Annotated in this window: 52 protein-coding genes and 1 pseudogene (2 of these 53 running past the window's edge); 21 read left to right on the top strand and 32 right to left on the bottom strand. The window is 64.2% G+C overall.

The genetic code is table 11. The features are described from left to right. A protein-coding gene (locus ACR9ZN_RS26835; protein ID WP_481273627.1) for an aminotransferase class III-fold pyridoxal phosphate-dependent enzyme crosses the window boundary here: on the bottom strand, positions 1–1,195 show its beginning. The gene continues 1,856 nt to the left of window position 1, outside the view; the window shows 1,195 of its 3,051 coding nt (coding positions 1–1,195); its start codon is at positions 1,193–1,195; its stop codon lies off the left edge, out of view. Positions 1,196–1,333: 138 nt separating this feature from the next. On the opposite strand from ACR9ZN_RS26835, the gene ACR9ZN_RS26830 reads away from it, so the two are divergent. Next, positions 1,334–1,771, top strand: a complete 438-nt coding sequence (locus ACR9ZN_RS26830; protein WP_434959460.1) for an Lrp/AsnC family transcriptional regulator — start codon at positions 1,334–1,336, stop codon at positions 1,769–1,771. Between the two features lie 34 nt (positions 1,772–1,805). Here ACR9ZN_RS26830 and ACR9ZN_RS26825 read toward each other — a convergent pair whose 3' ends face one another. The 3 genes and pseudogenes from ACR9ZN_RS26825 to ACR9ZN_RS26815 form a co-directional block, all read right to left on the bottom strand. Next, on the bottom strand, positions 1,806–2,918 hold the full coding sequence (locus tag ACR9ZN_RS26825) for a DUF4272 domain-containing protein (RefSeq protein ID WP_481273626.1): 1,113 nt from the start codon (positions 2,916–2,918) through the stop codon (positions 1,806–1,808). A 310-nt stretch (positions 2,919–3,228) separates the two neighbouring features. Next, the gene (locus ACR9ZN_RS26820; protein WP_481273625.1) at positions 3,229–6,012 is read right to left on the bottom strand and encodes a DNA translocase FtsK; all 2,784 of its coding nucleotides are present in this window, start codon (positions 6,010–6,012) and stop codon (positions 3,229–3,231) included. A 369-nt stretch (positions 6,013–6,381) separates the two neighbouring features. Then, positions 6,382–7,925 (bottom strand): annotated as a pseudogene (locus ACR9ZN_RS26815) (OpgD/OpgG family glucan biosynthesis protein). Between the two features lie 392 nt (positions 7,926–8,317). On the opposite strand from ACR9ZN_RS26815, the gene nhaA reads away from it, so the two are divergent. The 3 genes from nhaA to ACR9ZN_RS26800 all read left to right on the top strand — a co-directional run bounded on the left by nhaA (position 8,318) and on the right by ACR9ZN_RS26800 (position 11,587). Next, positions 8,318–9,481, top strand: coding sequence for a Na+/H+ antiporter NhaA (nhaA, locus tag ACR9ZN_RS26810; RefSeq protein WP_481273624.1), 1,164 nt, complete (start codon positions 8,318–8,320; stop codon positions 9,479–9,481). Between the two features lie 101 nt (positions 9,482–9,582). Beyond that, positions 9,583–10,617, top strand: coding sequence for an aspartate-semialdehyde dehydrogenase (locus tag ACR9ZN_RS26805; protein WP_434959455.1), 1,035 nt, complete (start codon positions 9,583–9,585; stop codon positions 10,615–10,617). Positions 10,618–10,684: 67 nt separating this feature from the next. Next, positions 10,685–11,587 carry a DMT family transporter gene (locus ACR9ZN_RS26800; protein WP_454812298.1) on the top strand — a complete coding sequence of 301 codons (903 nt, stop codon included), beginning with the start codon at positions 10,685–10,687 and terminating at the stop codon, positions 11,585–11,587. A 21-nt stretch (positions 11,588–11,608) separates the two neighbouring features. Here ACR9ZN_RS26800 and ACR9ZN_RS26795 read toward each other — a convergent pair whose 3' ends face one another. The 6 genes from ACR9ZN_RS26795 to proB all read right to left on the bottom strand — a co-directional run bounded on the left by ACR9ZN_RS26795 (position 11,609) and on the right by proB (position 15,696). After that, a complete protein-coding gene (locus ACR9ZN_RS26795) occupies positions 11,609–12,148 on the bottom strand; it encodes a YbhB/YbcL family Raf kinase inhibitor-like protein (RefSeq protein ID WP_454812296.1) in 540 nt (179 codons plus the stop codon). A gap of 34 nt (positions 12,149–12,182) precedes the next feature. Next, a complete protein-coding gene (locus ACR9ZN_RS26790) occupies positions 12,183–13,076 on the bottom strand; it encodes a helix-turn-helix transcriptional regulator (RefSeq protein ID WP_454812295.1) in 894 nt (297 codons plus the stop codon). Between the two features lie 67 nt (positions 13,077–13,143). Beyond that, on the bottom strand, positions 13,144–13,725 hold the full coding sequence (locus ACR9ZN_RS26785; RefSeq protein ID WP_481273623.1) for a class I SAM-dependent DNA methyltransferase: 582 nt from the start codon (positions 13,723–13,725) through the stop codon (positions 13,144–13,146). A 53-nt stretch (positions 13,726–13,778) separates the two neighbouring features. Then, positions 13,779–14,078 (bottom strand): hypothetical protein, encoded by a 300-nt coding sequence (locus tag ACR9ZN_RS26780; RefSeq protein WP_434959450.1) that lies wholly within the window; start codon positions 14,076–14,078, stop codon positions 13,779–13,781. A 27-nt stretch (positions 14,079–14,105) separates the two neighbouring features. Then, positions 14,106–14,543 carry a VOC family protein gene (locus tag ACR9ZN_RS26775; RefSeq protein ID WP_454812291.1) on the bottom strand — a complete coding sequence of 146 codons (438 nt, stop codon included), beginning with the start codon at positions 14,541–14,543 and terminating at the stop codon, positions 14,106–14,108. A gap of 4 nt (positions 14,544–14,547) precedes the next feature. After that, positions 14,548–15,696: a glutamate 5-kinase gene (proB, locus tag ACR9ZN_RS26770; protein WP_434959448.1), complete on the bottom strand. Its 1,149-nt coding sequence runs from the start codon at positions 15,694–15,696 to the stop codon at positions 14,548–14,550. 287 nt (positions 15,697–15,983) lie between these two features. On the opposite strand from proB, the gene ACR9ZN_RS26765 reads away from it, so the two are divergent. The 3 genes from ACR9ZN_RS26765 to ACR9ZN_RS26755 all read left to right on the top strand — a co-directional run bounded on the left by ACR9ZN_RS26765 (position 15,984) and on the right by ACR9ZN_RS26755 (position 19,311). After that, positions 15,984–16,688: a cysteine hydrolase family protein gene (locus ACR9ZN_RS26765; protein WP_454812289.1), complete on the top strand. Its 705-nt coding sequence runs from the start codon at positions 15,984–15,986 to the stop codon at positions 16,686–16,688. 112 nt (positions 16,689–16,800) lie between these two features. Then, entirely contained in the window at positions 16,801–17,760 is a 960-nt protein-coding gene (locus tag ACR9ZN_RS26760; protein ID WP_481273622.1) for an amidohydrolase family protein, read from the top strand. An 87-nt stretch (positions 17,761–17,847) separates the two neighbouring features. After that, entirely contained in the window at positions 17,848–19,311 is a 1,464-nt protein-coding gene (locus ACR9ZN_RS26755) for an aldehyde dehydrogenase family protein (RefSeq protein WP_481273621.1), read from the top strand. A 128-nt stretch (positions 19,312–19,439) separates the two neighbouring features. Here the strand turns inward: ACR9ZN_RS26755 and ACR9ZN_RS26750 are convergent, their stop codons facing one another. Further along, positions 19,440–20,474 carry a DUF4424 family protein gene (locus ACR9ZN_RS26750; protein WP_481273620.1) on the bottom strand — a complete coding sequence of 345 codons (1,035 nt, stop codon included), beginning with the start codon at positions 20,472–20,474 and terminating at the stop codon, positions 19,440–19,442. Positions 20,475–20,774: 300 nt separating this feature from the next. Between ACR9ZN_RS26750 and ACR9ZN_RS26745 the strand changes: the two genes are divergently transcribed. Then, positions 20,775–21,506: a FadR/GntR family transcriptional regulator gene (locus ACR9ZN_RS26745; RefSeq protein WP_454812281.1), complete on the top strand. Its 732-nt coding sequence runs from the start codon at positions 20,775–20,777 to the stop codon at positions 21,504–21,506. 211 nt (positions 21,507–21,717) lie between these two features. Here the strand turns inward: ACR9ZN_RS26745 and ACR9ZN_RS26740 are convergent, their stop codons facing one another. The 4 genes from ACR9ZN_RS26740 to ACR9ZN_RS26725 all read right to left on the bottom strand — a co-directional run bounded on the left by ACR9ZN_RS26740 (position 21,718) and on the right by ACR9ZN_RS26725 (position 25,936). After that, positions 21,718–23,220 carry a L,D-transpeptidase family protein gene (locus ACR9ZN_RS26740; protein ID WP_481273619.1) on the bottom strand — a complete coding sequence of 501 codons (1,503 nt, stop codon included), beginning with the start codon at positions 23,218–23,220 and terminating at the stop codon, positions 21,718–21,720. Between the two features lie 363 nt (positions 23,221–23,583). After that, positions 23,584–24,465 (bottom strand): 3-hydroxybutyryl-CoA dehydrogenase, encoded by an 882-nt coding sequence (locus ACR9ZN_RS26735; protein ID WP_149252375.1) that lies wholly within the window; start codon positions 24,463–24,465, stop codon positions 23,584–23,586. 217 nt (positions 24,466–24,682) lie between these two features. Continuing rightward, positions 24,683–25,414 carry an SDR family oxidoreductase gene (locus ACR9ZN_RS26730; RefSeq protein ID WP_481273618.1) on the bottom strand — a complete coding sequence of 244 codons (732 nt, stop codon included), beginning with the start codon at positions 25,412–25,414 and terminating at the stop codon, positions 24,683–24,685. Positions 25,415–25,450: 36 nt separating this feature from the next. Further along, on the bottom strand, positions 25,451–25,936 hold the full coding sequence (locus ACR9ZN_RS26725; RefSeq protein ID WP_441773368.1) for a VOC family protein: 486 nt from the start codon (positions 25,934–25,936) through the stop codon (positions 25,451–25,453). Positions 25,937–26,043: 107 nt separating this feature from the next. On the opposite strand from ACR9ZN_RS26725, the gene ACR9ZN_RS26720 reads away from it, so the two are divergent. The 4 genes from ACR9ZN_RS26720 (at position 26,044) to ACR9ZN_RS26705 (ending at position 29,009) form a co-directional block, all read left to right on the top strand. Continuing rightward, complete coding sequence (locus ACR9ZN_RS26720) at positions 26,044–26,937, top strand: transcriptional regulator GcvA (protein WP_481273617.1); 894 nt, start codon at positions 26,044–26,046, stop codon at positions 26,935–26,937. A gap of 205 nt (positions 26,938–27,142) precedes the next feature. Then, a complete protein-coding gene (map, locus tag ACR9ZN_RS26715) occupies positions 27,143–27,892 on the top strand; it encodes a type I methionyl aminopeptidase (protein WP_481273616.1) in 750 nt (249 codons plus the stop codon). A 30-nt stretch (positions 27,893–27,922) separates the two neighbouring features. Further along, positions 27,923–28,315 carry an ester cyclase gene (locus ACR9ZN_RS26710; protein ID WP_454812269.1) on the top strand — a complete coding sequence of 131 codons (393 nt, stop codon included), beginning with the start codon at positions 27,923–27,925 and terminating at the stop codon, positions 28,313–28,315. A 64-nt stretch (positions 28,316–28,379) separates the two neighbouring features. Continuing rightward, positions 28,380–29,009 (top strand): LysE family translocator, encoded by a 630-nt coding sequence (locus ACR9ZN_RS26705; protein ID WP_441773372.1) that lies wholly within the window; start codon positions 28,380–28,382, stop codon positions 29,007–29,009. 37 nt (positions 29,010–29,046) lie between these two features. Here ACR9ZN_RS26705 and ACR9ZN_RS26700 read toward each other — a convergent pair whose 3' ends face one another. From ACR9ZN_RS26700 to ACR9ZN_RS26690, 3 genes are all read right to left on the bottom strand, one after another. Next, positions 29,047–29,391, bottom strand: a complete 345-nt coding sequence (locus tag ACR9ZN_RS26700) for a hypothetical protein (protein WP_434959435.1) — start codon at positions 29,389–29,391, stop codon at positions 29,047–29,049. A 189-nt stretch (positions 29,392–29,580) separates the two neighbouring features. Then, positions 29,581–30,798 carry an MFS transporter gene (locus ACR9ZN_RS26695; RefSeq protein WP_481273615.1) on the bottom strand — a complete coding sequence of 406 codons (1,218 nt, stop codon included), beginning with the start codon at positions 30,796–30,798 and terminating at the stop codon, positions 29,581–29,583. 426 nt (positions 30,799–31,224) lie between these two features. Beyond that, positions 31,225–31,815 (bottom strand): TetR/AcrR family transcriptional regulator, encoded by a 591-nt coding sequence (locus ACR9ZN_RS26690; protein WP_481273614.1) that lies wholly within the window; start codon positions 31,813–31,815, stop codon positions 31,225–31,227. A 167-nt stretch (positions 31,816–31,982) separates the two neighbouring features. Between ACR9ZN_RS26690 and ACR9ZN_RS26685 the strand changes: the two genes are divergently transcribed. After that, positions 31,983–32,381 (top strand): RidA family protein, encoded by a 399-nt coding sequence (locus ACR9ZN_RS26685; RefSeq protein ID WP_454812261.1) that lies wholly within the window; start codon positions 31,983–31,985, stop codon positions 32,379–32,381. A 39-nt stretch (positions 32,382–32,420) separates the two neighbouring features. On the opposite strand, the gene ACR9ZN_RS26680 is transcribed toward ACR9ZN_RS26685, so the two are convergent. Next, positions 32,421–33,308 carry a LysR family transcriptional regulator gene (locus ACR9ZN_RS26680; RefSeq protein WP_481273613.1) on the bottom strand — a complete coding sequence of 296 codons (888 nt, stop codon included), beginning with the start codon at positions 33,306–33,308 and terminating at the stop codon, positions 32,421–32,423. A 122-nt stretch (positions 33,309–33,430) separates the two neighbouring features. On the opposite strand from ACR9ZN_RS26680, the gene ACR9ZN_RS26675 reads away from it, so the two are divergent. Next, entirely contained in the window at positions 33,431–33,784 is a 354-nt protein-coding gene (locus ACR9ZN_RS26675) for an antibiotic biosynthesis monooxygenase (RefSeq protein WP_481273612.1), read from the top strand. A gap of 5 nt (positions 33,785–33,789) precedes the next feature. After that, complete coding sequence (locus ACR9ZN_RS26670) at positions 33,790–34,992, top strand: MFS transporter (protein WP_481273611.1); 1,203 nt, start codon at positions 33,790–33,792, stop codon at positions 34,990–34,992. A 58-nt stretch (positions 34,993–35,050) separates the two neighbouring features. Here ACR9ZN_RS26670 and arsH read toward each other — a convergent pair whose 3' ends face one another. From arsH to ACR9ZN_RS26650, 4 genes are all read right to left on the bottom strand, one after another. Further along, on the bottom strand, positions 35,051–35,764 hold the full coding sequence (arsH, locus tag ACR9ZN_RS26665; protein ID WP_434959426.1) for an arsenical resistance protein ArsH: 714 nt from the start codon (positions 35,762–35,764) through the stop codon (positions 35,051–35,053). Continuing rightward, positions 35,764–36,816 carry an ACR3 family arsenite efflux transporter gene (arsB, locus tag ACR9ZN_RS26660; RefSeq protein ID WP_481273610.1) on the bottom strand — a complete coding sequence of 351 codons (1,053 nt, stop codon included), beginning with the start codon at positions 36,814–36,816 and terminating at the stop codon, positions 35,764–35,766. The genes arsH and arsB overlap by 1 nt, the downstream gene beginning before the upstream one ends. Position 36,817: 1 nt before the next feature. Further along, positions 36,818–37,648: an arsenic resistance N-acetyltransferase ArsN2 gene (arsN2, locus tag ACR9ZN_RS26655; RefSeq protein WP_481273609.1), complete on the bottom strand. Its 831-nt coding sequence runs from the start codon at positions 37,646–37,648 to the stop codon at positions 36,818–36,820. A gap of 102 nt (positions 37,649–37,750) precedes the next feature. Next, positions 37,751–38,113: an ArsR/SmtB family transcription factor gene (locus tag ACR9ZN_RS26650; RefSeq protein WP_481273608.1), complete on the bottom strand. Its 363-nt coding sequence runs from the start codon at positions 38,111–38,113 to the stop codon at positions 37,751–37,753. 106 nt (positions 38,114–38,219) lie between these two features. Here ACR9ZN_RS26650 and ACR9ZN_RS26645 point away from each other — a divergent pair, with 106 nt between their 5' ends. Further along, positions 38,220–38,564 carry a DUF6428 family protein gene (locus ACR9ZN_RS26645; RefSeq protein WP_481273607.1) on the top strand — a complete coding sequence of 115 codons (345 nt, stop codon included), beginning with the start codon at positions 38,220–38,222 and terminating at the stop codon, positions 38,562–38,564. A 153-nt stretch (positions 38,565–38,717) separates the two neighbouring features. Here the strand turns inward: ACR9ZN_RS26645 and ACR9ZN_RS26640 are convergent, their stop codons facing one another. The 3 genes from ACR9ZN_RS26640 to ACR9ZN_RS26630 all read right to left on the bottom strand — a co-directional run bounded on the left by ACR9ZN_RS26640 (position 38,718) and on the right by ACR9ZN_RS26630 (position 41,449). After that, a complete protein-coding gene (locus ACR9ZN_RS26640; protein WP_481273606.1) occupies positions 38,718–39,515 on the bottom strand; it encodes an alpha/beta hydrolase in 798 nt (265 codons plus the stop codon). A 223-nt stretch (positions 39,516–39,738) separates the two neighbouring features. Continuing rightward, positions 39,739–40,680 carry an electron transfer flavoprotein subunit alpha/FixB family protein gene (locus ACR9ZN_RS26635; protein ID WP_481273605.1) on the bottom strand — a complete coding sequence of 314 codons (942 nt, stop codon included), beginning with the start codon at positions 40,678–40,680 and terminating at the stop codon, positions 39,739–39,741. Between the two features lie 19 nt (positions 40,681–40,699). After that, positions 40,700–41,449: an electron transfer flavoprotein subunit beta/FixA family protein gene (locus ACR9ZN_RS26630; RefSeq protein ID WP_481271041.1), complete on the bottom strand. Its 750-nt coding sequence runs from the start codon at positions 41,447–41,449 to the stop codon at positions 40,700–40,702. A gap of 591 nt (positions 41,450–42,040) precedes the next feature. On the opposite strand from ACR9ZN_RS26630, the gene ACR9ZN_RS26625 reads away from it, so the two are divergent. Both ACR9ZN_RS26625 and ACR9ZN_RS26620 read left to right on the top strand, forming a co-directional pair. Then, complete coding sequence (locus ACR9ZN_RS26625) at positions 42,041–42,679, top strand: hypothetical protein (protein ID WP_481273604.1); 639 nt, start codon at positions 42,041–42,043, stop codon at positions 42,677–42,679. Between the two features lie 162 nt (positions 42,680–42,841). Continuing rightward, on the top strand, positions 42,842–44,062 hold the full coding sequence (locus tag ACR9ZN_RS26620; protein WP_481273603.1) for a nucleotide disphospho-sugar-binding domain-containing protein: 1,221 nt from the start codon (positions 42,842–42,844) through the stop codon (positions 44,060–44,062). 153 nt (positions 44,063–44,215) lie between these two features. Here the strand turns inward: ACR9ZN_RS26620 and ACR9ZN_RS26615 are convergent, their stop codons facing one another. Beyond that, positions 44,216–44,965 (bottom strand): rhomboid family intramembrane serine protease, encoded by a 750-nt coding sequence (locus tag ACR9ZN_RS26615; RefSeq protein WP_434959414.1) that lies wholly within the window; start codon positions 44,963–44,965, stop codon positions 44,216–44,218. 208 nt (positions 44,966–45,173) lie between these two features. On the opposite strand from ACR9ZN_RS26615, the gene ACR9ZN_RS26610 reads away from it, so the two are divergent. After that, complete coding sequence (locus ACR9ZN_RS26610; RefSeq protein WP_454812237.1) at positions 45,174–46,478, top strand: M20/M25/M40 family metallo-hydrolase; 1,305 nt, start codon at positions 45,174–45,176, stop codon at positions 46,476–46,478. Between the two features lie 46 nt (positions 46,479–46,524). On the opposite strand, the gene ACR9ZN_RS26605 is transcribed toward ACR9ZN_RS26610, so the two are convergent. Both ACR9ZN_RS26605 and ACR9ZN_RS26600 read right to left on the bottom strand, forming a co-directional pair. Further along, on the bottom strand, positions 46,525–47,604 hold the full coding sequence (locus ACR9ZN_RS26605) for a polyamine ABC transporter substrate-binding protein (protein WP_454816660.1): 1,080 nt from the start codon (positions 47,602–47,604) through the stop codon (positions 46,525–46,527). Positions 47,605–48,028: 424 nt separating this feature from the next. Continuing rightward, on the bottom strand, positions 48,029–48,709 hold the full coding sequence (locus ACR9ZN_RS26600; RefSeq protein WP_454812235.1) for a TetR/AcrR family transcriptional regulator: 681 nt from the start codon (positions 48,707–48,709) through the stop codon (positions 48,029–48,031). A 377-nt stretch (positions 48,710–49,086) separates the two neighbouring features. Between ACR9ZN_RS26600 and ACR9ZN_RS26595 the strand changes: the two genes are divergently transcribed. Continuing rightward, positions 49,087–50,511: an aminotransferase gene (locus ACR9ZN_RS26595; protein WP_481273602.1), complete on the top strand. Its 1,425-nt coding sequence runs from the start codon at positions 49,087–49,089 to the stop codon at positions 50,509–50,511. Between the two features lie 231 nt (positions 50,512–50,742). Here the strand turns inward: ACR9ZN_RS26595 and leuB are convergent, their stop codons facing one another. Both leuB and ACR9ZN_RS26585 read right to left on the bottom strand, forming a co-directional pair. After that, positions 50,743–51,843 (bottom strand): 3-isopropylmalate dehydrogenase, encoded by a 1,101-nt coding sequence (gene leuB, locus ACR9ZN_RS26590; protein WP_454812232.1) that lies wholly within the window; start codon positions 51,841–51,843, stop codon positions 50,743–50,745. 126 nt (positions 51,844–51,969) lie between these two features. After that, positions 51,970–53,025, bottom strand: a complete 1,056-nt coding sequence (locus ACR9ZN_RS26585) for a suppressor of fused domain protein (RefSeq protein ID WP_454812230.1) — start codon at positions 53,023–53,025, stop codon at positions 51,970–51,972. A 271-nt stretch (positions 53,026–53,296) separates the two neighbouring features. Between ACR9ZN_RS26585 and ACR9ZN_RS26580 the strand changes: the two genes are divergently transcribed. Next, the gene (locus ACR9ZN_RS26580; RefSeq protein WP_481273601.1) at positions 53,297–55,471 is read left to right on the top strand and encodes a primosomal protein N'; all 2,175 of its coding nucleotides are present in this window, start codon (positions 53,297–53,299) and stop codon (positions 55,469–55,471) included. A 36-nt stretch (positions 55,472–55,507) separates the two neighbouring features. On the opposite strand, the gene ACR9ZN_RS26575 is transcribed toward ACR9ZN_RS26580, so the two are convergent. Continuing rightward, a protein-coding gene (locus tag ACR9ZN_RS26575) for an SDR family oxidoreductase (protein WP_481273600.1) crosses the window boundary here: on the bottom strand, positions 55,508–55,892 show its 3' end. 509 nt of this gene lie beyond the right edge of the window; only the last 385 of its 894 coding nucleotides appear in the window; the start codon falls outside the window, past its right edge; its stop codon occupies positions 55,508–55,510.

The raw sequence follows: 55,892 nt of genomic DNA, 5'->3' as shown, positions 1-55,892 counted from the left end.
CTGTCGCCTTCCCCGGCTCTTCGGCCGCCGAGGCCACGGTCATGGGATTGGCCGGGTCGCCATAAGGCACCAGCCCCTTACGCATCCGGGCCGGATGCTGCGACAGGACGGAGCGGAAGCGCTTGGCCTCGGCGCGGATCCAGCCGATCGCGGCCCTGGAGCCCGGCACGGCATCAAAGCCGCAGGCCTGGCGCAGGATCGCGGTCGCGAAGACCGGGTTGATGGCATCGAGCCGCTGCAGCAGCGCCCAGGCCGGGGCTTCGCTGACGGTGAGATAGGGATTGTCCGCGACCTTGTCGTGACGCTGGGCCGACATCGTCACACTGGTGGCGAGGCGCATGGCGATCAGGTCGAAGAGGACGTCGATCTCCTGCTCCTGCAACGGATAGGCGCCGTGGAAGCCGGCGACGATGGCGGCGGCGGCCCCGATCGGATCGGGAAGATCGAGGATCGAATAGGCGCAGGCGACGGCGACTTCCGCGATCAGCAGGGAATGCAGGGCATCACCGAAATCGATCAGCCCGGCGACGCGGCCCGAGCCATCTGCATCGACAAGCACGTTCCAGTCATTGGCGTCGTTGTGGATGACGGCGGCGCGCAGGGCCGGCAGGCTCGGCGCCACCTTCGCGTCGAAACGGTCGAGGAAGCGGGTCAGCAAGGCCCGCTTTTCAGGATCGATGACGAAATCGAGGCGCTGGCGCGACTGGCCCGCCGTACGAATGTCCCACTCGAAGGTCCGGAGCGCGCCAGGATGGATGAAGCCCTGCATGGCGCGGTCGAGCTCACCGAGCACGCGCCCGAGATCGGCGAGGGTCTCGAGCGTACGCTCCGCCTTGGCAAGCGGCTCGCCGAGCTGCCAATGCACCATGCGCGCCCGGAACGGACCGCCTTCAGCCTCAATTTCGGCAAGGGCTTTTCCGCCACGCGTGCGCTTGAGCCGAGGCACGGAGAGACCCGGCGCATGCTCGGCGAGATGCTCGAGCAGGGCGGTCTGGAAGTCGCTCTGCTCCTGCGGCTCGCTCGCATTGACGATCTTGAGCACGAAGCCCGGCTCGCCCGGCACGACGATGCGGAAATTCTGGTCGCGCTCGCTGGCGAGAGGGCTGATGTCTCCCTCGACGCCAAAAATGTCCCGCGCGATCGCTTGCGCCTCGGCTGGAGACAGGGAGGGCGCGGGATGAGTGAGATCGGTCATGGAAACAGCTTTTCGGCGAGGCTACGATGGCGCCAAGCTTCACCCGGACCGTCCGGCGAGGCATCCGTTTATCGGCCGGTTCGACCGGACGTTTGCCGGCTTTGACCGGCAATCCGTCGGCGGCTATGAAAGGCCGCGATGAAGGATCTCGACGACAAAGACCGCGCCATTCTCAGCATCCTGACGCGCGATGCCAAGATTCCGCTGAAAACCCTGGCGGGCCGCATCGGGCTGTCACGCAGCGCCACCAGCGAGCGCGTGCTGATGCTGGAAAAGGCCGGCATCATCCGCGGCTACCGCGCCGATGTCGGCTCGCTCGACGAGGGCACGGTCGGCGCCTTCCTGATGATCAACCTGGTGCGAACCCCCGCCCCCCGCGTGCTCGACCAGCTCGCCGCCTATCCGGAGGTCAGGCGCGTCTCCTCGATCGGCGGCCAGCTCGACCTCGTCGTCGAGGTCGAGGCCCCCTCGATCGGCCGCCTCAACACCATCCGCGACAGCGTCGCATTGCTCGAGGAGGTCGACGACCTCACCACCGCGATCGTGCTGCGGCGCGACATCGACAGGACGGGGTGACGGCGTTTTCCGGGTGCCCGGGCATCCCTTCCCCTCAGGTGGGCGTATCCGTATCGTCCCAGGCCGTACCGGGCGGATTATGAAAGCCGGTCAGCCAATTGAGGGCGAAATGGCGTTCCATCACGATGTCGGCGTTGAGGCCCGCCACGGCGGTGCCACTCTGCTGGGCCTGCCTGACGATCCAGTGCTGGCGCCAGGTCAGATCGAGTGCCTCGAGTATCGCTTCGGCCGGCCGCAGGCTGGCACGTCCAGGTAGGGCATCGTCATGCGCCGCCTCCAGCATCGTTTGCGACAGGGCAGCGGCATCAGCCGGCCGGTCGGCCGGGCCAAGTTCCGCGCCCTCGAGCGACAGGGCCCAGGCCAGCACGTTGAGGGCCTCGTAGCGCCAGCTCATGGCCATGGCCGCCTCACGGTCGGGCTCGGCAGCCTTGATGAAGGCCGTTTCCTTTGGGGTCAGTGCCGCGATGCCGGCGGGATTGCGCTCACGCAACTGGGCCAGCAAGCTCCCCTGGCCGGCGCCGACCGACTCGCCCTGTACCGCCACGCAGACCAAGGCAAGGGCGCGTTGCAGAACCTCGCTCGCCGGCCGCTGCGCATATTCCCCAACGCCGAGAGCGGGCGGCATGCCGCCGGGGGGCTTGGGGGTAAAGCCATCCAGCCCCGCAAGCGTGCGTGCCCGACGCTCCAACGCATCGGGTGGATAGGGCAAGGCAGCATCCACATCGGCGTCGCCATCGGCCGCCATCAGAACATCCATTTCGGGTGTACACACCGAGCCGTCGGGCAGGAACAGCACGGCATTGGCCCGACGCGCCCAGTTCCCCATCGCCGGCAAGTCGTCATCGGCAACGGTGAAGCTCGCCTGGTTGCGCACACGCTGGATATGGCGCCACAGGTGATAGCGCAGCGCCGTCATCCTGCCATCGCCGCGGCCGAGGACATAGCCGGCAAAACCTTCGAGATGGCCGGCCATCTCGGGATCGGACAGGTCGCGCCGGTTGATCAGCTGATGCGGAAAGTCGAGCGGCGGCAATTCGCGCAAAGTGGCATAGGCATTGACGAGCCAAGGTTCGTCATCTGCCTCCGCCTCAACCTCCATGGCGGGTTTTGCCGCGCCGCGCCCGAAAATCCGAGAAAGAATGCCCAACCGCCGCGCCTCCCGCCGTCGAATTTCATATCGCGACGGCAGCAGGCCAATCGACTCAGGTCAAGCAGGATTTGGCGATTGCGCCATGCTCAGGTTCCCCGGGATACAGGGCGCCGTTCGATCTGGTGGCTAGCCTCCTCTGGGGGGCTTGCGATTCCAGGCCTGTCAGCCGAAACGAATAAGGCTGGTCGCGCCATCCCTCCCGGTATACGGGCATCGTGCCCGTTCCTGGAATCGCTGCGGTGCGGATCGGAGGAACGGGCTTCGCCACATGCAATCCGGTTGCCGTGATACCCCGTGCACCGGCCTCCTATTCCTCTTCCTCCCCGGCTTCCTCCTCGCCGTTCCGCACGTCACGGCTGTAGACCAGGATCTCGCGCTTGCCGGCGTGGTTGGCCGGGCCGACGATGCCTTCCTTCTCCATGCGTTCCACCAGCGAGGCGGCGCGGTTGTAGCCGATCTGCAGGCGGCGCTGGATGTAGGAGGTCGAGCACTTCTTGTCGCGCATCACCACCTTGAGCGCCTGGTCGTAGAGATCGCCGCCCTCTTCGGCACCCATCGCGGTCTTGTCGAACACGGCACCGTCGGCGGCATCGTCGTCGCCTGAATCGTCCTCGTCGGCGGTGACGGAGTCGAGATAGTCAGGCCGGCCCTGGGCCTTGAGATGGGTGACTACCTTCTCCACCTCCTCGTCGGAGACGAAGGGGCCGTGCACGCGCGAGATACGCCCACCGCCGGCCATGTGCAGCATGTCGCCCTGGCCGAGGAGCTGCTCGGCGCCCTGCTCGCTTATGATGGTGCGGCTGTCGATCTTGCTGGCGAGCTGGAAGGAAATGCGGGTGGGGAAGTTGGCCTTGATCGTGCCGGTGATGACGTCGACCGACGGGCGCTGCGTCGCCATGATCAGATGGATGCCGGCGGCGCGCGCCATCTGGGCCAAACGCTGGATCGACCCTTCGACGTTCTTGCCCTCCTGGATCATCAGGTCGGCCATTTCGTCGACGATGATGACGATATAGGGCACCGGCGAGAGGTCCATCTCCTCCTGTTCGTAAAGGGCCTGGCCCGTCTCCTTGTCGAAGCCGGTCTGCACCGTGCGCAGCACCGTCTCGCCCTTGGCCTTGGCCTCGGCGGCACGCTGATTATAGCCGTCGATGTTGCGCACGCCGAGCTTGGCCATCTTCTTGTAGCGCTCTTCCATCTCGCGCACTGCCCATTTGAGCGCGAGCACCACCTTCTTCATGTCGGTGACGACGGGCGCCAGCAGATGGGGGATGCCGTCATAGATGGAGAGTTCGAGCATCTTGGGATCGACCATGATCATGCGGCACTCCTCCGGCTTCAACCGGTAGAGCAGCGACAGGATCATGGTGTTGATGGCGACCGACTTGCCCGAGCCGGTGGTGCCGGCCACCAGCAGATGGGGCATCTTCTCAAGCTGAGCCATCACCGGCTCGCCGCCGATGGTCTTGCCCAGCGCCAGCGCCAGCTTGAACTTCGACCTCTCGAAGTCTTCCGAGGCCAGAAGCTCACGGAAATACACCATTTCGCGCTTCGAATTGGGCAGCTCGATGCCGATGACGTTGCGGCCAGGCACCACGGCGACGCGGGCCGACAGCGCCGACATCGAGCGGGCAATGTCGTCGGCGAGGCCGATCACGCGCGCAGCCTTGATGCCGGCGGCGGGCTCGAGCTCATAGAGCGTCACCACCGGCCCGGGGCGCACATTGATGATTTCGCCGCGTACGCCGAAATCCTCCAGCACGCCCTCGAGCAGGCGGGCATTCTGCTCCAACGCTTCCTGGGAGACGCCGACGCCGCTCTGCTTGCGCGGCTCGCTCAGCAGGGATAGCGGCGGCAGTTCGTAGCGATGCTCGAAAGGAAAGTCGGGCTCGCTCTCGCGCATCAGGCGCTTGCCCGGCTTCACCGCCGCGCTCGGCTGCGCTACCCGCGTCGTGGTGATCGCGGGCTCGATCCGGCGCGCGGCTTCCTCGGCGCTGATCAGGGGCCGGCGCTGCGGCTGCAACGGCGGCAGATCGTCGTCGTCGTCATAGGGCCGATAGTTCGGCTGGCTGCCGGAATATTGATCGATCGCCTCGGGCAATTCCTCGCCGTCAAGCGAAACAGCCTCATGCGGGCGCCTGGCATCGGCGCGCGGGGCGGTGCGAGGCATAAAGGCCGGCTCGCGGCGCGCGGGCTCGGGTTCGGCCTGCGCGGAGACGGGACGGGCAATCAGATGGGCGGCAGCCTTCACACGGGCGAAAAGGTCGGAGATGCCGCCGGGACGGTACATCGGCGGCTCGCGACCATTGCGATCCAGACGCTGGCGGTCGATCCGGCTGGGCGTGACCTTGACGCGCTTGCGAAAGAGCGCGCTCTTGGCCATCAGGCCCCAATGCATCAGGGCCCCGAGCACGGCAGAACGCTCGTCGTCCTCGTCCTCCTCCTCGCTCATGCGGCGCGGCTGGCCGCGGATGCGCATCGGCATTTCCGGCGCCGGGCGCTCCTCTTCACGATATTGGAAGAAGAAGCCGGCGGCGATCGCCAGGGTGGAGAAGGCAGCGAAGCCGAGCGCCAGCGTCAGCACGGCCTGGCCGATCACCGACTTGCCGGCAAAGAACAGCGGCGTGAACAGATAGAACACCCAGTCGCCGACGGCGCCACCCAGGCCCGTGGGCAACGGCCAGCGCGAGGTGACCGGCAGGCCCGAAAAAAAGCCGGCCGCCAAAAGAACGCCCCCCACCAGACAGATCAGACGCATGCGCTGGGAATCGAAGGCCTTGTGCGCCAGCAGGCGCCAGCCAAGGAAGGCGATCGGCGCCAGCAGCGCGATCGAGGCAATGCCGAACATCTGGGTGAGGAAATCGGCGGTGACGGCACCGGAAAAGCCGAGCCAGTTGCGGATCGGCAGGGCGCCGCCGACATGGTTGTAGCTGGCATCCTGCACCGACCAGGTCGCCAGCGCGATCGCGGCCAGCCCCGACAGGCCGATCAGCGCCATGCCGAGCAGTTCGTTCAGCCTGCGCGTCAGCATGCTCTTCAGTTCGTCGGGAAGAGCGTAGCTTTGTGCAAAGCCGCGTCGCATGGTCCGCATTGCCGTAACCTCAAAGTTGCAAGGTGCGGCAATCCGGATCGGATCGAGATGTCCTCACGGAAATCTGACGGGAACGCAACACCACTAGCCCAGGCTCACGCTAGGCAAGGCGGGTTAAGGGCCGGTTTATGGCAAGGCAGCGCCTATTCGCGGTTGGGCGGCGGTCTTTTTGTGCCGTTTTCCCACCATGTGCAGCGTTTCCAAGAGGTGGACGAGACGTCCGCGCACCCGGGACATGAGCCTCCCCTTCCCCCATCGGAACCGGAAGTTACCGGGATGGTTTATACGGCGTAAATTTGGTGCCCCTCGGAGCGCGGACATCTTGTCCGCCTCTTCTTCACCCGCGCAGCGTGTCCGCGCTCCACTCCATCACGCTGGCTGCGCCGAATCGAGCCGGTAGGTCCAGGTTTCCGTCAGCGTCTCCGAGCCCAGACGCAGGAAGGCGCGCAGGTCGATATCTTCGCCGGGCGGCGGCTCGGCATCGAAGCTGGCGCGTACGCCGTTAATGGCGGGATTGGCCACCACCACCGGGTTCGACACCGTGCCGCTGGAGCCCCAGATCACCAGTTCGACCTTGCTGACGTCGAGGGCGACATCTCCAAGCCGGTCGCCGACGAAATCGATCAGGAAGCGGGTGACGTTGGGCTTGCCGACCGTGGTGGCGGCGGCATTGTGGGTCTCGAACGTGGCGTAGACTTGGCCGCCCTGGTGCAGCGGGCTCGAGACGGCATGGATGACATAGGAAATCTGCGTCTCGCTGCCGGCCTTGGGCTGGATGTCCGGCACCCAGGAAGCCACGACATTGTCGTCGGTCTCGGCGTTCGAATGCAGTTCCACCAGCACCACGCGCCCCTGCCCGAGCCGGTTCTTCATCTCGACCCAATAGCCGGGGCGCTTGTCGTAGAGGGCCTCGAGATCCTGATAGTTGCCGAAGGCGCGGTCACGCTGGATCAGGCCGAAGCCCTTGATGTCCTTGGAAAAGAAATTGGCGACGGAATTGCGCGTGGGATTGCGCAGCGGGCGCCACAACCATTCCCCGCCCTCGGACTGGATGGCCAGGCCATCGGAATCATGCACTTCGGGGCGGAAATCCCGCGGGCGATTTAGGGTATTTTCGCCATAAAGGAACATTGAGGTCAGCGGCGCCAGGCCCATCTCCTTGAGGTCCTTGCGTGCGAAGAGCGTGGCCTGCACCGCAACGTCGTCGCCGGTACCCGGTTCGAAGGTAAAGCGATAGGCGCCGGTGACGGAGGGGCCGTCCAGCAGGGCATGCACGGCGATGCTGCCCTGGCCCGCTGCCGGAGTCTCGACCCAGAATTCGACGAAATCGGGAAATTCTTCCCCGGTCCGCCCGAACCCAGCGAAAGACCGCGTGCAGACAGACCGTAATGCTGGCCCTTGCCGAGGAAGCGGAAATAGCTGGCGCCCAGGAAGGCGGCGAGTTCATCCATCTTGCCGCTGTGATTGAGCGGATAAAGCAGGCGGATGCCGGCAAAGCCCAGCGAGGTCGGCAGGCCCTGAGGCGGTCCCCTGTCACCGAAATCGAACAGATCGGGCGAATAGAACAAGGGCGTGACCACACCATTGGCCACCAGATTCACCCGGGCCTGATGCTTGAAGATGCTGCCGCGATGGAAAAGCTGCAGGCCGAAATTCGAGCCGCCATCCCGCAGCAGGGTGCGGTCGGTGCGAAAATTGATGCGGCGGAAATCGTCATAGCTCAGCCCCTTCAGGCTCTCCGGCAGGGCTTCGCCCGGGCCGACATAGGGCTTGCCCGCCAACTCCCTCGCCTTGGCGATCACCGTCTCCGGGCCAAAGGCATCCGTCGCCGCCAGGGCGCTGCCCCATCCGCTCGCCAGGCTCGCACAGGCCGTTCCGGCCAGTTGCAGGGTGGCACGTCTGGTGAGGTCCATTTCAAAGCATTCCCATTTCAAGGCCGAAACATCGATGAAGACAGTCACGGCTGCAATTTCACGTTGCAGGAATTGGGCCCTGCCAAAATGGCTGGATTTTGTTGCAAAAATGACGCGGCGAGGGTGCTGTTCCCTAAGGATCGCAGGCATTCTTCGCCGAATAGGGCATAGAAATGCAGTGGGCCGGTCTTTGGACCGGCATCGCGCGCACCAATGGACGCCCTGTGCGGGATATCCGATTTGCAAATGCCGGTCTGAAGACCGTCACACCGAACCCTCCCGAAAACGCTGTCAATTGCGGCGGGTTTTTTCTACCCTTTCAGGATACTCCGACGATTCCTGGGAAATGCGCAGCCTGAGACGGGTTTCCCGAACTGTAAGGACCCTGATTCATGCCTCAGACCCGCCGCCCATCCTTTCTCAGGAGCTTCCTCGCCACCGAGGCGGCCGGCGGCATCATCCTGATGGCGGTGGCGGCGCTTGCCTTGATCGTGGCCAATTCACCGCTGGGCGAAGCCTATTTCCACACGCTCCATCGCTATGTCGGCGGCCTCAGCCTGCTGCACTGGATCAATGACGGGCTGATGGCCCTGTTCTTCCTGCTGGTCGGCCTGGAGATCAAACGCGAGGTGCTGGACGGCCAATTGTCGAGCTGGCCGCGACGGGCCCTGCCGGGCATCGCGGCGATCGGCGGCATGGTGGTGCCGGCCCTGATCTTCGTGGCGGTCAACTGGCGGGCCGAAGGCACGCTGCAGGGCTGGGCCATCCCCTCCGCCACCGATATCGCCTTCGCCCTCGGCGTGCTCGCTTTGCTCGGCCCGCGCGTGCCGGCCTCGCTGAAGATCTTCCTGACCGCGCTGGCCATCATCGACGACCTCGGCGCGGTGGTGATCATCGCGGTGTTCTATACCGCCTCGCTCAACATCTGGATGCTCAACGGCGCGTTCGCAATCTTGGTGGTGCTTGCCATCATGAACCGGCGCGGCGTCACCTTCCTGCCCGCCTATCTTGCGCTCGGCGCCGTGTTGTGGGTGTTGACCTATCTGTCGGGCGTGCACGCCACCTTAGCCGGCGTGGCCCTGGCCTTCACCATTCCCCTGCGCCGCAAGGGCGGGCATGAACACGACCACACCCCGCTGCACAAGCTCGAGCACGGGCTGCACCCCTGGGTGACCTATCTGATCGTACCGATCTTCGGCTTCGCCAATGCCGGTGTCGCCCTCGGCGGCCTGTCACTCGGCAGTCTCGCCGATCCGGTCACCCTCGGTGTCACGCTCGGTCTGTTCGTCGGCAAGCAGATCGGCGTCTTCATCTTCGCAGCCTTCGCCATCCGGATGAACTGGGCCGAACTGCCGGCCAACGCCAATTGGCGCCATCTCTATGGCGTGGCACTGCTCTGCGGCATCGGTTTCACCATGAGCCTGTTCATCGGTGGCCTCGCCTACGCCAATGCGCCCACCCTGCTCGACGAAACCAAGATCGGCGTGCTGCTGGGCTCGATCCTCTCGGCCGTGTTTGGCGCAATCTTGCTCCGAACCACGAAGGCAGAACATTAAACGTTCAATTGCATGCGGCGGCGCACAATGATATTCCAGCGCGCCGTCCCCATATGGGATCGGTTGTACATCCGACAATTCACGGAGAAGGACTTAAGACAGTGGGTTACAAGGTCGCCGTCGTGGGCGCCACAGGCAATGTGGGCCGCGAAATGCTGAACATTCTGGCCGAGCGGGCATTCCCCGCCGATGAGGTGGTTGCACTGGCTTCGCGCCGCAGCCTGGGCACGGAAGTTTCGTATGGCGACAAAACGCTGAAAACGCGGGACCTTGCGACCTATGACTTCTCCGATACCGACATCGCCCTGATGTCGGCCGGCGGCGACGTGTCCAAGGAATGGTCGCCGAAGATCGGCGCGCAGGGCTGCGTCGTCATCGACAACTCCTCAGCCTGGCGCTACGACGCCGACGTGCCGCTGATCGTTCCGGAAGTGAATGCCGACGCCATCGTCGGCTTTACCAAGAAGAACATCATCGCCAATCCCAACTGCTCCACCGCCCAGCTCGTGGTGGCGCTGAAGCCCCTGCATGATCGCTTCGGTATCAAGCGCGTCGTCGTCGCCACCTACCAGTCGGTCTCCGGCGCGGGCAAGGAGGGTCTCGACGAGCTCTTCGCCCAGACCAAGGCTATTTATGTCAACGGTGCGATCGAAACCAAGAAGTTCCCCAAGCGCATCGCCTTCAACGTGATCCCGCATATCGATGTCTTCATGGAGGACGGGTACACGAAGGAAGAGTGGAAGATGGTGGCCGAGACCAAGAAGATCCTCGACCCCAAGATCAAGCTGACCGCGACCTGCGTGCGCGTGCCAGTGTTCATCTCCCATTCGGAAGCCGTGAACATCGAGTTCGAGAAGCCGGTGACGGCCGACGAAGCCCGCGACATCCTGCGTTCGGCGCCGGGCTGCCTGGTGATCGACAAGCGTGAGCCCGGCGGATACATCACGCCCTACGAGGCTTCCGGCGAGGATGCCACCTATATCTCGCGCATCCGCGAGGACATCACGGTGGAGAACGGCCTGGACATGTGGGTGGTCTCCGACAATCTGCGCAAGGGTGCCGCGCTCAACGCGATCCAGATCGCCGAGGTGCTGATCAACCGCAAGCTGCTTCGGGCCAAGAAGAAGGCGGCCTGAGGGTCTGAGGTTTGAAAGCCGCCGTTCGGGCAACCGGGCGGCGGCTTTTGTTTTTTCGAGAGCGATCATGTCCAGCGCCGATTCCGCCGCTCACCGCCCCGCTTTGCCCTCCTCCGTGCTGGCGGCCCTGTTCGTACCCCTATGGTCGACAGGCTTCGTCACGGCACGGCTGGTAGCGCCACACGCCGAGCCCCTGACCTTTCTCGGTCTGCGCTTCGTGGCGGCGGGCTTGCTGCTCGGCCTCTATGCGTTGTGGAGCGGTGCCTCTTGGCCCCAGAGCGGCCGGGCCTGGCTGGATGCCCTCGTCGCTGGTTTTCTGATCCATGGCCTCTATCTCGGCGGCGTGTTCTGGTCGGTGTCGCACGGCTTGCCCTCGGGCATATCGGCCCTCATCGCCGGCCTGCAGCCGCTGCTCACCGGCCTGCTGTCCAAGCCCTTGCTTGGGGAAGAAGTCTCGGGCAGGCGCGCGCTCGGCATCGTCATCGGTGCTGTCGGCGCGGGACTGACCCTGGTTCCCAAGCTCGGGGCTGGTGGCGACGGCGGCATTCCGCTCCTGCCGCTCGCCGTCTGCACCCTCGGCATGGTGGCGATCACGCTCGGCACCATCTGGCAGAAACGCCGCGGTCGCGGGACCGATCTCGCCACCAACACCGCCGTGCAATATGCCGGCGCCATGGTGCCGATCGTCATCGGTGGCCTGCTGACCGAGAGCGGTCAGTTCGACTGGGCCTCCGCCGCCGCCTGGACGGGCCTGATCTGGTCCGTCTTCGGCATGTCGATCGGCGCCATCCTGCTCCTGATGGTACTGATCAAGCGCGGCGCGGTCGCCCAGGTCGCGGCCCTGCTCTATCTCGTGCCCGGCGTCTCCGCCTTGATGGCCTGGGGCATGTTCTCAGAGGCGCTCACGCCCCTCCAGATCGCCGGCCTCGCCATCGCAGCGCTCGGCGTGGCGGTAGCCAACAAGGGATAAGAGGGCCGTGCCTCGCTCGCTCTACTGCCCATAGGTCGCCGTGAGCGTGGCCGAGGCCAGGGCATTGGCGTGGACCATGAAGCCGATCATGGCGCCACTGGCAGTGGCGGGCAGATCGAGCTTGGCCACCTTCAGCGCGGTGATCGTCAGGATATAACGATGGGCCGGGCCCGGCGGCGGGCAGGCCCCCATGAAGGCGGGCATGCCCGCATCGTTGCGCCCCTGCACGGCGCCCGACGGCAGCGACTTGCCATCCCCAGCGCCAGACTGCAGGGATGTCGCCGAGGCCGGGATGTCGAACACGATCCAGTGCCACCAGCCCGACCCCGTCGGCGCGTCGGGATCGTAGAGCGTCACCGCATAGCTCTTGGTGCCTTCAGGCGGATCCTTCCAGCTCAAAGCGGGCGAGACGTTTCCGCCCGAACAGCCAAAGACATTGGACACCTGTGCCTTGGTGAGGGTAGCGCCCTCGCCAATGTCGGTGCTGGTCAGTTCAAAAGCTGAGGCCGGCTGGGTCGCGGCCAGTCCCAGCGCCAAGGCGCCGGCCAGGATGTGTTTCATGATCAAGCTTCCTTCGTTCAGGGAAGCCATCCTGTCATCCCGCTATGATCGCGGCAGCGCCGTCCAGCTCAAATTTCGTGCCGTTTCGCTCAAAGTCGCGATGATGCCCCCTGATCTCACTGGGCGCAAAACCAAAGCGATTGCGAAACCGCACGGAAAAGCGCGACGCCGACTCATAGCCGACATCGAGGGCAATCTGCGTGACCGGCTGGTCTGTCGACTGCAGCAGATAGAGCGCCGCCGTCATGCGGACATCGATGAGCAGGTCGGTGAAGCTGGTGCCTCGTTCCGCGAGATGGCGGCGCAGGCTCGGCTCGCTCATGCCGATCGAAGAGGCGACAGGGGCCGCGCGCCATGAACGGGCAGGCTCGGCCACCAGCATCCGGCGCAGACGCACCACGAGATCGTCGCCGCCAGGCTGCTCGAAGCGATAGCCGAAGCCGTCGAGCCAGAGCAGTATCTCGCGGACACGGGCAGCGGCCACCGGCTCAGGCAAGGCATCCCGATCCGCGATGGCTCGGATGGCTACGTCACAGGCCAGCCGGAACGCGGCCGGCGAATCAGTGAGAACCTCAATCCTGCGGAGGGGCGGTGCGCCGCCGGCCTGGAATTCACGAGCGAGACCGGGAGCGAAATTCAGGGCAAGGGCGCGATAGGGGCCATCGGCGGCCGGCTCGTTGATCACGTCGAAGTCGCAGCCATCCGGCACGAGCACCACCTGGCCGACGGATGCCGTCAGCTCCACATCACCGCTGCGGATGATCTTGCGGCCGCTCTCGACCAGCACCAGACCGGGACCGTCGGAGGCGAGCCTGCGGCATAAGAGAGAGGCATGCTGCACGACCTCCGCCACGCTGCCGATGCCGGACCGCGAACGGATCGTCCGACCCAGCGCCAGATCATCCTGGGAGGTGTCGATGTTGCTCACGCTTCTCGCCCCGTATCAAAGCAGCGGCGGCCATCCGGGAATATGGCTTCAAAAGCTAAATACCGGTTCAGGCGAGCCGGGCGAACCAGATTGTCGACCCGCCGCAATCGGGATCCTCCACCATATGTGAGACGATATCAAAGCCATTGGTCTCCAGCAGCCCGCGATAGTCTCCCGGGTCCAGGCTGCCGTGATAGAGCGGCGCGCCCTGGAAGGCGCCGATTGCCTCGCCACGCCCGGTGCCGCTGGTGAAGATCAGTGCCGCCTTCGGATTCGAATGGCGGCGGAAGATCGGGAACATGCCCCGCTGGTCTTCCGGAGGCAGATGGAAAAAGCTGTTCCAGGCGATGATGCCGTCGAAAGTCCGCCCGAGCGCCAATGTTCGCATGTCCCCAACCAGCCAATCATGGGCCGGGAAGCGCGCCTTGCAGAGTTCGACCAGGGACGGAGCGGCATCCAGGCCGGTGACCCGATGCCCCCGTTCGATACAATGGCGGGCGATCGGTTCACCGGCTCCACAGCCGATATCGAGGACCGACGCTCTCTCGGCAGGCAGAAGCGCCTGAAAGCGATCGAGCCAGGTGATTTCGGGAAAATGGCGGCGCCGCAATTCGTCCCAGGCACCGGCGTGGGCTTCATAAAGGCTCACGACCTGGTCTGCGGGGCCGCCCATTGTTTTGCCTGATGGCGCAGACGGCAGCCTCAGCCGCCCTGGTAGATATAGTAGCGCACGCCGTTGCCCGGGTCGACGAAGCTGGTCTTGGTGCGGTCGCGCACCTTCTGCCCGGCCGTGAAGCGGCGGCAACGGCCATCGGCCATGTGGTTGTCGAACTCGCGCTGGAACTTCTCCCCGGAGGCATGCAGCGTGCCGACATGCTGCTGGGTGCGGCAGGCCACGAGAGGCCGCTCCAGCCCGCGCGTCACCGTCTCCACCTTTGGCGGCGTCGTGGAACAGGCGCCCAGCATGGCCAGGGGGGCGAAAAGCGTGCAGAGACGGAGCATGAACTGTCCTTGAACGAGGTGGGAGGCCTATTCTTCCACAACGGCGTCGTGGCAGCATACGCAGAGCTTGTTGCCGTCGAGATCGCGGAAATAGGCACCGTAATAATGGACATGATACTCGGGCCGCAGCCCGGGTGCACCCTCGCTCGTGCCGCCATGGTTAAGGGCTGCTTGCCAGGCCCGCTCAACCGCCGGCCGATCGGGAGCCAGCAGCGCGATCATCGGACCGTTGCCAGGCGCCGGCGCCTGCCCATCAAAGGGCCGCCCGATCAGGAAGATCGGGCGCGAGGCGCCCGGCCTGATCCAGCCTGCCCAAGAGCGTTGATTGGAGCGTTGATTGGAGCGTTGATTGGGAGGTTCGTCCTCGCGAAAGCGCAGCACCAGTCCGAGTTCCCCGAGCACCGCCTCGTAGAAGCGGAAGGCCGTGTCGAAATCACGGACGCCGAGGAAGGTGTGCGAGATCACCGCCCTACTCCACCGTCACGGTGCTGAGGTCCTCAAAGCGGCTGAACAGCGCCATGTCGTCGCGATGGATCATCTCGCTCGGGCCGGCCCAGCCGAGGATATCCTCGATGCTGCGGCTCTTCTTGCCGGCGATCTGGGCGGCTTCGCCGATATCGTAGGCCACCAGGCCGCGGCCGACTTCGGCGCCGGAGGGATCGCGAATGATCACGGCATCGCCCTGCGAGAAGGTGCCTTCCACCCGCTTCACCCCGGCCGGGAGCAGGCTTGCGCCGCCCCGCAGCGCCTTGGCGGCGCCGGCATCCACATGCAGCGTGCCGCGCGGTTCGAGATGGCCGGCGATCCATTTCTTGCGAGCGGTAACGGGATTGGAGGGTGTCAGGAACCAGGTGCAGGGCCCGCCTTCCTCGATGCGCAGCAGGGGCGAATCGACCTTGCCCGAAGCGATCACCATGGTGGTGCCGCCGCCCACGGCGATCTTGGCCGCTTCCACCTTGGTGCGCATGCCCCCGCGCGAGAGCTCGGAGCCGGCATCCCCAGCCACGCCCTCGATCGCAGCAGTGATGCGCTGCACCACCGGGATCAGGGTGGCGGCGGGGTCCAGATGCGGCGGCGCGGTATAGAGGCCATCGATGTCGGAGAGCAGCACCAGGCAGTCTGCCCCCGCCATGGTGGCCACCCGTGCGGCCAGCCTGTCATTGTCTCCATAGCGGATCTCGGTGGTGGCGACGGTGTCGTTCTCGTTCACCACAGGCACGCAATGCATTTCCAGGAGCTTGTCGATGGTGCGGCGAGCGTTGAGATAGCGCTTGCGCTCCTCGGTATCGCCGAGCGTGACCAGGATCTGGGCTGCTGTCAGGCCTTGCGCCCCCAGGGTCTCGGCCCAGGCCTGCGCCAGACCGACCTGGCCGACCGCTGCCGCTGCCTGGCTCGATTCCAGCGCGAGCGGCCCTTTCGGCAGTTGCAGCAGCGTGCGCCCCAGCGCGATGGCGCCCGAGGAGACCACGATCACCTGAGCACCGCGCTCAGTGTGACGGGCGAGATCGGCCACCAGGGAAGCCAGCCATTCGCGGCGCAGCTTCCCCTTGGCCTGATCGACCAGCAGGGAGGAACCGATCTTGACGACGATGCGACGGAAGGAACTGAGTTCGGGCATGGCGAGACGGAGCTGAAGCGTGGCGGGAGGCGCGGTGGCAACGCCACCATGCCTGATAACACGGCCTAATGCGGCAATCGCCGTTCGACAAGCGCAAACACGATGCAGCGGACGAACAGGCAGGCGTGGGAACGCCCTCTCCCGTGCGCAGCATAGCCAGACCACTGTCTTATCTGCGCGAACACCGTGTTCGACCGGCCGACCTTCCGCGCTCCCGCGGGCCGTAGCTAGATATCCCGCAGGATAACCCGCCTCGCGGCGGACAAACATCAAAAGGTACCCTGCAAATGTCCGCTACCGGTTCCACGGTTCATCTCGACGCAACACCGGCGCCGATTTCCTTCGACCCGACGAAAAGCGCCGTCATCGTCGTCGACATGCAGAATGACTTCTGCAGCAAGGGCGGCATGTTCGATCTGGCCGGCCATGACATCGGCCTGGCACGCGACACCATTCCCCCCATCGCAAGGCTGCTGGCCGGAGCCAGGCGCGCCGGAATGCATGTCGTCTATCTCGTCCATGGTTTTCTACCCGACCTGTCCGATGCCGGCGGCCCGCGCAGCAGGAACTGGCTGCTGAACAAGGATCTCAATATCGGCAAGGAGATCATTGCCCCGGACGGATCGAAGGGAAGGATTCACATCCGCAACACCTGGAATACCAAGGTCGTGGACGAATTGAAGCCCGAGCCTACCGACCTCATCGTCTACAAGAACCGTTTCAGCGGATTCTATGCCACTGACCTCGACGAACAATTGAGAGCGCTCGGCGTCGACACGCTCTTCCTTACAGGAACGACCACGAGCGTCTGCGTGGAATCCACGCTCCGGGATGCAAGTTTCAGGGATTATACCTCCGTATTGCTGGCCGATTGCATGGGTGAAGCCCTCGGCGAAGAATTTCATGCTGCGTCCCAGAAGGTGATCGCGACCCGGTTCGGCTGGGTTTCGCAGTCGTCCGACCTGCTTCGGCAGCTCAGCGGCGCACGCTGAGCGAGCCTGAAGACCCGGTCGGTTCCCGGCCTTGCTTTGCAACATGAGTGGATCATCCGATATCGCGAGCTCCCGGATTTTGAGCCAGGCACCATTGCCCGTCGACGGGGGGATGCGGATAATCGACATCCACCGGCATCCGCTGCCGGAATGGTATCTTGCCAATCTGGCGCGGATTGGCGTTGCCCAGCTCGGCGGACAATCGCTCGCCGACCCGGCCCTGCTGTGGACGCCCGACATAATGCTGGCGCAAATGGACGAGCACGCCATTGCCGCAAGCATGCTCTCCTTTGCCGGGCCCGGCGTTGCAATAGGGGATGAAGGCTTCCGGCGAGAACACATCCGGCAGTCCAACGAATATCTCGCCTCGCTCGTCGCCGAAATGAACGGGCGCGTGCGGGGCCTGGCGGTACTGCCGCTGCCAGCCATCGGCGATGCCCTTGCCGAGCTTCGCTATGCCATCGACGAACTCCGTCTCGACGGCGTAGCGATCCTGACCAATTACGATGGCCTCTATCTAGGCGACCGGCACTTCGAGCCGCTCCTTGCCGAACTTTCACGCCGGCGGCTTCCGCTCTTCATCCACCCGACCAAGCCGGACTATGACGCGCCCCTGTCCTATCAGCCCTGGATTCTCGAATTTGCGGTGAACACGACCCGGGCCGTCATGCATCTCATCTACAGCGGCACGCTCGACCGATATCCCGGTATTCCCATCATCCTGGCCCATGGCGGCGGGGCGATACCCTTCCTCTCCTCCCGCCTCGACATCGGGCAGCGCAATTCCCGTATCGAGCTTGCCCATCCGGTTCGGCATTATCTCAGCCATTTCTATTACGAAACGGCCTTCACGGCGGCGCCCGAACCCCTCGCGGCCTTGCTTGCCCTGGTGGGCCCTACGCAACTGCTGTTCGGTTCCGACCTCCCATGGGCGGGCATGGCCGCAGCCGAACTGTGCCTTGCCAGCGTCTCTGGTTCGCCGCTGCTGGGGCCGTCCGAACGGGAGGCCGTCCTGCATGGCTCGGCGCGCCTGCTGTTTCCAAAGTTCGGGCCCCCCGAAAAGGCATCATGACGCGGCGCCCTCATCGGGGCGTGCGGCGATACGCCGACGCCCGCACTTCCACTCGAAATATATTGAACCTCATTTGGAGCAATCATTATGAACGGACATTTCCGCACCCCGGCGCGACATTGGATTGACGGCGAGTGGGTTGCGACTGGCTCGGAGGCCGAGAGCATCGACCCGGCAACGGGCGATGTCATCGGCACCTATCTGGACGGTGGGCTGGAGGAGGCGGAGGCGGCCATCCGGGCTGCGGAAAAAGCACTTGGCGACCAGACCTGGACAGGCGATCCCAACCGGCGCGCCGCGGCCTTGTCTCACCTAGCCGATGCCTATGCCACGCGGCTCGACGAGGTGATCGACACCCTCTGCCTGGAAAACGGCAAGGTCAGGGCCGAGGCAAGATTCGAGGCGGAACTGATCGTGCGGGCCCTGCGCTTCGTGGCCGGCCTGGCGACCCAGAGCTTCGGCAGGGCGCTGGACCCGAGCCCGGGCAGAAGCGTCGTCAGCCTGCGTCAGCCGATCGGCGTGGCAGGGCTGATCATCCCGTGGAATTCACCCGCCTATCTCGCCATCCGCGCCCTGGGGCCAGCTTTGGCGGCCGGGTGCACAGCGGTCGTGAAGATGCCCCACAAGGCGGCACAGACCGCCGCCCTCATGGCTGACATCCTGGCGTCGGTACCGGACCTTCCCCAAGGCAGCGTCAATATCTTCATCGAGTCGGGAGCGGCGGGCGCGAAGCTCCTGGTGGAATCCGCCAAGGTCCGCGCCATCAGCTATACCGGGAGCACCCATACGGGCCGAGCCATCGCCCAGACGGCTTCGGCGAGCTTGAAGCGGATCAATCTGGAGCTTGGGGGCAAGACGCCGCACCTCATCTTCGACGATGTCGATCTCGACAGGCTCCTGCCCATCCTCACCAAGTCATCGACGGTGTTCGCCGGACAGTTCTGCATGACCGGCAGCCGGATTCTGGTCCAGCGTAACATTGCCGACCAGCTACGCGACAGGCTGGCCCGCAGCCTCGAGGCGGTAAGGCTGGGTCCCGCCGCCAGCGCCTCGAGCGACATGGGCCCGTTGATCGACAAGGCCTCGGTTTCACGCGTTGACGGGATCGTCAAGGAGGCGATCGCCGCGGGCGCAAAGGTCATCCTGAGAGGCGGCCCCGTCGCCGATGGGCCGCTCGCCAAGGGCGCGTTCTATCGCCCCTGCCTTCTCGAGGTTCCCAATTCCAGGCTCGAGATCGTGCAGATGGAAGTATTCGGGCCGGTGCAGACGCTCCAGCTTTTCGATAGCGAAGAAGAGGCCATCGAGCTTGCCAACGACACCGAATTCGGCCTGAGCGCCTGCGTCTGGAGCAGCAATGCGGACAGGTTGTTCCGTGTTTCGCGCAAGCTCGATGCCGGGCTCGTATCGATCAACAACTGGGCCAATCATGTCGTCGAATTCGAGGAAGGTGGCTTCAAGGCCAGCGGCCTTGGACGGCTGGGTGGAGTCGGCGCGATCGACGATTTCACCGAAATCAAGCAAATCGCCTACAACTACGCCACGACCGCCTGAAACGGCCTGCCCGAGCCGATCCGATGGTTGCGACACCCTGTCTTTACCCTCTCCCCGCATATTAGAGAGAGGAAAGGGTCAAGCTTGGTAAGGTGATCGTAGCCGGCGCCTCGCTTGGCGATATCACCTCATTTGTGCTCTTCGCTCACCAGGAGCAGCACCTTGATGTCGGTCTTGGGCACGTAATTCTTCACCACCATCTCGAACGTGGTCGGGCCGATCTTCTTCACGCCTTCGCCGCAGAAGGACACCAGCGTCTTAGGATCGCCCTTATCGACCACCAGGCGAAAATCGCCGATCGGGCCGGCCCAATTACCGCCCGAGGTGATGACATAGGCCAGATATTGCTCATAGCTGGCGAAGGTCTTGCCCTCGTCGGCCAAGGCGCGCTTGCGCAGCGCTGCCGCCGCCTTGGTGAAAGCCGCATCGGTGCAGAAATCCTTCTGGTAGGACTTTCGCTGCTCGGCATCGAGATCGGGCGAGCCGAATAGCAGGGACGAGACGCCGCCATGGCTGGGCACGTAGTCCTGCTGGACGATCACGTCCTTGCCGGCCGGGAACACCTGCTTGCGCCAGAATTTCGAGCGCAGGGTCCAGGATGGATAATAGACCTGACGTTCGCCCTTGTCGTCATTGTAGCTGTCCTGATAGACGATACCGGCATCGACGAGCGCCTTGCGGTCGGCTTCGCTGAGGGCGTTGATGGCCTTCTCGGTCGCTTCCACGGTCGGCAGCAGCGGAAGCTTGAGTGCCTTCAGCCTGTCGGTGACTTCGACCTCGGGTTTGCCCTCCGATCCCAGCAGGAAGACGCGCTGCTCCAACTGGGAGTCGACCGCCTTGCCGTCGACCTTGGTGGTGAATTTCAGGAAATTGTCGCTGCTGGGATCTGGAATGTCGGTGATGCCGGCCGGTCCTTGCCCGGAAATGTCCGGCATCGGAAAGGCCACCAGGGCTTCGTAGTCGGCATTGGTGAGATTGCGGAAGCGATAGGAGATCTTCACCGCCTTGATCGAGAGGTAGAGATCTTCCGAGACCAGAGCGATCTTGTCGGTCTTGGTGAGCACCAGCCCGCCCGCATCGAGGGAGGCCATGGTGTCGTCGGCCCGCGCAGGCGAAGCCAGCAGGGCGGCAAGAACGGCAATGGCCGGAATGAAACGGGGCACGGTCGACTCCTTACGGCAATAATATCAAACAAGCGCGGCGAGCTTATAGGCGTCACTACACCGGACACAACGTCACCTCACCGCGCCACGGACTGTTTACGCCCGGTAATCGTGATCACAGTCTTTCTAATCTTTGCGACTCTATCTTGTGGCTAAGCTCAGCGGAACAATCTTAGGGCTTGGCTGTATGGTAGGAGGAATGCAACAAATAGATTGGGGAACATGAAACGTCGGGCTTCGGCGGATAATCATACCGACAAATCGGTCAAAGTCTGTTTCGAACAAAACAAGGGGTCGTCGATGGCACGCAGCGCAAGCCGCTCTCGCTCCGGTGCAACACAAACCCGCCACAGCCAGGCGGCCGCGCTGATCGGTCAGCGCATCGTTGCCGGAGAATGGGCGGTTGGCATGGCGCTGCCGACGGAGGCCGACCTCTCGCGCGAACTCGACGTCTCCCGCGCCTCGCTGCGCGAGGCCATCAAGCTCCTGGCCGGCAAGGGCCTGCTCTCCTCCACCCCGCGCCGTGGCACCATCGTGCAGCCCCACGCCAATTGGAACCGGCTCGATGTCGACGTGCTGGTCTGGCAGACCTCAGGCGGCGCCACCAAGAGCTTCGTCAAGGACCTGTTCGAGCTGCGCCGCATGATCGAGCCGGAGGCGGCGGCCCTCGCCGCCTTGCGTGCCTCGCCGGAGCAGCGGGCCGCCATCGCCCAAAGCTTCGAGGCGATGGCCAATGCCACCGACATCCAGCTTTCGATCGACGCGGACCTCGCCTTCCACCGCGCCATCATGCAGGCCACCAACAACATGCTGCTGGCCGCCTTCCAGCCGGCAATCGAGGCCTCGCTCGCGGTGTCCTTCAAGGTCTCGCGCGCCGGCAACGTGCTGCTGGCCTATACGGTGCCGATGCACCGGGCGGTGGCCGAACCTATTCTCGCCAGCGATGCCGACGGCGCCCGCAAGGCGATGATCGCCCTACTCGACCGCTCCGAGATGGACGCGGAAAGCGCCGCGGTAGATGACAAGGAATAATATCGAGTTTCGAATATGCTGACGCATACGAGACTTGAGTACACCGCGATTTCCGACGCCAAATCAAAGATTTGGCGAAAACTGCGGGGTGGAACCACGAGTCATTTTCAATGCCTCTTGGTATAGGACGGTCTGGAAAAGACGCGACCCGCCTCCTCCACTGCAGGAGAAGGCGGGTCGCGTCTTTTCATTGATCCGGTGACCTGTCCGATCAGTAAGGATTGACCACCTGCGCATCGGCGACGCGCGAGGCCGAGCCGAAGTCGAGATTATAGATGTCCGGCCGGAAATGGGCGGTACCGTCAGGCGTGACATAGGCGGTCATGTAGACCCAATGCACCGGTACGCGGTCCGGAATGACCTGGTCCTTGCGGGCACCGGTGGCGATTTCCTGGCCGACGCGCTTGGCGTCCCAACCCGAGCCGAGCAGCCAGGCGGCGAGATCGTTCACGCCCTGCACGCGCACGCAGCCATGCGAAAAGAAGCGATCGACCGAGCCGAACAGGCGCTTGGAGGGCGTGTCATGCATATAGACCGAATCCGAATTCGGCATCTGGATGCGCAACTGGCCGAGCGAATTGCCGGCACCATAGGCCTGCCGGACAGTATAATTGGCGGCCTTGCCGCTCGACCAATCGATGGACTTGGGATCTACTGTGCGGCCTGAGCCATCGATCACCGACATCCTCTGGCGCGCGAGATAGGAAGGATCGCGCACCATATGCGGGCCGATTTCCTTCTTGATGATGGATTGCGGCACGGTCCAGGTCGGGTTGAAATTGATGGCGCTGATGGTGGCGTCGACCTCGGGCGAGGGGTTCTGCGGGCGGCCGACCACGGCGATGTAGCGGCGCGCCACCTCGCCATTCTCGATGGCCTCGACCTGGGCACTCGGGATGTTCACCACCACATAGCGGCGGTTGAAATCGATGAAGCGCGCGCCGACGCGTTCCATGTTGTGGCCGATCTGGACCAGGCGATGCTGCACGGGAACCGCCATCTGGGCCCGGGTGCGCTCGTCGATCTTGCCGGTGGCCTGCAGGCCGTAGCGCTGCTGGAAGCGGTTGACGGCGGCGGTGAGCCCAGCGTCCCATTTGGGGTTGTCGCGCTCGGTTTCCGGCAGATCCTTCTCCATCACCAGGCGCTGGCGCAGCGCCTGCACGGCACTGCCCGTTGCGCCGGCGGAGAGACCCACGGGCGGGGCGGCCGGGAAGCCGCCATTGCGGGCAATCTGGGCATAATATTGCGACAGGCCATTGAGACGGTCGAGCGAGCCGGCATCGAAGGTCGGCATCGAGGACCAGGGCGTGGCCGGAATCTTGATCGGAGTCGAGGCGGCGTAGGAAGGCCCGGCCGGGACCGGCTTCTTGGCGACCTTGGGCTTGGCGGGCGTGGCGGCGGGCACCGCGGGTGCGGCGTCGGCCGCAGCAGGGGCCGTCGGAGCCGCGGGAGCGGCAGCATCGGGGGTCGCAGCCGTCGCCGGTGCGGGAGCTGCCGGTTCGGGAGCAGCCTGCGCGGCCGGAGCCGGAGCGGGGCTGGCGGGCTGGGGTGCCTCGGGAGTGACAACTGGAGCTTCGGGAGCAGCAGGTGCCGCCGGCGCGGTAACCGGAATGTCGGCCGTGGGCGGGGTGGCGTCCTGTGCCAGTGCTGGCGAGGCCAGAACCAGGGCCAAAACGGAAACGGCGGCCAGAACAAGGGGGGTAGGCTGCTTCATAGCAGGAACTTCCACGCTGGTTGCCGAAACGTAAGGTCCGGCACAAAAAGGGATCATAGGCAGCCCTCTATCACGCGGCCGGGCCGCGCGGTATGGCCGCCACAGTCTTGCCGCACGATTGTCGGACGGCGTGTCCGATTAACCACATCAGCACTATGCGCTCCGACCATAGTCCGAAGTTTTGGCCTCAAAAGGGCAGAGCGTCTTCATAGCCTGATCGAGTTAACAAGAAGATATGCCGATCGAAGGCCTCCTCCCCGCGATATTCCCCTGGCCGATTCCCTTGGCCATGACAAAAAAGACTGCCTCCTCCCTTGGGAGAGAAGGCAGCCTTCTTTTGAATTGGGAAATGCGGGCGTGCAGTCAGCGGGTGGCGACCGGCTTTTCGCCACGATAATCGTAGAAGCCGCGCTTGACCTTGCGGCCAAGCCAGCCGGCTTCGACATATTTCACCAGCAACGGGCAAGGCCGGTATTTGGAATCGGCCAGCCCCTCATGCAGGACCTGCATGATCGACAGGCAGGTGTCGAGGCCGATGAAATCGGCAAGTTGCAGCGGGCCCATCGGATGATTGGCACCGAGCCGCATCGCCATGTCGATGGATTCGACCGTGCCGACGCCCTCATAGAGCGTGTAGATCGCCTCGTTGATCATCGGCAGCAGGATGCGGTTGACGATGAAGGCCGGGAAGTCCTCGGCCACCGCCACCTGGCGATCGAGCTTGGTGATGAAGGCCTTGGCGGATTCGAACGTGCCGTCATCCGTGGCGATGCCGCGGATGATCTCGACCAGTTGCATCACCGGCACCGGATTCATGAAATGAATGCCGATAAAGCGCTCCGGCCGGTCGGTGGCCGCCGCCAGCCGCGTGATCGAAATCGACGACGTGTTGGTGGCGAGGATCGCTTCCGGCTTCAGATGCGGGCAGACGCCGCCATAGATCTTGACCTTGACCGCCTCGTTCTCGGTGGCTGCTTCGATCACCAGATCGCAGACGCCGAGGCCCTCCACATTGGGTTCGGCCTTGATGCGGGAAAGTGCCTCGTCGTTCTGGGCCTGCGTGATGAAACCCTTGGAAACCTGACGCTTGAGATTGCCATTGACGGTGGCCAGGCCATTGTTGACCCGATCTTCCGATACGTCGTTGAGCACCACGTTCAACCCGGCCAGAGCGGCGACATGCGCGATGCCGCTGCCCATTTGCCCGGCGCCCACAATCCCAACCGTCCTGATATCCACCGTCATTTCAAGTTCCCTGCCATTTGCCCGATCTTATCGAGGCAATCGGCGCGTGGGAAGACCGCACTCGCAGCTTTCATGCACGCCTGTCGGTCGAAATGGTCGCATTCGGGTGTTGGCACCTTGCGAGCAGGAGCGCCTCCCCATGCGGCCTGAACTCCCGGTAGAATACCACAAAACGAGGGGCCGGGAAAAAGGCAGCTCGATGGAACCGTGATTTTGTCTAGATCAGGCCCTGCCCGCCATCAATATGGATGGTCTCGCCCGTCGTGAAGGCGCTCTCCATCAAATAGAGATAAGCGGGGGCAATATCAGCGGGCTTCGCGATCCTGCCCACCGGCAGGCGGCCGGCCATGCCGGCGAAGAAGTCCGATTTGGCCTCCCCGACGATCTCGTCCCACATCGGCGTATCCACCCAGCCGGGCGAGACGATATTCACGCGTGTCGGCGCCAGTTCCAGCGCCAGGGCGCGGGCGAAAAAGCCGAAGGAGCCAGCGATCGCCGAAACGACCGCGCCGCCGGGAACCGGCGGCCGGTCCTTGTTGATTCCGGAGGTGAAGGTCATGGAACCGCCCCGCCTCAGGGTGGCCACGGCGTGCTTGACCAGCATGATGGCGCCGATCAGCTTGTTGTCGACGAAACACCGCACCGTCTCCATGTCGGTGCGCCCGATGGGATCGCCCGGTGGCGGCGTTCCGGCCGTCGACACCAGGTGATCGAAAGCGCCGGCCTCCTGGAAGAGCCGGGCAAGACCGGCTTCGTCTGTCATGTCAGCGGCAAAGCTTCGCACGCGCCGGCCTGCATCGAGGCTTCGCTCCGCGGCCTGCAGCCTGCCGGGCGAGCGGCCGACGATCAACACCTCCGCACCGCTCTCGAGGGACGCCTTCGCGACGCCGAGGCCGATGCCGGAACTGCCGCCGACGACGATGATCTTCTGGCCCGTGAGCGCTGCCATGGGAAACCTCCGGTTCTCTACGGTCATGGGAATGAGTTAAGCCCGGCCGGCATAGGCCGCTTCGAGATCGGCGACGACGATCTTGGTCATCTTGTATAAGGCCTGCCTGACCCGATCCGCCTTCTCGCGGTCGGGATCGGCCATCAGCCGCAGCGTGACCTCGGGAATGACCTGCCAGTAGACGCCATATTTGTCCGTCAGCCAGCCGCAGGGCTTCTCGGAGCCGCCATCAGCCGTGAGCGCCCTGTAGTAATAGTCGGTCTCGGCCTGGTCGGAGGTCTCGATATAGAGCGAGAGCCTTTCATTGAAGGCGGGCATCCGCCCGGCATTCAGTGCCGTCAGGTGCAGCCCTTCGAGTTCGAAATCGAAGGTGGCGTGCGGAACCGTCTTGTTCGTGCCTGCGACCCAGTCGGTGAACTCGGTGTCCCCAAGCGCCTTGGCATTCTTGAAGACCGACAGATAGAAGTCCCGGGCCTCTCGAGCGTTCAGGTTGAACCAGAGAAAGGGATGGATCGTGGCCATGTTGTCCTCGTGAGGATTCATCACAAATCATAGCCATTTTGAGCAGTATACTATCGACACACAAACCAAAACTTGGCATATATCTGTGATCAAAACTCACACATGCCATGCCCCGCAAACTTCCACCCCTCCATGCCCTGCCGAGTTTCGAGGCCGCAGCCCGGCATCTGAGTTTCTCCAGGGCGGCGGAAGAGCTCAATGTCACCCATGGAGCCGTCAGCCGGGCGATCAAGCATCTCGAGGACCGGCTCGGCGTCCTCCTGTTCGAGCGCACGAGCCGTTCGGTGCGCCTGACCGCTGTCGGTGAACCCTATGCACGGGCGGTTCGCGACATGCTCGACCAATTGGGGATGGCCACCGCTGCGGCGACGGCCCACCAGTCGAGCTCGACCCTGAACGTCAGCACCTCCGACGGCTTTGCGGGGCGATGGCTGGTGCCGCGCCTCTATCGTTTTCACCGCGCAAACGGCGATATCGACGTGCGGGTTTCGACCACCGGCAGGCTCACCAATTTCCTGGGCGACGGCATCGACATTGCCGTCCGCTATGGCAGCGGCACCTATCCGGGGCTCACTTCGGAATTCCTCACCGACGAGGAAGTCTTTCCCGTCTGCAGCCCGAGACTGCTGGAGGGGAAGCATCCGCTACGCCGCCCCGAGGACCTCAGGCACCACACGCTGATCCATGACGGTTTTCCGATCGATTGGGCAAGCTGGCTTTCCAGCGCCGGGATTGAGGGCGTGGACCCGCATGGCGGCCTCACCTTCGATTCCTATTCCTTTGCCGTCGAGTCTGCCGCGCAGGGCGAAGGCGTGGTGCTCGGCCGAACCATGCTGGTCGCCGCCGATCTCGCCGCCGGACGCCTGGTACGCCCGTTCACACACGCCCTCAGATCCCTCTCCAGTTTCTATGTCGTCTATCCCCCCGACGCCATCCGCCAGCGCAAGGTGAAGGCCTTTCGCGACTGGCTCTTTGCGGAGATGGCGCCGCCGCCCGATTGATGAAGGCCTCGCCCCTTGCAGCCGAGGTCTTGCGTGCAATATTTACGGCTGAGAAGTCTCGGGACGGCGATGCGCGCGGAGCGAGCGGCGAAATAGGGAAGGCTAACGGCCCTCTGCCTGCCTTCGCTTTCCGGCGGAGGGAAGCGGGGACGCCGGTCCACCGCACTTCCTCTTGTTCAAATTCTTTGAGAACGCACGGCATATCATGACGATTTCGAACGAAGACGAATTGCTCAAGCTGAAGGAGATCGGCCGCATCGTCGCCAATACGCTGGCGGCGATGGGAGCGGCACTCGAACCGGGCATGACCACGGCGGAGCTCGACGTGATCGGCCGCAGGCTCCTCGAGCAGGAAGGCGCCCGCTCCGCACCTGAGCTCTGCTACGGTTTTCCCGGCGCGACCTGCATCAGCGTGAACGAGGAGATCGCCCACGGCATACCCGGCCAGCGCCGGATCGAGCCGGGCGATCTCGTCAATATCGATGTCTCCGCCGAGAAGGACGGCTTCTTCGCCGATACCGGCGCGTCCTTTGCGGTGGAGCCCGTTTCCAAGGCGGCCCAGCGTCTCCTCAGGGACGGCAAGCGGGCGATGTGGACGGGTATCCGCCAGGTGGGCACCGGCCTGCCGCTCGCCAATATCGGCAATGCCATCGGCGAATTCGCCCGCAAGAACCGCTATACGCTGGTGCGCAATCTCGCCAGCCACGGCGTCGGCCGGTCCCTGCATGAGGAGCCCAAGGAACTCGCGACCTGGCCCGATCGCTCCGAGCGCCGGAAGATGCAGGAAGGCCTGGTGTTCACGGTGGAGCCGTTCCTCTCTTTGGGCGCGGAATGGGCGGCGGATGGCGAGGATGCCTGGACACTGTTCAGCGAACCCCGCGCCCCAACCGTGCAATATGAACATACGGTGGTGGCGACCCGCACCGGGCCGCTCGTCCTCACGCTGCCGGCGTGACACCCCGGCGCCATGCGCGGAGCAAGCACGATGGAATCTACAACTCTCGCCGACCTCTATCGCGCCTATATCGCTTGCCTCAACCGGCAGGACTGGAGCGAGCTCGGACGCCATGTCGATGAGGAGGTCGTGCACAATGGCCGGCGGCTGGGGCTGTCAGGCTATCGCGGCATGCTCGTCAAGGATTTCGAGGACATTCCCGACCTCGCCTTCCACATCGAGTTCCTGGTCTGCGAACCACCCCTTGTGGCGGCCCGGCTCGCCTTCGACTGCACGCCGAAGCCGGGGTTCCTCGGCCTGGAGCTCGATGGACGCAAGGTCGCGTTCACGGAAAACGTATTCTACGCCTTCAAGGCCGAAAAGATCGTCTCGGTATGGTCTGTAATCGACAAAGCCGCGATCGAGGCCCAGCTCGGGCGCTGACGACAGGGCCGATATCGGGTGCTATGGTCGCCTCCAGATCCCGCAGCCGATGGAAGACCCCGATATGCCCTCCTTTGACGTGTTGCTCGCCTTCATCGTCACGACGGCCTTGTTTTCCGTGCTGCCGGGTCCCTCCATGCTCTATGCGGCGGCCAGAACCATGGCGGGTGGGCGGCAGGCCGGGCTGATGGCAGCGCTCGGCCTGCATCTGGGTGCCTATGCCCATGTCGCCGCAGCAGCCGCAGGCCTGTCGGTGCTGTTCCATGCGGTGCCCATCGTCTATGCCGGCGTCAAGCTCGCCGGCGCCCTCTATCTGATCTGGCTCGGCATCACCTTGTTCCGGGCGCGGCAAAGTGCGGATGGCGGGACGATCGGCGGCACTCGCTCGGCCCGCCAGGCCTTCGCGCAGAGCATCACCGTCGAGGTGCTCAACCCGAAGACCGCGCTGTTTTTCCTGGCCTTCCTGCCGCAATTCGTCGACGGCGCCGCATCTTTCCCGCTCTGGCTGCAATTTGCCATCTTGGGCACGGTCGCCAATATCCTGTTCGGGCTCGTCGATATCGTCGTCGTCATGCTGGCCGCCGTGATCATCGGCCGGCTCAAGCGCTCCTCCGGCGTGCAGCGGCTGATGCGCCGCGTGGGCGGGGCAATCCTGGTCGGCATGGGCGTCCATCTCGCCTTGCAGAGGGGCTAGCAAGGGCCGCGGCGTTGATCGCGCAAACCGGGCGGGCTCAGCCGCATTGCTGCGCGACGAGCCCCTGATAGAAGCCGAGTTCGGTCACCCGTGCCGACCAGTCGGCATCGGGATTCAGCTGAGCCGTCCCACACCGCCGCATCACGGGAGCCGCTGTTTTCAGCATCTCGACACGCCGCCGGTAGACTTGGCAGATAGCCCCTTTGTCATTCGCGCTGACGGCTCTCAACTCCCGATCCGAAGCATGCATGGCCTGTTCCGCCTCCACGACCTCAGTGGTGCAGGCGGATCTATAGGGCGAGAGGACGACCCACGAGGCCAGGAAGGCGGTCGAGACTGCCGTCACGAGAAGGGGTGTCTTCCACTTCGTGAGTAACGGCATGGAGATGACCTCCGGTTTTGCTTTTTCTCGTCAATCGGATTGGTAACGTTGTTACGCCTTGGATCAAGGACTTCCTCAATGGATGAAATTCCGCCACACCCCCTATGATGGCAGCCAAGTAGCATGCGGGCGCCGGCGTGCTCAGGGAGCCGCAGGGTCCCCTGACGTCGGCGCGGTATCGAAGATCCCTCACTCGGCAGGAGCCAATTGCTCCCTTGTCTTGGAGAAAGGCCGGAAGGTCAGGGAGATCAGCGTGGCCGCGATGCCCATGCCCCAGGAGCCGACATAGAGCCACATATAGGTATTGAAGTGGTCGTAGATCATGCCTCCCAGCAGCGGGCCGAGTGACATGCCCAGGCTGCCGGCCATCGCCGTGCCGCCGATGATGGTGCCCATCATCTTGAGCGGGAAGTTCTCGCGCACGATCACGGCATAGAGCGGCATCACACCGGCATAGATGAAGCCCACCACCATGGCCACGGCGTAGAACTGGCCAAGCTGGTTGGCAAAGGCATAGAACAGCACGCCGAACGCCTGGGCGAAAAGCCCGATCACCAGCATGCGCTGGGCGCCGAAACGATCGCCCATCAAGCCGAAGCCGATGCGCCCGAACATGCCTGCCAGGCCCTCGACACTGTAGATGGTGACGGCGGCGATCATCGGGATGCCGCAGGTCACCGCATAGCTCACCGTGTGGAAGATCGGCCCGGAATGCGTGGCGCAGCAGAAGAAATTGGCCAGCATCAGCACGATGAACTGCGGCGAGCGCACTGCCTGGCGCACAGTCATATCCGATTGCGGCTCGTCGGCCAGTGCCGCCTCATTGCCCTCGATGAGCGCAGGCGGCCGCCGTAGGAACAGCGAGGCAGGAATCATGGTGGCGGCGGCAATGCCGGCCAGAATCAGCATCGAGGTGCGCCAGTCATACTTCGTTACCAGCCATGCGGCGAGCGGCGCCATCGTCATCGGCGCCATGCCCATGCCGGCCGAGACCAGCGACACGGCGAGGCTGCGCTGCGTGTCGAACCAGCCGGTAACGCAGGCCATCATCGGTGCGAACATCGCGGCAGTCGCCGCCCCTACCAGTACGCCGAAGACGAGCTGGAATTCGATCAGCGATCCGGCCTGGCTGGCCAGCGCCAGGCTGGCGACGAGGCCGATCGAACCGGCCAGCACCACCGGACGCGGGCCAAAGCGGTCGGACAGGCCGCCCCAGACCATGCTGGCCAGCGCCATCGCCAGGAAGCCGAAGGTCATGGCAGTGGAAATGCCGGTCACCGACCAGCCGGTCTCCGCCGACATGGGTTTGAGGAAAACCGGCAGCGAAAACATCGCGCCGATCGCAATGCATCCAAGCAAGCCGCCCGCGGCGACGATCACCCAACGATAGGAATTCTTGTCCATCATGGTCCACCCGTTCCTGTGCCGCGGGCCATCGCGTCTCGCGCTCTGCCGCACGGCGGCAGGAAACGCAAAGACGTCGTGAAACGAGGTGCCGGAGCAAACGAGCATTCAAATCTGAACAAGGCCTGCTCCAGGCCACCGCGGCGATACCTCAAGGACGCACGAGCAACTGATACTCCGACATGCGGTTGCAAAAATATTCTGGTTGCAAAATGCTATCAGAATATTCGCCAAGTGCAAACCGGGCATAGCGAATGAGGAGCGAACTGATCACTCTCCCCCTGCCGCCACCTCAGACCGGATTCGTCGTCGCAAGCCTCCCATTCGACCGATCCTTGTCCTCGACCGGTGAGCCCGACCCTGCCATTGGCGGTCAAGGAGGTGGGAGTAACAAATCCGGCGATATTCCAGGATGAGTGGGAAATAGTTCTAGGGACGGCGCAAGCCCGTCGCCAGGGCGCGGAAAGTCTCCACGGCCTTCGGCAAGACCTTCTCGGGCTCCTCGCTCGCCGCGATCCACAAGGCCGCATTGAGCGCGGACGCGCTCAAGAGCCGGGCCGCGGCCTCGGCATCCACCGGCTTCATGATGCCCTGCCCGATGAGGCGCTCGACGGTTCGTTTGGTCGCCTGCAGGCAATTGTTCTGGCTGGGCCATTGCGAGGGATCGCCAAGGACAGCCGGCCCGTCGCGCAGAACGATGCGCTGTACCTCGGGATCGAGCGCCATCTCGATATAGGCCACGCCCTCGATCAGAAGGCCTTCCCATTCGTCCTGGGCAAGGGCAGCGGCCTCATGTGCGCGCTCCGCCATCTCGGCGTCGATCTGGTTGACCACGGCCGCCAGAAGCCCACGCTTGTCGCCGAAATTGTGGTAGAGCGCCCCACGCGTCAGTCCGACCTCGGCCGTCAGTTCATCCATCGAGGCCGCAGCATAGCCGGTTTTCGCGAAAGCCCTGCGCGCGGCCGTAATCAACTTGGCGCGATTCTTCTCCATCGTCTCGGCCCGGCTTCTGGCAACCATCTCAGTCCCCTTCATATACGCGACGTATCTAGGTTGACATACAGCGCGTATATCCATAGATCCAAATACGGAACGTATATCAAATGCGACAGGGCCATGTGAAGCCCTGCGGTTTGCCGATCGAGGCACCGCAGGTCAGCGGATCATGAAAAGAAGAGGACTGAAAAATGGCACAGCGTGAGGCAGTTTTCCCGGCAGATCGGCATGCCCTCTACGAGGCACATGGCTATTCGGCGGCGATCCGATCGGGCGGCCTTCTGTTCGTTTCGGGCCAGGTCGGCAGCCGTGCAGACGGTACGCCGGAGCCCGACTTCAAGCGCCAGGTGCAATTGGCCTTCGACAATCTGCAGGCAACGCTGAAGGCGGCGGGCTGCGGTTTCGACGACATCGTCGACGTGACCACCTTCCACACCGATCCCAAAAACCAGTTCGAAACCATCATGGCGGTCAAGAACCAGATCTTCGACCGGCCGCCCTACCCGAACTGGACGGCAATCGGCGTGAACTGGCTGGCGGGTTTCGACTTCGAGATCAAGGTCATCGCCCGCATTCCCGAAGAGGCCTGACGCGTCTTGCGATTTGGCGCCATCCTGCGATAGCGGCGATCAGGCCGCAAACAGGTTCGCGGTCATATAGTCGACGAAAACCCGCACTTTCGGGGAGAGATAGCGATTGGTCGGCCACAGCACGCGGAAGGTGCCGGCCTCGGCCAGATGCTCTTCCAGCAGCGACACCAGGCTGCCTTGCGCCAGTTCCAATGCGACGGCGAAGGGCGGCAGGCAGGTAATGCCGAAGGCGCGCTCGGCCAGGTAGATCAGAGGCTCCAGCGTGCTCGCCACCGTGGTCTGGGGCAGGTCGAGCTTGAGTTCTCGCCCGTCCCGCACCAGTGGCCAGGGTTCGAGCCTGCCCGAATTGGCGTAGCGATGGTGAAGGCAACGGTGGCCGAGCAGGTCTTCCGGCGCTGTCGGCACGCCATGGGCAGCGAGATAGGCGGGCGCCGCGACGATCCGGTGCTTGAAGGTTCCGAGCTTGCGGCTCATCAGGCGGGTATCCCTGACCTCACCCGTCCGGATCACCGCATCGAAGCCTTCCTCGATGACGTCGACCAGCCGGTCGGTGAAGTCGAGGTCGAGATTGATCTCGGGATATTCAGCCATGAAGGCGGCGATCGTCGGCATCAAGAGCATGCCGGCGAGTGGCAGGCTTACGCGCAACTGCCCACGCGGCGTCGCCTGCGCTCGGGACAATTGCGCCTGCGCCGCTTCGAAATCGGACTGGATGCGCCGGCAGGTGTCGAGAAAGAAGCTGCCCTCTTCGGTCAAGGCCATGCTGCGGGTCGAACGGTGAAACAGGCGCACGCCCATCTCTTCCTCGAGCCGCGCGATAGCCTTGCCGATAGCCGAGCCCGACAGACCCAGGCGCTGTCCCGCCGCCACGAAACTGCCGGCCTCCGCGACCTGGATGAAGATACCGAGGGTGCCGAGCTTATCCATGACCTGACGATTGCGGAATAATTTTCCGATTTGATGTGAATACCGGCCCGTTTATCCGCTATTTCGCCACCGATATCCAGATGTCGCTGCGGCCAGCTTGCCGCACCTCATCGGAGACCATCATGGATATCAAATCACCCGCCGCCTTCACGGCCTCCCCCACGCCGACGACCTTCATCGTCAACGTCATTCACGCCAGTCCCGGCAAGCAGGAGGAGGCCTTCGCGGTCATCCAGGACGTGGTGCATTATGTGGCCGAACGCAAGGAAGGCTTCCTGTGGAGCACCCTGGCCAAAAGCGCCGACGGACTGACGGTCGTCAACATCGAGGCGATCCAGGGCGCCGGCAATGTCGAGGAGTTCTTCTCCGACCCCGTCTTCGTGGCAAAGTTCCGTAAGCTCGACGAGGTCTCCAGCAGCGAGTTTCACACTTACACCGTCGGCGACCTTGTCTTGCCGAAGCGCGCGGCCGCCTGATCGCCATGACGCATTCGACATCGGGCAGGCCCGTACCCGATCGGGCACTGGCCGGCGGGGGCAGTCTCCCGCTACCGGCCTTGATCGCCCTGGCCCTCGCCGGTTTCATCACCATCCTGACGGAAGCCCTGCCGGCGGGGCTTCTGCCCGAGATCGCGGGCAGCCTCTCTGTTTCACAATCCTATGCCGGCCAGATGATCACGATCTACGCGCTCGGATCGTTGCTGGCCGCCATACCGCTGACGAGCGCGACGCAGCGCCTGCGCCGCCGTCCCTTGCTGCTGTTTGCCATCGCCGGTTTCGCCCTCGCCAACAGCGTCACGGCGATCTCGCCTTTCTACGGACTGACCATGGTAGCCCGATTCCTGGCAGGCACCTCGGCGGGCCTGCTTTGGGCGCTGCTTGCCGGCTATGCCGCACGCCTGGTGCCCGACCACCAGAAGGGAAAGGCGATCGCGATCGCCATGATCGGCACGCCTGTGGCACTGTCGATCGGGGTTCCCGCCGCCACCTTCCTCGGCAAGGCCATTGGTTGGGGCCCTTGCTTCGGTGTGCTCAGCGCCATCGCGGCCCTGTTGATCGTCTGGATTTCGATGAAGCTGCCCGACTTCCCGGGACAGGCAGAGGCAAGGCGGTCCTCCCTCACTGCGGTGCTGGCCATGGCGGGCGTGCGACCGATCCTGTTCGCCACGCTGGCCTTCGTGCTCGCCCACAATCTCCTCTACACCTATATCGCACCCTTCCTCCGCCTGGCAGCCCTGGCGGACCAGGTCGATGCTATCCTGCTCGCCTTCGGCCTGTTCTCGCTTGTCGGAATCTGGATCGTCGGTGCCTTCATCGATCGCAAGCCGAGGGCCTTGGCTCTGCTCTCCAGCGCTCTCTTTGTCCTGGCTGCGGCAATGCTGGGGCTGTGGCCGGCTTCCGCCCCCTTCGTCTACGCCGCCGTCGCCATCTGGGGCCTGGCGTTCGGCGGGGCGGCGACCTTGTTCCAGACAGCACTCGCCCACGCAGCCGGTGACGCCACCGACATCGCCCAGTCGATGCTCGTCACCGCCTGGAACCTGGCGATTGCAGGCGGAGGATTGCTCGGCGGCCTGTTGCTCGACCAGGCCGGCGCCGACAGCTTCCCTCCGGCCCTGCTCGCGCTTCTCATTCCCTGCCTGTTGGTCACCTGGTCAGCGCGGCGGCCCGGCTTTCCGTCGTCGTAGCGCTCGCCACGACATGAAGCCGGTAGCTTCGGAGGAAGCGGCTGGCGTGGGGTTCCGGTCATCGCACTTGCGCCAGCTTCAGACGGGCCTCGAGAGCTTCGTGCTCTTCCCTCCGCTCGCTGTAGCGGTCTGTGAGATAGTCCGAGGCATCACGCGTCAGCAGGGTGAACTTGACCAGTTCCTCCATCACGTCGACGACACGCTCGTAATAGGATGAGGCTTTCATCCGCCCGCCGGGCGTGAACTCTTCATAGGCCCTGGCCACCGAGGACTGGTTGGGGATGGTGATCATCCGCATCCAGCGGCCGAGCACGCGCATCTGGTTGAGGGCATTGAAGGATTGCGAGCCGCCAGAGACCTGCATCAGCGCCAGCGTCTTGCCCTGGGTCGGCCGCACCGCCCCGATCGCCAGCGGGATCCAGTCGATCTGTGCCTTCATGATGCCGGTCATGGCGCCATGACGCTCGGGGCTGCACCAGACCTGCCCCTCCGACCATTCCGAGAGCTCCCGCAATTCGCGTACCTTGGGATGGTCTGCCGGTGCGGCATCGGGAAGCGGCAGGTCAAGAGGATCGAAGATGCGGGTTTCCGCCCCAAAATGCTTGAGAAGCCGTTCCGCTTCCAGGGTCAGCAGCTTGCTGTAGGAACGTTCCCGCAGCGAGCCATAGAGCAGCAATATGCGCGGCGGGTGTGTCGAGGCCTTCGGCCGCAGGCGATCGAGCGAAGGGATCCGCAGGCAATCGGGCGTGATATTCGGGAGATCCTCGATCATCAGCGGCGTCCTTCGGCGGCGGCTACGGCAGAACCGCGCTCATACCAATCCTTGGACCGGTTCACGATCCAGACGACGGACAGCATCACCGGCACTTCGATCAGCACGCCGACCACGGTGGCCAGGGCTGCTCCCGAGTGGAAGCCGAACAGGCTGATCGCGGCGGCGACGGCAAGCTCGAAGAAGTTGGATGCCCCGATCAGGGCCGAGGGGCCGGCGACGCAATGCCGTTCGCCGGCAACGCGGTTGAGCAGATAGGCAAGCCCTGCATTGAAATAGACCTGGATGAGGATCGGCACGGCAAGGAGCGCGATCACCAGAGGCTGCGCGATGATCTGCTCGCCCTGGAAACCGAAGAGCAGCACCAGGGTCGCCAGCAGTGCCAGCAGGGAGACGGGGCCGAGGCGGGCGAGCAGATGGTCCAGGGCCGCCTGGCCGCCGGCGGCCAGCAGACGACGACGCAGCCCCTGCGCCACGAGCACGGGAATGACGATGTAGAGCCCGACCGACAGGACGAGCGTGCCCCACGGCACCGTGATTGCCGAGAGCCCCAGCAGCAGGCCGACGATCGGCGCGAAGGCGATAACCATGATCGCATCGTTGAGCGCAACCTGGCTCAAGGTGAAATGCGGCTCGCCTCTGGTCAGGTTCGACCAGACGAACACCATGGCGGTGCAAGGCGCGGCGGCGAGGATGATCAACCCGGCGATATAGCTGTCGATCTGCGTGGCAGGCAGAGAGGACCGGAACAGCCAGCCGACGAACAGCCAGCCGAGCAGCGCCATGGAGAAGGGCTTGATGGCCCAGTTGATGAACAGGGTCACCCCGATGCCGCGCCAATGCCGGCCGACTTCGCGCAAGGCGGCAAAGTCGATCTTCAGCAGCATCGGGATGACCATCAGCCAGATCAGCACGGCGACCGGCAGATTGACCTTGGCGATTTCGGCAGCGCCGATCGCCTGAAAGGCTGCCGGCATCATATGGCCGAGCGCGATGCCGGCGAGGATGCAAAGGGCGACCCAAAGCGTCAGATAACGTTCGAATGTGGACATGTCAGAAGCTGATCTCGCGGCGCATCAGGATGGCGCTGGCCGGGCAGAGGGATGAGGCCTGGCGCGTCGCCAGGACGGCGGTGGGTGCTTCGGCCCGCTCCACCGGCTTGAAGCCGAGGCGCGAGAAGAAATCGGACGCCGACGTCGTCAAAAGCCAGGCACGCTTTGCGCCGGCCTCATGGGCTCGGAACAACAGCAAGGGCACGATGTTGCGGCCGATCCGGGCTCTCCTCAGCTCCGGCGAGACCACCACGGATCGGATCAGCGCATCGGCGCCCAGAAGCTCATAGCCACCAAATCCGACGAGTTGACCGTCGAGCGTTCGGTAGCCAAAGAAAATGCGGCCCGTCTCGGCAAGATCGTCGACGGGGAGGTCTTCCGCCCGCAGGGCAGCGATGAGAACCGGATCGCTCGGATCGACCGGTACGTCCTTCAGGAAGGGCGCCCCGTCTTCCTTTTGCATGCTTGACGGCATGGCTGCTGGCGGAAGCAGATCGAGCACGACATCGGAAGGGCGGCAGAGCTTCACGCCCAACGGGCTGACGACGATGGGGCGGTTGATCAGCAGCGGATGCGCCATCATCGCATCCAGGAGTTGGGCGTCCGTCAGATCCGGAGCCTCCAATCCGAGCTCGGCATAGGGCGTGCCCTTTTGCCGGACGAGGTCCCGGACGCCAATGCCCATGCGCGCGACGAGCTGGGCCAGCAAAGTGCGCGAAGGCGGCGTCTTCAGATATTCGATGACATGGGGCTCGATACCCCCCTGCCGGATCAGCGCCAACGTATTGCGCGAGGTGCCGCAATCGGGGTTGTGATAGATGACGATATCCATGTCGGCGTTCACGCCGCGCAGTTGCGGGGCGAGGTTGCCCCCTTGGATTGACCGATCTCGGCAAGCGAAAACGCGCTGCGCGCCGGCGAAGGCGCATGCGGATCAGGCATGGGTGTTTTCCTTTCGAGGGGCGCAGCAGGCGGAAAGCGCGGCGACGGCGGGATTGCAGACTTCCGGATGCCCCTGGCAGCAATCGCGCATCAGGAATTCGATCAGGCCGGCGAGGGCGGGATAGGCGGCGCTATAGAGGATCGAGCGCCCTTCCCGGCGCGATTCGACCAAGCCGGCCTGTTCTAGGTGACTGAGGTGGAACGACATGCGCGAGGAGGAAGCCCCATCCATAGCCTCGCCGATCACCCCGGCCGCCATGCCGTCCGGTCCAGCCGTCACCAGCAGCCGGACGATTCGAAGCCTGGTTTCCTGCGAAAGGGCGGCGAAGGCATCGAGGGCTTGCTTTTCGTCCATCTTTATCTCAATATCTCAAGAGTCATTGAAATATTCAATACAACAACGTGAACGCGACCGCTAGCCCCTGACGATCGAATTTGGCGGCGATGCCTCACTGGGACATGTGCTTGCCGCCCTCGAGCCGCATGCCGGCAAGGCGCTGGTACTGCACTATGGCGAGAGGATGGTACGGCCCGGCTACCATGTGACCGAGGTCAAGGCGGGCTCTTTCGTCACCTTGGATTGCGGTGGCAACCCCGATGCCTGGCGCGAAACGATCCTACTGGCCGAAGATCTCGCCCCTGCCGGCACTCACGAGTTTCTGGTCGTCGAAAAGTTCCGGAACATCCTCCGGCAGGTCGATCGGCATCTCCCCCTGGACCCCGATGCGCGCCTCACTTTCGAGATCGGCCCGCCCGGCGCGGCGATGCAGGTGTTCGATGTAAACAGCATGCGGGTCGGAGGATAGCATCGTCCTGGCGCTTGGCGCCCGGCCGGCGATTTGCAAACCCACGTACAGATCGCAGCAGCAAGCTGGTCAATCCGCCTGCTGCACGCCTTCGAAGACGGTACGGTAAGGATGCTGCTAGGTCCGGTCATGTCTGGAAGAGGAATCCCCCCCTCAGCGCGCCATTGCGGCGTCGATCCATGCCCGCACCTCGGGCAGGGCATAGCCGAGGCTGAGATGGCCGGCCCCTTCCACGGGCACGAAGGTCTTGGGCTGGTTAGCGAGTTCATAGAGAGCCTTGCCGAACTCGAAGGGAATGACGCCGTCGGCAGTGCCGTGGACGACGAGCAGCGGCACCTTCACCTGGCCGATGCGCTGGTCGGAGGGAAAGGGATCCAGCATCACCCAGCGCACCGGGAACATGCCGTAGAGGCGGGAAGCCACGGCGAGAGCCGAGGTGAAGGGTGAATCGAGCACCATTGCCCCCACCTTGTGGCGGGCCGCCAGGGCGACCGCCACGCCCGAGCCCAGGGATTGGCCGACCACCACGATGCGCTCGGGCGCGATGCCGAGGGCGAGCACCTTGGCATAGGCAGCCTCGGCGTCGAGCAGCAGCCCCTGCTCGGAGGGCGAACCGGTGGAACCGGGATAGCCACGATATTCCACCGCCATCAAACCGTTGCCGCCGGCGGTCAGCGCCTGCAACAGCTCGGTCTGCAAGGTGAGATTGCCGCCATTGCCGTGGAAATAGAGCAGGAGGGGCTTACCCGGCGCGGGCGCGACATGCCAGGCGATCAACGTCTCGCCGTCTTCGGTGCGCAGCTTGACGACTTCGGCACCGGCGATGGCGGGCGCGAGTACCTCGCCGCTCGGCTGAAAGACGAAGGAGCGCTGGGCAAAGGCCAAAGCGGCAAAGGCCGCCAGATAGAGCGCCGCGGCCAGGGCGGCGATGACAATCAGGAACTTCGACACCAGACAGACTTCCCAGGACGGCACAGGAAGCGCAATTCGCCATGGGCCGGTAGGGAACGCAAGGACGAAGGGAACAACGGAGGAAAACCTTTCAACCCCACTGCTAGCGCTGCAATCGAACAGCGCGTGGGCCTGGCTGGTCTTCCAAAGATAATGTGCCGGCCCGCGAGGACCGGCACATCGAAATCATCCGATGAGGACGGGCGGATGCCGCCCGCTCTCCTTACTTGCCGAGCTTGGCGAGTTCGTCCTTGAGTTCCGGCAGGGCCGTGTAGAGATCCGCCACCAGGCCATAATCGGCGACCTGGAAGATCGGGGCCTCTTCGTCCTTGTTGATGGCGACGATGACCTTGGAATCCTTCATGCCGGCCAGATGCTGGATGGCGCCGGAGATGCCGACGGCGATGTAGAGGTCGGGAGCGACCACCTTGCCGGTCTGGCCGACCTGCCAGTCGTTGGGGGCATAACCCGCATCGACCGCGGCGCGCGAGGCACCCATGGCGGCGCCGAGCTTGTCGGCCACCGGCTCGATATAGGTGGCGAAGTTCTCGCGGTTGGCCATGGCCCGGCCGCCCGAGATGATGATCTTGGCCGAGGCCAGTTCCGGACGGTCGGATTTGGCCAGTTCCTCGCCCTTGAAGGTCGAGAGGCCGGGATCGGCCGCGGCCGCCGCCGGCTCCACCGCCGCCGAGCCGCCCTCGCCCGTCGCGGCGAAGGAGGCGGTGCGCACGGTGATCACCTTCTTGGCGTCGGCCGAGGTCACGGTCTGGATGGCGTTGCCGGCATAAACAGGCCGCTCGAACGTATCGGGCGAGATGACCTTGACGATGTCGGAGATCTGCATGACGTCGAGCAAAGCGGCAACGCGCGGCAGCACGTTCTTCCAGGCCGCAGTCGAGGGCGCGACGATGGCGTCATAGCCGCCGGCCAGGCTGACGATCAGGGCGGCCGTCGGCTCGGCCAGGCGATGCTCGTAGGCCGCATCGGCCACCAGGACCTTTTCGACGCGCTGGAGCTTGGCAGCAGCCTCGGCGGCAGCCTGGGCGTTGGCGCCGGCCACCAGCACATGCACCGGGCCACCGAGTTCGATGGCCGCGGTGAGGGCGCGGTTGGTGACGTCCTTGAGGCCAGTGGCGTCGATTTCTGCGATGAGAAGAGTGGTCATGATATCAATCCTTCTCGGCTCAGATGACGCCGGCTTCGTTCTTGAGCTTGTCGACCAGCTCGGCCACCGAGGCGACCTTCTTGCCGGCCTGGCGTGCCGGCGGCTCCACCGTCTTCACCACGGTCAGGCGCGGCGCGATGTCGACGCCGAGCGCTTCGGGGCTGGTCTCGTCGATCGGCTTCTTCTTCGCCTTCATGATGTTGGGCAGCGAAGCATAGCGCGGCTCGTTGAGGCGCAGATCCGTGGTGATGATCGCCGGCAGGTTGAGCGTGACGGTCTGCAGGCCGCCATCGACCTCGCGCGTGACGTCGACCTTGTCGCTGCCGACGTCGAGTTTGGAGGCGAAGGTGCCCTGCGGCCAGCCCAGCAGCGCCGCCAGCATCTGGCCGGTGGCGTTCATGTCGTCATCGATCGCCTGCTTGCCGAGGATGACCAGGCCCGGTGCCTCATTGCCGATCACCGCCTTGAGCAGCTTGGCCACGGCGAGTGGTTCGACGGTGGCGTCGGTCTTGACCAGGATGCCGCGGTCGGCGCCCATGGCAAGACCCGAGCGCAGCGTCTCGGCCGCCTGGGCCGGACCGATCGAAACAACCACGACCTCGGTCGCCTTGCCGGCTTCCTTCAGACGCAGCGCTTCCTCGACGCCGATCTCGTCGAAGGGGTTCATCGACATCTTCACATTGTTGAGATCGACACCCGTGCCATCGGCCTTGACGCGGATCTTCACATTGTAATCGACGACCCGCTTCACGGGCACGAGCACTTTCATGGAGCTTCTCCAGACGGGGAACCGGAACGATGAGCGATATGAAACGACCGCATAATGGCCTTGCCCCTCCCGCGCTGTCGGCGAACCGACACGTCACGTCGCGGCAAGACCGCCGCCGCTGAACTTGATGACGCAAGTCAGCTAAAGGGCGCGGCTTTTTGTGTCAACGCGACATTTGTGTGAAGCGACCGCGCGAGCGCCAGTCACGGGCTTTCTCGGCGGCGAGTGGGTCGCATCACCAACCGCGATAGGCGAGACAAGTCGAACACGGGTATCCCGCCCAACCCGATCGGCTTCTCCCAATGAAGTAATACCTTACCATTTTCTGTTTTTATTGTCGAACAATCTGTCTCTCGCAATCCTCATACCCAATTGAAAACAACAACAAGCTGTCGATAAGCAAACATCCCGCAAAACACGGCTTGCACAAAGCATAGTCGATCGCTGTTTTCGGACTCAGGTTTGCTCGCTACTCCCTAACCTACGCAATGACTGGCGCGGTGTCTCTTCACCGCGACTTTGGCGGCAAAGGCATGGAGCACGAACAAGAAGACGATCTCCAGCCACGCTCCCAAGGAAAGCACGTTCCCAATGTTTGATAGAGGTTTGAAAGTCGCCGGCGCCCTTTTCGTTGCAACCAGTCTCGCCAGTTGCTCAACCGCCGGCATGTTTCCCAAGCCCGGCGAGGCCTATGTCAAGGACGTGACGGTAACGGCCATTGCCTCCGCGCGCAATCCAGTTCCGGGAAGCTTCGCCCCGCGACTGACCGAAGCTGTGCGCCAGGACGTGCGGCGCCTGCCGCAAACCGGCGCGGCCAAGCACCTGTCGATCACCCTGACCGATTATCATTTGAAGAATCCCGCCCTGTCCCTGCTGGTCGGTGATGCCAATTACGTCAAGGGCACACTGACGGTCACGGATCTGGCAGGCGGGCCCGCCAAGACGGCCCCGTTCATGGTCGGCAATCAAGGGCAGGTCAATGGCGTGGTCGGCGCTATCGTAGCCGCCAACCAGGATCCGGGCCTGATCGAAGGCGTTCTGGTCGTGCAGTCGAGCCGCAAGGCGCTGGAAAATTTCTATGGTTCCAAGCTCTTGAAGACCTATGCGGAAAACCCGCCTGCTGCCACCGCCGCGCCGGCTCCAGCCAGCCCCGCCAAGGTCAAGGCCTCAAAGCCTCCTGCCGCCAAGACCAAACCCGTTGCACCGGCGGCCGCACAGCCCGGCGCCTAAACAAAACGGCGCCCTGGGGCGCCGCGATATCGCATGGAGATCCGGAGGAGGCAGTCTGCCTTCCTCCGTTTCTTATATGTAGCGCACAAGGGCCTTGCGGCAAGCCCCCGTTCCGGCGCTATCAACCCAACCCTCGACCGCAATCAAGGGAAAGGGTGCCGGATGCGTGTATTGTTGACGAGCTTTGGATCGCGCGGTGATGTCGAACCGGTGGCGGCGCTGGGGGCGCGGCTCGGCGATCTCGGCGTCGAGGTGCTGGCCTGCGTGCCGCCGGATGAGGAGTTCGAGGCAGTCCTGGCTCGCGCCGGCGTAAGGCTGGTGCCGGCCTTCCGGGCATTGCGGCCCTGGCTGGCCGAAGTGCGCGAGGGACCGGTCGACTTGCCCCGGGTGGCGGCAGAGGTCCTGGAGGGGCAATATCGGGTGATGGCCGCGGCGGCCGAGGGTTGCGATGCCGTTGTAGGCTGCGGCCTGTTTCCCTCCACCGCCGCGGCACAGGCGGCGGCCGAAGAACGGGGCCTTGCCTATGTCCATGTCAGCTATTGCCCGCTCTTCATCCCCTCCCCGCATCATCCGCCCTATGCGTATCCCGGCCACCCCCACCCGCGGGGGGTCACCGACAACCGGGCCTTGTGGGACCACAATATCGGCGTCATGAACGCCCTGTTCGGTGGTGCCGTGAATGGCCTACGTACCCGGATCGGCCTGCCGACGCTCACCAATGTGCGCGACCACGTCTTTACCGACAGCCCCTGGCTGGCTTCGGACCCGATCCTGAGCCCGTGGCCGCCGGCCGCAAGCACGGTGGTACAGAACGGCGCCTGGATACTGCCGGACGAGCGCCCGCTCCCGGCCGATCTCGAGGCCTTCCTGGCTGCCGGTCCCCCGCCGGTCTATGCAGGCTTTGGCAGCATGTCGATGCCGACGGCCCAGGCGGCCGGCCCCGTGGCGATCGCGGCGATCCGCGCCCAGGGCCGCCGCGTCTTGCTTGCTCGCGGCTGGGCCGAACTCGCTCTGGCGGAGGCAGACGACGATTGCTTCCTGGTCGGCGACGTCAACCAGCAGGCCCTGTTCCCCAAGGTCGCGGCGGTGGTGCATCATGGTGGTGCCGGCACCACCACGGCGGCGGCGCGGGCGGGCGTGCCGCAGGTGATCGTGCCACAGGTGGTGGACCAGCCGTTCTGGGCCGGACGGGTGGCGGCGCTCGGCATCGGTGCGGCCCATGACGGCCCGGCCCCGAGCCTCGACTCGCTCTCGGCTGCGCTCGCTATTGCGCTGGCGCCGGAAACCAGCGCCAGGGCCACCGCCTTCTCAGCCACGATTCGCCGCGATGGAGCGGCGGTGGCCGCAAGACTGCTCCTCGACATGAAGCGTTCAGCGACCTGAATGAATCACTTCCAATCGCAAAGATGCGTCGAAACAAGGAGTTAGAGCAAAGCGGCGGAGGGATGCAGGAAAGACGTCGAACCGCGCCCGTTCAAGCCAGCCTGCAAGCTTGATCATTCCAGGCGCATTTGCAGGCTCGTCTTGCGGACCTGCTCAATCAAACGTGTCGCGCCAGTCGTTCTGCGCCTGGGGCGGCGCGTTATCGAACAAGGGCGCGTCCGCGCGCTTGAGCGGCAGCACCAGAATGGCGCCGGCGACCAACCCACCAAGATGGGCGAACCAAGCGACATCGTCGGTCGAGGTAATGAAATAGGCATAGAGGGCGAAATAGGCTTGGTAGAGGATCCAAGCCCCGATCGCCCAATAGGCCGGCAATTTCAGCGGAATGCGGAAGAACAAGAGCACCCAGATCTTCACCTTGGGATGGAGCAGCACATAGGCGGCCACCACCCCCGATATCGCCCCGGAGGCGCCGATCAGCGGGCTGGTGGAGTCCTGCGCGGTGAGGGCGTAGGCGAAGGAGGCCAGCACGCCGCAGGCGAGATAGAAGAACAAATAGCGCCAGCGCCCGAGATCGTCCTCGACATTGTCGCCGAACACCCACAGGAACAGCATGTTACCGGTCAGATGCATCCATGACCCGTGCACGAAGGACGAGGTGATCGGCGTCAGCCATTCCGGCACCCTTATATATTCGGGCGGGAGCTGCATCTTCTGGAACAGCACCACCGGAATCATGCCGTAGGAATAGGTAAAGCCGGCCGTGTCCGCCACGAAGGTGCCGGGCACATAGCCGGACTGAAAGAACACGAACACCAGCACGTTGGTGGCGATCAGGCCCCAATTCACATAGGCTCGGGTGATGCGCCGGTGCGGGTTGTCATCGTAAAGCGGTATGATCATCTCGCGCCCCGTATCGCATGCCGATGCAAGTCGCGTGACGGCAACACCAATGTAAGGCGAGAAGCAGCGGGAATAAAGGTCGGACAGCGGGCAGAACCGTTGGCACAGGCTATTTACCGTCATCCCGCATACTATTTTGATAATGCGCGGCATTTATGCATCATCCGCCCAGGTCATTGGAGGGTGATCGCAGTCCGAGAGGAACCAGATGCTTCGTTGCTCGCGATCTCGCGCCGCTGCCCTTGCCGTCGTCATGGCCGCGCTGCCGGCCCTGGCCATCACCGCCGAGACCCGTCCCGCCTTGGCCGCCCCACAGGAGGCCGTGCTCAAACAGGCCGAAGCGCAGCGCCAGTCCTTGATCGATACCATGAAGGCACTGGTCTCGATCGAATCGGGCAGCAAGGACCCCGATGGCCTGGCTGAGATCGCGACCCTGATCGCGGATCGCCTCAAGGCCCTGGGCGGCGAGGTCCAGCAGATCGAGCCGAAGGACGTCTACCGCATGCAGGATACGCCCGAGAAGCTCGGCAAGATCGTACTTGCCCGCTTCACCGGCACCGGTACCAAGAAGATCGCCCTGATCGCCCATATGGATACGGTCTATCTGAAGGGCATGCTGGCCCAGCAGCCCTTCCGTATCGACGGCGACAAGGCCTATGGCCTCGGCATCGCCGACGACAAGCATGGCGTCGCCCTCGCCCTCACCACCGTGGCACTGCTGAAGGCGCTCGATTTCAAGGACTACGACACGCTGACGGTGATGATCAACGGCGACGAAGAAATCTCCTCGCCCTCCTCGCGCGCACTTCTCACCGAGATCGGCGCCGAGCAGGATGCCGTGTTCTCCCTGGAAGGCGGAGGCACCGGCACGGACAGGGTCACCCTCGCCACCGCCGGCATCGGCGCAGTCGCCCTCAAGGTGGAGGGTAAGGCTTCCCATGCAGGTGCCGCGCCCGGGCGCGGGATCAACGCACTCTACGAGCTGGCGCACCAGATCCTGCAGATGCGCGATCTCTCCGATGCCAAGCTCGGCCTCAAGCTGAACTGGACGGTGGCCAAGGCCGGCACCAATCGCAACGTCATCCCGGCCGAGGCGACCGCCCAGGCCGATGTGCGCATGCTGCGCATGGCCGATTTCGACCGCATCGAGAAGACGGTGAAGGAGCGCATCACCAAGAAACTCCTGCCCGATGCCAAGATCGAGGCCGTGTTCGAGCGCCGCCGCCCGCCCCTGCAGCCCACCGATGCCAGCCGCGCCCTGGCGGCGCAGGCCGGCGCCATTTATAGCGAGATCGGCCAGAAACTGACAGTGATCGACAAGGCTTCCGGTGGCGGCACGGACGCCGCCTTCGCGGCGCTGAAGGCCAAGGGGCCGGTGATCGAGGGCCTGGGCCTGCGCGGTTTCGGCGCCCATTCAAACGATGCCGAATATGTCGAACTCGATTCGGTGGTGCCGCGCCTCTATCTGCTGGCGCGGCTGATCATGGACGTCTCGGCCGGCCAGGCGAAATAGGCCTGCATCGAGAGGAGACAGGAGGCGCGGCGAACTTTCGCCACCCCTACTCGTTGGTCTTGATGTTGGTCCAGGTCCGCGTCCACAGCTTCTGAATCTTGGCGTCCGGCGCCGTGGTGGTAAACAGACGCGCCATGGTGGCCTCATCCGGGAAGATGGCGGGATCCTTCAGGATCTCGGGCTTGATGAACTTCTGTGCAGCGAGGTTGCCGGTGGCGTAGGAGATGAACTCCGTGTTCCTGGCAGCGACCTCCGGGCGCATCATATAGTCGATGAAGGCGTGGGCTTCCTCGACATGCTGGGCATCCTTGGGGATGGCCCAGCCGTCGACCCAGATCAGGGCGCCTTCCTTCGGGACGACATAACGGATATCGACCAGAGGGCTATCGGGAGACTTGGCATGGGCCTCGATGGCTCGGTTGCGCGCCTGAATGACGTCTCCGGCCCAGCCGACCACCAGGCAAAGATCGCCGGAGGAGAGTGCGCTCAGATAGCCCGAGGAGCTGAAGGTACGCACATGAGGCCTGATCGCCTTGAGCAGTTCCCCCGCCTTGGCGATATCCTTCGGGTTCTTGGAATCGGGATCGAGCCCGAGATATTTCAGGGCGGGCGGGATCAGTTCGTCCGGGGTATCGAGAATGCTGACGCCGCAATCGGCGAATTTGGCTAGGTTTTCCGGCTTGAACACGATACTCCAGCTGTCGATCGGCGCCTCGCCCAGGCGCTTCCTGGCCATGTCGACATTGTAGCCGATGCCGGTGGTACCCCACATGTAGTTCACGGCGTATTGGTTGCCGGGATCGTAGAAGGCCAGGCGCTGGAACACCTTGTCCCAGCCATGCTTGAGATTGGGGATCCTGGCCTTGTCCAGCGGCTGGAACACGCCGGCGGCAATCTCCCTCTTCAGATTGGGGCCGGTGGGGTCGACGACGTCATAGCCCGAATGGCCAGCATAGAGCTTGGTCTCCAGCACCTCGTTGGAATCCATGGTGTCATAGACGACTTTGATGCCGGTCTCCTTGGTGAAGCCTTCCAGGGTAGAGGGGTCGATATAATCGGCCCAGCTATAGACGTTGACCACCTTCTCGTCCGCCGACGCGCCCCCCGCGACCAGGAAAGCGGCCATGGCCGCACCGGCCAGAGCCAGCAACTGGGACGGTCGAAAGAGGCTTCGACGAGAATGTGATCTCCAAATCGGTGTCGGGCGAGACGGCATGGGTATCTCCTCTGGACGTGCATCATCATTGCCGCCGACGCCAGACGCCGACGGATGGGATTGCGACCCTGCACGAAAGGCCGCTCTTGCGGTGGTGGGGCCTGGGCGATCCCGCGGCGCCTCGCTTCTGTCAGAAAAGCGCGGCTGCTCGCACCGAGAAAGGCCCGCTCAGCGTCACTCAGGATCCGGACAAGCGGGAACCAGCGCTCTTCGGCGCATCCGCCCCGGCTGTCCGGGTAAAAAATTGCATCGCGGTTGTCGCGCTACGAGCAAGCCCACCCGAAAGCGTCTTCGTATCCGTGCTCGCGGTAGGCGCTTCCTCCTTCTTGCTCGCTCAGGACGGCTGGGCTTCCGGCATGGGTCGGCCCAGGGATGAACGCACGGCCGGGATAGGTCCCGATGACGTGAAATGGTCAGGCAGTACGATGGCAAGATGCGATGCCGCGACCTCGCGCGCCTCCTCTCGCGACAGGTTCTTGGGTGCGATCATCAGATGCAGCCACAGGCCTTCGAGCATGCACACGATTGCCCGCGCCAGCTTGTGCGCATCGATGCCCGGCGGCACGAGTTCGGCACAGAGATCGGCAACGACACCGAGATTCTCCAAGTCGGTCTCGTTGCACATGCTGCGATAGGTCGGACGGGCCTTCGCCTCGCCGCGAAAGGCGCACCAGGCCGCCAGCTTGCGCGGCGTGCAGATCCTGCGGTCGAAATCGGCCAGGACCATCGCCCAGAGTCGTTCAGCGGTCGACGGCCCGGCCTGGGCAAGGGCGGCGCGCCAATGATCGCGATATTCGTCGGACAGGAAACGCAGCGTCTCCAGCAGCAATTGTTCCTTGGTCTCGAAGTGAAAGTTCACGATCCCGCGGGACATGCCGACCGCCTCGGCGACGACGCCGATCGTAGTGCCTTCATAGCCGTAGCGAGCCAGGCAGTCGATCGTCGCGTCGATCAACTCGCTCCGGCGTTCGGCCCGGTTGATCCGTGTACGGCCCGTGCTCGTGGAAATGCTCATCCTGGTGCGACCACCCTATAGCATTTTACAGAAAAGCTGACCGGCTTTTCGATTAAGAAAATGCGTCAAAACAAATAGTTATAGAGAAATTGCGATTCATGAAAATCGCAAATTTACTCAAGCCTCGCCGCGCGATCCCAGCCGGCGTCTTTCGAGCATGCTTGGCGAGAACGGTGGGATTGTCAATGCGATTTTTTGCTATACGTTCGTTCAGTATAATGATTATAACCGAACGAACGTATAGCAATTATCTGATCGGATATCCGTGACGGGAGTGCTGACGGACCTGCGTTTTGGTGGTGCCGACGAGGGAATTTCCGTCCCTCCCCGGCACGACCAAAGGACATGTCCCGGCTGGTGAAGACGAGGTGACGACGATGGCGACGATTGGCTCGACGGCAGTGGCGATGGCGGCAGCGGAGGAGGACCTGACCGAGCGCGCCAGGCGCCATCTCATCCAGCCCTGGCCCGTAGCGGAAACCGTGGGCGACGAGGCTCGCCCGCTGATCGGCGAGGGCGACGGCATCTACATCACCGATGCCGCCGGCAAGCGCCTGATCGATGGGCCCGCCGGCATGTGGTGCACCAATATCGGCCATCGCCGACGCGAACTCGCCGACGTCATGCACGAACAGGCGATGGCGCTGTCCTACAGTTCACCCTGGTACACCACGAGTTCGCCCTCTGTGGCGTTGGCCGAGCGGATCGCCGCCCACGCACCCGGCGATCTCAACCATGTCTTCTTCACCACCGGCGGATCCTCGGCCGTGGAGACGGCGCTGCGCTTCATGCAGTTCTACAACAATGTGCGCGGGCGCCCGGACAAGAAGCTCATCCTCAGCCGCGGCAGCGCCTATCACGGCTCGACCTATCTTTCCGCATCGCTCAATGCCCGCCCGCGCGACAATGACTGGATGGACAGCGCCGGCGACCTCGTCGTCAAGCTCTCAGCGCCGAACCCGTTCCGCCGCCCCGACGGCAAGACGGTGGCCGAATTCGCCGATGTCCTGGTCGACGAGTTCCGCGACACCGTCGCCCGGATCGGGGCCGAGCGGATCGGGGCCTTCGTCGCCGAGCCGATCCAGGCCTCGGGCGGCGTCATCGTGCCACCGGAAGGCTATCTCCCACGCATCCGCGAGATCTGCCGGGCCAACGGCATCCTCTACATCTGCGACGAGGTAGTGACGGCTTTCGGCCGCCTCGGGCATGTCTTTGCTTCACGAGAGGTGTTCGAGCTCGATCCCGACATGATCACTTTCGCCAAGGGCGTCACCTCGGGCTATTTCCCGCTGGGCGGCGTTGTGATCTCGGACCGGTTGCTCGAGGACCTCCGGCGCTCCAACCATCCCGAGGCGATGTTCGCCCATGGCCTGACCAACACCAGCCATCCCATCGGCTGCGCTGTCGCCCTGAAGAATCTCGATATCCTGGAAGGCGGCGTCCTCGACCATGTGCGCGAGGTCGCGCCCTATTTCCAGGCCCGGCTCAGGAGCCTCATGGACCTGCCCTTGGTCGGCGAGGCGCGCGGCGTCGGCATGATGGCCTGTATCGAATGCGTCGCTGGGCCTGCCGGCGAGCTCGACGAGACCATCGGCAAGCGCATCGACGGCCACTGCCAGGAGTTGGGCCTGCTGGTGCGGCCGATCGTCAATATGTGCGTGATGTCTCCGCCGCTCACCATCACGCGCACCCAGATCGACGACATGGCGGCCATCCTGCGCGAGGGCATTTCGCGCACGATGGACGATCTCGAACGCGAAGGCCTGTGGCGGCGACCGACGAACTCGCAAGCCTTTTCATAATAGGGCGCGGATATCCTTCCCCGGTTTCGGGGAAGGTGCCGCGAAGCAGCGGAAGGGGGAGCGTGGCGCCAGCGGGCTAACAGACCTAAAGCTGAGCCATCCGCCGCCACCCGGCCCGCCGGGCCACCCTCCCCGAAACCGGAGAGGGATTACCGCGCCTCGTTGGCTTGATCGAGACGGATGAGACGTCCGCTGGCACAGATGGTGCAGCTATTTTTCCCCCAAGCGGCCTTACCCCATCGCCTTGATCACGGCCGCGCCCATCTCGCTGGTGGAGACGGCGTTTTGGCCGGCACTGGCGATGTCCTTGGTGCGCAGGCCCTCGCTCAGCACCGCCGAGATGGCGGCGTCGAGGCGATCGGCCGCTTCGCTGAGCCCGAAGGAATAGCGCAGCGCCATGCCGAAGGAGGCAAGCGTGGCGATCGGATTGGCCAGGCCCTTGCCGGCGATGTCGGGCGCTGAGCCGTGCACCGGCTCATACATCGCCTTGCGCTTGCCGGTCTTGGCATCCTCGGCGCCGAGCGCGGCCGAGGGCAGCATGCCGAGCGAGCCGGTCAGCATGGCCGCGACGTCGGAGAGCATGTCACCGAACAGGTTGTCACAGACGATCACGTCGAACTGCTTGGGCGTGCGCACCAGCTGCATGCCGCAATTGTCGGCTAGGATGTGGTCGAGCTTCACGTCGGCATATTCGGCCTTATGGACCTCGGTGACGACCTGCTTCCACAACACGCCCGACTTCATGACATTGTGCTTTTCAGACGAATGCACCTTGTTGCCGCGCACCTTGGCGAGGTCGAAGGCGACGCGGGCGATGCGCTCGATTTCATGGGTGGTGTAGACCTGGGTGTCGACGGCGCGCTTTTCGCCGTTCTCCAGCGTGACGATCTCTTTGGGCTCGCCGAAATAGACGCCGCCGGTAAGCTCGCGCACGATCATGATGTCGAGGCCCTCGACCAGCTCGCGCTTGAGAGAGGAGGCTTCGGCCAGCGCCGGATAGCACACGGCGGGCCGCAGATTGGCGAAGAGGCCGAGATCCTTGCGCAGGCGCAGCAGGCCGGCTTCCGGACGCGCCTCATAGGGAACGTCGGCCCATTTCGGGCCGCCGACCGCGCCGAACATAACCGCATCGGCCTGATCGGCGAGCTTCATGGCGTCCTCGGAGATCGCCTTGCCATGGGCGTCATAGGCAGCGCCGCCGACCAGATCCTCTTCAGTCTCGAAGGAGGCGAGACCGGTCTTGTTGAGGAAGGCGATCAGGTGTTTGACCTCCGCCATCACCTCGACACCGATGCCGTCGCCAGGAAGAAGGAGGAGCTTTTGCGTCGCCATGACCTGTCACCTTTGATTGGAATGCCGGCTGATTAGACGAGCAAGGGGGAAGGTGCAAGAAAAGCGCTACAAGAAAAGCGTAACGAGCGAAGGCTGCCTGGGATCGTAGGCAGCCTCGACAACCCTTCAGCCTGCTGCGCCGATGCGGTAGACGACTTTGCCCTCCGCATTCCGAATTTCCGTCGCCTCGACCTGAAGGCTGAGCCCGGGAAGGGATGGCACTGCGTAGTTGCCGGCGACGGGGCGCAGGGTCGCCAAAAGTTCGCGGTAGCCTCGATCGTCGAGGGTGACATGCGTATGGATACCGTGGTTGCGGACGGCATTCGCATCGCCTTTTCCCCAGACCACGACACACTCCGGATGATAGAGCGACAGCTCCCGACCAAACGGCCAGCGATAGGGCAGCACCGCCAGCAGGGAGCGCATCGTGGTGGCGCTGAAGATCAGCGTGGTGGTCGAACCGTCCCTTTCGGCCTCGACACGATCGCCATAGATGACTTCGGTGGGTGAACCATCCTGCCGGGCTCGATCCTCGACAGCGCCCAGCACAACGGGATCGGCGAGGATACTGGTCCTGGCAATATCCGTCACTCGTTTGGTCGAGCGGCGGGCCAGCAGGGATTCGATCATGTCGACGCCAACATTCCAGACGGCATCCATCTCGTCGCTGGTGATGCCGACGGCCTGGACGAAACGCACCTTGCCGTTTGGGGTGTCGAGATCGGGCAAGTCAGGATCGGCAATGAAGATCAGGCTGAAAATCTGCGTCTCGATTTCCTGCACGATCGGGGCGAGGCGCTGGCGGTAATGTCCCGGTTCGAACACATTGCCGGTGTTGAAGACATAGCGTCCCAGCCCCTGCAACATCTCGAACGGCCATTTCGGTGGTTCCGTCTCCTCACCGCGCCTGAGGCGAAAGGTGAGCTCGAAACCAAAACCACTCTCGTCCGGATCGCTGGATTCCTTGCCGAACAGTTCGGTCAAGCCATAGGTGACATAGTGCCAATGCGGCGTGTCGCCGGCGCCCTGGTAGACAGAAACACCGTTGAGGACGCTGGAGCCCCCCAAACCTGGCGGCGGCACCGCGGCGACATGGACTTCCTTCTGCCCGGGATAGAGACGCTCACAAGCTGCATCGATGGCATGCCAGCCTGGAGCCTCATCCTTGTCGATCTGAGCCATTTCCGCACTCCCACGGGTTTCCTTGCAGCCGCATCGATCCCCATAAGCGGCACCTCTTGCTTCTCGATTAGCCTCCCCGCCCTCAAACGAACCATAGCGATGAGAGATCAGGCCAGCCAAGCTTTTCATGCCGCCACGTCACCCTGCGAGCGTCGGCATGTTCTGAAGGGCAGGTCCTTGACAGACTCACCCCCCTCCTCGACCTGTCAGGGTATGATCGAGGCCGAACCAATGACAGCGGGCGCATCGCCATGGCACCGCAGGCGTGCTCATGGCTAACCCGGGCGAAGTCGTCGAGGTGCTGCTGCCGGTGGCGCTGGAGCGCACCTACAGCTACCGCGTGCCCTTCGGCAACACGCTGATGCCGGGCGATATCGTGCGCGTCACACTCGGGCCGCGCGAGGTGGTCGGCGTGGTCTGGGACGGCGACGGCATGCTGCCTGCCTCCTCTAACCGGCTGAAATATGTCGAGGAACGCCTCGACATACCTCCGCTCGGCGCCGAAATGCGCCGCTTCATCGAATGGGTGGCGAACTGGACGCTGACGCCACGCGGCATGATCATGCGCATGGCGCTGCGCGCCCCCGAATTGCCGCCTGAAAAGCAGAGGCTCGGTTATCGCCTGGGCAAGCACGAGCCCGAGCGCCTCACGGCGGCGCGCCGGCGCGTGCTCGACCACCTGTCCGATGGTTTCGTGCATGAAAAGCGCGCGCTGATCGAGGCGACCGGCGTATCGCCGAGCGTGGTCGACGGCCTGGTCGATGCCGGTGCCGTCGAGCCTCTGGCTCTGCCGCCCGAGCCGGTGGCCGGCACCCCAGATCTGGCCTATGGCAGCGCCAGCCTGAACGAAGCGCAGGCGCTGGCCGCCGCCAGCCTCTGCCAGGCCGTGGCAGCGCGGCGCTTCTCGGCGATGCTGCTGGAAGGCGTCACCGGTTCGGGCAAGACCGAGGTCTATTTCGAGGCGGTGGCCGAAGCCGTCAAGCAGGGCGGCCAGGCGCTGATCATGCTGCCCGAGATCGCGCTGACCAACCAGTTCCTCGACCGCTTCGCCGAGCGCTTCGGCGTGCGCCCGGCCGAATGGCATTCAGGCGTATCGGCCAACAAGCGGGCCAAGCTCTGGCACGGCATCGCCAAGGGCGAGGTCGCGGTGGTGGCCGGCGCCCGCTCGGCCCTGTTCCTTCCCTTCGTCGATCTGAGAGTCATCATCGTCGACGAGGAGCATGACAGCGCCTACAAGCAGGAGGACGGGCCGCGCTACAATGCCCGCGACATGGCCGTGGTGCGGGCCCGGCTGATCGACGCGCCGGTGGTGCTGGCCTCGGCCACCCCCTCGATCGAATCGAGGGTGAACGCCGATCGCGGCCGCTACGGCCATATCACTTTGCCCCAGCGTTATGGCGGGCGGGCGCTGCCCGCGATCGCCACGGTCGACATGCGCGAGGGCGGCCCCGAGCGCGGCAAGTTCATCGCGCCCCGCCTGGTCTCGGCCGTGAAGGAAACCCTGGCGGCAGGGGAGCAGGCCCTGCTCTTCCTCAACCGGCGCGGCTATGCCCCGCTCACCCTCTGCCGCAAATGCGGGCATCGCTTCCAATGCCCGAACTGCACGGCCTGGCTGGTGGAGCACCGTTTCCGCAAGAGCCTGGTCTGCCACCATTGCGGCCACACCGCGCCCGTGCCGCGCCAGTGCCCGAGCTGTGAGGGCGAGGACACGCTCACCCCGTGCGGGCCGGGCGTGGAGCGCATCGCCGAGGAGGTCTCGGGTCTCTTCCCCGAGGCTCACACCGTGATCCTGTCCTCCGACATCCATGGCAGCGCCGAGCGCCTGCGCCAGGAACTCGACAGCGTGGCCAAGGGCGAGGCCAACCTCGTGATCGGCACGCAGCTCGTCGCCAAGGGGCACAATTTCCCTTTTCTGACGCTGGTCGGCGTTGTTGATGCCGATCTCGGCCTTGGCACCGGCGATCCGCGCGCGGCAGAGCGCACCTTCCAGCTCCTCGGCCAGGTCACCGGCCGAGCCGGGCGCGGCGAGCGCCCGGGGCGCGCTTTGCTGCAGAGCTACGACCCCAGCCATCCAGTGATGCAGGCGCTGGTCTCAGGCGACAAGGAGAGCTTCTATGCGCGCGAGATCGCAGTGCGCGCCAAGGCCGGCTTGCCACCCTATGGCCGCATGGCCGCGCTCACCATTTCCGACGAGGATCGCGGCAAGGCGGAGGGTTTTGCCCGCCAGCTCGTCAAATCGGCGCCCTTCGATGCCGCCCTGCGCGTGCTCGGCCCGGCCGAGGCGCCGATCGCGGTGATCCGCGGCCGCCACCGCATGCGCCTGATCCTGCAGGCCCCGCGCGACTTCGCCCTACAGGACTATATCCGCGCCTGGCTCGCTGCCGGACCGAAGGTGAGCGGACAACTGGCCGTGGACATCGACATCGACCCGATGAATTTCGCCTGAGCCCCCTCCCCCAACTTGGGAGAGGGGAATTGCCTCTCACACCGCGTAATCCATCGCCTCGAGATCAGCGATCAGGCCGGGGCCGGCGGGCTGCCATCCCAGCGTCCTGCGGGTCTGCTCACTGGAAGCCGGCATGTCGTGCCCGGCAAACAGTCCGAGCCAGCCAAAATGGGCTCCGGCCTCGCTGAGGGGAATCGACCTCGCCGGCACCTTCAGGCCCCGGCCGATCACCTCCGCGATTTCCCGCTGCGTCACACCTTCCTCCGCCACCGCATGGTATTTCGCACCGGGCTCGGCCTTCTCCAGCACGAGGCGGTAGAGGCGGGCGACATCGAGGATATGGGCCGCCGACCAGCGGTTCCGACCCTCCCCAATATAGGCCGACACGCCCTTTTCGCGGGCCACTGCGATTGCATAAGTG

It is taken from the genome of Labrys sp. HAY1-8F, assembly GCF_056754975.1.
The sequence above is the reverse complement of the archived record's forward strand: the minus strand, read 5'-3'. Positions and strand labels throughout refer to the sequence as shown.

Bases quoted from the DNA above. Each gene is read 5' to 3' on its own strand.
- ACR9ZN_RS26830 (WP_434959460.1), top strand. From the start codon at position 1,334: ATGAAGGATCTCGACGACAAAGACCGCGCCATTCTCAGCATCCTGACG.
- ACR9ZN_RS26820 (WP_481273625.1), bottom strand. From the start codon at position 6,012: ATGCGGACCATGCGACGCGGCTTTGCACAAAGCTACGCTCTTCCCGAC.
- nhaA (WP_481273624.1), top strand. From the start codon at position 8,318: ATGCCTCAGACCCGCCGCCCATCCTTTCTCAGGAGCTTCCTCGCCACC.
- ACR9ZN_RS26800 (WP_454812298.1), top strand. From the start codon at position 10,685: ATGTCCAGCGCCGATTCCGCCGCTCACCGCCCCGCTTTGCCCTCCTCC.
- ACR9ZN_RS26795 (WP_454812296.1), bottom strand. From the start codon at position 12,148: ATGAAACACATCCTGGCCGGCGCCTTGGCGCTGGGACTGGCCGCGACC.
- ACR9ZN_RS26780 (WP_434959450.1), bottom strand. From the start codon at position 14,078: ATGCTCCGTCTCTGCACGCTTTTCGCCCCCCTGGCCATGCTGGGCGCC.
- proB (WP_434959448.1), bottom strand. From the start codon at position 15,696: ATGCCCGAACTCAGTTCCTTCCGTCGCATCGTCGTCAAGATCGGTTCC.
- ACR9ZN_RS26765 (WP_454812289.1), top strand. From the start codon at position 15,984: ATGTCCGCTACCGGTTCCACGGTTCATCTCGACGCAACACCGGCGCCG.
- ACR9ZN_RS26760 (WP_481273622.1), top strand. From the start codon at position 16,801: ATGCGGATAATCGACATCCACCGGCATCCGCTGCCGGAATGGTATCTT.
- ACR9ZN_RS26755 (WP_481273621.1), top strand. From the start codon at position 17,848: ATGAACGGACATTTCCGCACCCCGGCGCGACATTGGATTGACGGCGAG.
- ACR9ZN_RS26745 (WP_454812281.1), top strand. From the start codon at position 20,775: ATGGCACGCAGCGCAAGCCGCTCTCGCTCCGGTGCAACACAAACCCGC.
- ACR9ZN_RS26740 (WP_481273619.1), bottom strand. From the start codon at position 23,220: ATGAAGCAGCCTACCCCCCTTGTTCTGGCCGCCGTTTCCGTTTTGGCC.
- ACR9ZN_RS26735 (WP_149252375.1), bottom strand. From the start codon at position 24,465: ATGACGGTGGATATCAGGACGGTTGGGATTGTGGGCGCCGGGCAAATG.
- ACR9ZN_RS26730 (WP_481273618.1), bottom strand. From the start codon at position 25,414: ATGGCAGCGCTCACGGGCCAGAAGATCATCGTCGTCGGCGGCAGTTCC.
- ACR9ZN_RS26725 (WP_441773368.1), bottom strand. From the start codon at position 25,936: ATGGCCACGATCCATCCCTTTCTCTGGTTCAACCTGAACGCTCGAGAG.
- ACR9ZN_RS26720 (WP_481273617.1), top strand. From the start codon at position 26,044: ATGCCCCGCAAACTTCCACCCCTCCATGCCCTGCCGAGTTTCGAGGCC.
- map (WP_481273616.1), top strand. From the start codon at position 27,143: ATGACGATTTCGAACGAAGACGAATTGCTCAAGCTGAAGGAGATCGGC.
- ACR9ZN_RS26710 (WP_454812269.1), top strand. From the start codon at position 27,923: ATGGAATCTACAACTCTCGCCGACCTCTATCGCGCCTATATCGCTTGC.
- ACR9ZN_RS26705 (WP_441773372.1), top strand. From the start codon at position 28,380: ATGCCCTCCTTTGACGTGTTGCTCGCCTTCATCGTCACGACGGCCTTG.
- ACR9ZN_RS26700 (WP_434959435.1), bottom strand. From the start codon at position 29,391: ATGCCGTTACTCACGAAGTGGAAGACACCCCTTCTCGTGACGGCAGTC.
- ACR9ZN_RS26695 (WP_481273615.1), bottom strand. From the start codon at position 30,798: ATGATGGACAAGAATTCCTATCGTTGGGTGATCGTCGCCGCGGGCGGC.
- ACR9ZN_RS26690 (WP_481273614.1), bottom strand. From the start codon at position 31,815: ATGGTTGCCAGAAGCCGGGCCGAGACGATGGAGAAGAATCGCGCCAAG.
- ACR9ZN_RS26685 (WP_454812261.1), top strand. From the start codon at position 31,983: ATGGCACAGCGTGAGGCAGTTTTCCCGGCAGATCGGCATGCCCTCTAC.
- ACR9ZN_RS26680 (WP_481273613.1), bottom strand. From the start codon at position 33,308: ATGGATAAGCTCGGCACCCTCGGTATCTTCATCCAGGTCGCGGAGGCC.
- ACR9ZN_RS26675 (WP_481273612.1), top strand. From the start codon at position 33,431: ATGGATATCAAATCACCCGCCGCCTTCACGGCCTCCCCCACGCCGACG.
- ACR9ZN_RS26670 (WP_481273611.1), top strand. From the start codon at position 33,790: ATGACGCATTCGACATCGGGCAGGCCCGTACCCGATCGGGCACTGGCC.
- arsH (WP_434959426.1), bottom strand. From the start codon at position 35,764: ATGATCGAGGATCTCCCGAATATCACGCCCGATTGCCTGCGGATCCCT.
- arsB (WP_481273610.1), bottom strand. From the start codon at position 36,816: ATGTCCACATTCGAACGTTATCTGACGCTTTGGGTCGCCCTTTGCATC.
- arsN2 (WP_481273609.1), bottom strand. From the start codon at position 37,648: ATGGATATCGTCATCTATCACAACCCCGATTGCGGCACCTCGCGCAAT.
- ACR9ZN_RS26650 (WP_481273608.1), bottom strand. From the start codon at position 38,113: ATGGACGAAAAGCAAGCCCTCGATGCCTTCGCCGCCCTTTCGCAGGAA.
- ACR9ZN_RS26635 (WP_481273605.1), bottom strand. From the start codon at position 40,680: ATGACCACTCTTCTCATCGCAGAAATCGACGCCACTGGCCTCAAGGAC.
- ACR9ZN_RS26630 (WP_481271041.1), bottom strand. From the start codon at position 41,449: ATGAAAGTGCTCGTGCCCGTGAAGCGGGTCGTCGATTACAATGTGAAG.
- ACR9ZN_RS26625 (WP_481273604.1), top strand. From the start codon at position 42,041: ATGTTTGATAGAGGTTTGAAAGTCGCCGGCGCCCTTTTCGTTGCAACC.
- ACR9ZN_RS26620 (WP_481273603.1), top strand. From the start codon at position 42,842: ATGCGTGTATTGTTGACGAGCTTTGGATCGCGCGGTGATGTCGAACCG.
- ACR9ZN_RS26615 (WP_434959414.1), bottom strand. From the start codon at position 44,965: ATGATCATACCGCTTTACGATGACAACCCGCACCGGCGCATCACCCGA.
- ACR9ZN_RS26610 (WP_454812237.1), top strand. From the start codon at position 45,174: ATGCTTCGTTGCTCGCGATCTCGCGCCGCTGCCCTTGCCGTCGTCATG.
- ACR9ZN_RS26605 (WP_454816660.1), bottom strand. From the start codon at position 47,604: ATGGCCGCTTTCCTGGTCGCGGGGGGCGCGTCGGCGGACGAGAAGGTG.
- ACR9ZN_RS26600 (WP_454812235.1), bottom strand. From the start codon at position 48,709: ATGAGCATTTCCACGAGCACGGGCCGTACACGGATCAACCGGGCCGAA.
- ACR9ZN_RS26595 (WP_481273602.1), top strand. From the start codon at position 49,087: ATGGCGACGATTGGCTCGACGGCAGTGGCGATGGCGGCAGCGGAGGAG.
- leuB (WP_454812232.1), bottom strand. From the start codon at position 51,843: ATGGCGACGCAAAAGCTCCTCCTTCTTCCTGGCGACGGCATCGGTGTC.
- ACR9ZN_RS26585 (WP_454812230.1), bottom strand. From the start codon at position 53,025: ATGGCTCAGATCGACAAGGATGAGGCTCCAGGCTGGCATGCCATCGAT.
- ACR9ZN_RS26580 (WP_481273601.1), top strand. From the start codon at position 53,297: ATGGCTAACCCGGGCGAAGTCGTCGAGGTGCTGCTGCCGGTGGCGCTG.